Source organism: Paenibacillus zeisoli, assembly GCF_003994465.1.
Classification (GTDB): domain Bacteria; phylum Bacillota; class Bacilli; order Paenibacillales; family Paenibacillaceae; genus Fontibacillus; species Fontibacillus zeisoli.
In genome coordinates this window covers 57672-115342 of sequence record NZ_RZNX01000004.1, presented here as the reverse complement: position 1 = coordinate 115342, position 57671 = coordinate 57672, and the positions used below count along the sequence as shown (strand labels likewise).

Sequence of the window (57671 nt, the reverse complement as noted above, 5' to 3'; positions counted from 1 at the left end):
AATCGACATACTGCCCTGCTTCCATAACAAGGGGTGCCGTATAGATCGCAATCGCAGATTGCGTCTGCAGCAGCGAGCTTGCCACCTTGGTAAAAAGCTTGTGTCCTTCTATGGCATCTTCGGCGCCCAGAACCGACACAATGATATGAGCCTTGTGAGTGGAGACGACCTGCTCCGCTTCTCTCCACAGGAAGTTATACTTGCAGTTCTCCTCTACCTCGCGGTTAGGAATGACAGCCGGCATATACCCGCAGGCGACCTTCATGCCGTCTACCTCGAACACGATACTTTCCTCCGCCTTCTCCTTCCCCGTCTCGATCCCCCACTGCTCATTCAGTTTCTCGATAAAAGAATCAAAGTCATATTGCGGCTTGTCCAGCAGCACAAATCCAACAATTGGACCTAACTTATCCTCTCCTGCTGGAGTAGATGAATCCTCTTTCCTGCCGCGCAGCTTATCGAATAAACCCATATTCCGATTCCTCCTCTGTCTGAAAAAAACACCTCCCGCATCGTCCTTACGACTATTGGAGGTGTTCATCGCTTCTGAATCGCATTAGCCGTATACTACGTTGAAAGCCTCTTCCACATGGGTCAATATCGTATCCCAGTCCGCATCCGGTGTCTTGGTAATCGTGACAAAGTCGTTAACCGCGAACAGGTTGTCGATCCCTTCAATGCTAAGCAAAGCCTTGGCCAGCGGGTGATCTGTGGCATCTCCACTTTTCAGGGAAGTACTTCTTGGGCCTTCAAATAACGGCTTACTTGTGCTGATCTTGATCGAATTCGGATTAGGTGTATATTGAACATCGATTTCCATAGATACTCGGGTCACATCCGTCCTTTAAGAGTACTTGCTTGTGCGAAGTGATGCCCACTTGTCCTCAAGCCATGCATCGAATTCATCGCCTTTGTTGCCTTCATAAATATCGTACACATCAATTCTCATCTTCTTGAGCTTCTCTTTGAATTCTTCATAAGCGTGCTCTTTCGGCAGGCTTTTCTTGATTCTTAGCAGCAGCTTCGTAATGCCAGGAACCAGGTCCCCCGGCTCGCGCTTAGGGATGGATACACTCTCCCCAAGTCCTTTGAGCTGACGCTGTGCGGCTTCCTGTACCTGGAGTACAGGATCATTCTTCAAGATGCCTCTAAGGACGCCGATCGCTTGCTGATGATTAAGTTTGCCGAGCTGCTCTACCGCCTCAAGACGTGCTCTCCAGTCAGAGGTACGGTTGGCAGCCTTCTTGATCTCATCGTAATTCTCGGGTAATTCGCTATGCAGTTCTTCGTTATTCAAACGGACCAAACTCCTTTGTTTGCTGTGATCTGTAAGTCTCTATTATATAACTACTTGGGGGTCCCTGGATACTTCAACTTCAGCATTGCCTTCATTTTGCCCATAAAAACATGCGTCAGATCCGATTCTTCTCCATCCATTCAACTGCCCAGTCCACTAGTGATTTCTGGCGAATTAATCTTACCTCTGCATTTCCGACCTTATGGACCTTAACTTGGTGCTCCTCATCATATTCCTTCCCGATTCTAACGAAATCCACATCGTCCACAGCCTGGGTCCTGTAGGTCACCCTCTGCCGCTGACCATTTACCAGGATCGCACTGCTCTCCTCCGTAAAGGTCTTGGTAGGGAATTCCGCCCGTGTCTCGGCCAAATGCAAAGAGGTGTTCTTGTCGTACCCGACCCCAATCAGCAGCACATATCCATCCAGCTTATACAGCTTATCTACAGGCGAGTTCTCACCAAAAATATTGCTCAGATCATGCTCCTCCGTAATATAATCTGCGTATTTGCCCACAGCCGCAACAGACCTTGCCGGGTGATCCGTTCTCCGGGCTCCCGGCCATTTCCGGAACATTTCAGCGACAACCCCCATGCCGATGGCGGGTGTAATCTCTTTATCATAAGCAGGCCAGTGTTCACGAAGAATCGGCCAACAATCCTGAGGGACTTCCCAGTGCACCCCTGTAGATGGGTCGAGGTTCTTCCAGGTCTGCGACGGCATCATCAGAGTCCCTTCCTCCCCCACAATCTCAAGTAAAGCTCTGATTAAAGTCTCGGATCCGCCTACCACGAACCCAAGACTTTTGAGCGAAGTATGTACAAAGATCGTCTGCCCTGGTGCCACACCGCATTCCTTGAACTGCTTAATCAGGTCCTCCTTGGTTAATATGACGCTGGTCTCATTGGAATTCATCATGGTCATCCCCCTAATTATGATAATACAAAAACAACCCCGCAGCGGCTGCGGGGTTGTTGTCCTCCAAACGTAAAGAGACAATTCATTGCCCTTGAGTTGGTCCTTCATATGTGAGTAGAATTCAAAATCCGTATAAGAACATCATACAAAGATTTACATTTAATATCAACAAAAACAGGTGTCTGTAAGAAACTAATTACGCCCGTACCGCTTAGAGTTCACTGGAGTACCCGGAGACTCCCTGGGCCAGATAAGCTTCCATAAATTCTACCGACAAAGGCGGACTGTAATAGTAACCCTGTCCGATCTGGCAGGCATTATCAATCAGGAAGTTCACTTGCTCCTTCTTCTCAATACCTTCAGCAATGACCTTGAAATTCAGATTGAGGCCCATATCGATAATGGTCTTCACCATAGCACCCTGATTGGAATGATAAATAATATCGTCAACGAAAGATTTATCAATCTTGATCTTATCAATCGGAAGATGCTTCAGGATGCTTAGGGAGGAATAACCTGTGCCAAAGTCATCGATGGACAGCTTGACCCCGATCAGTCTTAGTAATCTGAGGATCAGCGTCGACTTTTCAATATTTTGCACAATACTTTCGGTGATTTCCAGTTCCAGATACTGAGGGTCAAGTCCAGTCTCCTGCAGCACCTCCGTAACGGAATCGACGAAATACTCGTCTTCCATCTGCCGAACAGAGATATTTACGGCAACAGGAATTGCAGGGAACCCTGAATCCTGCCAAATTTTGTTCTGCATGCAGGCTGTTCTCATCACCCATTTACCCAGGGGAACGATCAGCCCCGTCTCTTCAGCGAGCGGGATGAATTCTAGTGGAGAGATCATGCCATACTGCGGATGTTTCCATCTCAGCAGGGCTTCAACCCCGACAAGCTCGCCAGTTGAGAGATCTACCTGAGGCTGATAATAGATCATCATTTCATCCTGCTCAATTGCCCTGCGAAGCCCGTTCTCCAGCTCCATCTTGCGGGTCGACAGTCCGTTGAGGTCCGACGAATAGAACTGATAGTTGTTCTTTCCGCGTTCCTTGGCCAGATACATAGCGGTATCGGCATGCTTGATCAACGTCTCCTCATCTACCCCATCCGCAGGGTACATACTGATACCGATACTGGCTGTGACAAAGTATTCCTGATGGTTAATCTCAATCGGACTAGAACATTCGACGAGCAGCTTCTTGGCAATCCGGGTCACCTTTTCTTTGGTACACTTCTCCAGCAGGATTATGAACTCATCCCCGCCCTGCCGGGAGACAAGACCCTCTCCTTGAACCGCCCGCTCCAATCTTTTGGCCACTTTCTGAAGCAGCAGATCGCCAACCATATGTCCCTTCGTATCATTAATAATCTTGAACCGGTCCAGATCCAGGAAGAGCACGGCCAGCATTTCGCGCCCTGCATGATTCAGAATATGGTTCAGATGCTCTCTGAGCTTGTAACGGTTAGGAAGCTCGGTTAAGGCGTCATAATAGGCCATGAACTCGACCATTTTCTCCGACTCCTTGCGGATGGAGATATCACTGCCAACAACCTGGATCGCCGACCTGCCTTCAAAAAGAATCGGGCTTGCCGTCAGCTCAACATGTGTGCTCTTGCCGTCCATCCGGCTCATTTCAAATTCAATCGACTTCCCATTTCGGCCGTGTCCTTTAGTCTCTTCCCTGATCTGGAGCTCTTCCAGTACCTCAGCCGGAAAGAATCTCTCTATAGACTGACCAATCAGCTCGCACGGTGACGTCTCGCCTATAAGGGTGCACCCTGCCTTATTGATATAGTCTATCCGTCCCCTTCTGATGACCGCTATCAGATCCGGCGACATTTCCACCAGGCTCTGATAGCGGTCCTCGCTTTCCTTAAGGTCCGTAATATCGAGAATGACACTTGTGAAATCGATGAAGTTCCCTTTCTGATCCATCTTCGGTATTCCCCGGTCCCGGATCCAGCGCACTTCTCCATCCGGACGCACGATCCGGTATGTGCTGGTGACCGTCTCCCCCTTGGCCGTCCGGGATAACCGGTCCGTAATCACTCCCATATCCTCAGGAACAATGACCTGCATCCAAAAGGTTTTGTCTTTATAAAAGGAACTGAGCGGATAACCGTACAGCTTCTCGATACCCGGTGTAATGAGAAGAGAATCCGCCTTCATATCGTGATACCAGATCGCCACATCCAGAGTCTCAAAAATATTGTTGAGCCTTTGGTTATTTAGCGTCAGTTCATCTTTGGTCTTGTTCACTTCTCTTAACATCGAGAAGAAACCATAGAGGGTGATAATCAGAATGACAATATGCAAAGACATATACACAGTCCAATTCCGTGAATCCAGAAGCAGATCAAATAATGACCCTGTTATGATGAGAACGACAAAGATCAGAACCCATTTATTTTTTATCATGCCGCCAATTACTTTCATCTTCATGTTCACTCCCAGCTGCGGATACAAATAATCCATTAGATGATATATCGGTTAGGGAATCACTACTTTTAATCCATAAATTATGGTATTGACTCGAATCTCCTCGGATGTTCTGACAGTGGCTGTTGGCTGGTCTCTGATCAAGCTGCCGCCATTTACAATAGAAGCTAGAGTGTAAGTAATTCGGTATCTGGATGTTTATTCCTGTAATAAATATTTAAATTGATTCTCCAGAACTGTATTCTGTCACAAAACAGCATGGTGTTTCGCCTTATGAATGAACAGATCAAACAGAGGAGGATTAATATTGATGATGAATAAATATGATACAGCTGTTATTGGCGGAGGATTGGCCGGATTCATTGCTGCGATTCATTTGGCTAAGGGCGGGCATGCTGTAGCCCTGATCGAGAAGTCGGGACGCTGGGGAGGACGGGCAATCACGAATAAAAAAAATCAGGTGTATCTCAACTTGGGGGGGCATGCTCTGTATCAAGCCGGGCAGGCTTACACCATCCTGAAGGAGCTCGGGGTAGATCTGAAAGGCGGCAAGCCAGCTTCCCATATCCATGCGATATGGAATAATCAATCTCTCCCCTTGCTCGCAGGTCCGGCCAGTCTCCTATCTTCTAGACTACTTAGCTGGTCTAACAAAGTTAATCTGATGCAGCTCATGATGAAGATCAAGCAGTTCAACCCGAACCGGATCGAATCTGGCAGCTTAAGAGCATGGGCCGAGTCTGAGATCAAGGACCCGATGGTTAGACATATTTTCTATGCCCTATGCAGGACTTCCACCTATACCCATGCTCCCGATCATCAGCTTGCTGGTCCTGCTCTGGCCCAGGTTCAGCGTTCGCTGCAAGGTGTCCTTTACCTGAATCATGGTTGGCAGACTGTCATAGATCAGCTTAAAGTTAAAGCTGATCAAGCAGGAGTTCGCCTGGTCAGCGGCAAATCTGTAACAGAGATCGTCCATGAACAAGGTAAGGTCCGCCGGGTTGTGATGGAAGGTGGAGACTCAGTGGAAGCTTCTCATGTCATCAGCACGGCTTCCCCTGCTGAGTTATTCAAGCTTGTGCAAGGCGCTGAGCAGACAGAATTGAAGCGCTGGAAAGAGGCGGCCCGTCCATCGTTAGCTGCTTGCCTGGACGTTGGACTAAAGAGCCTTCCAGTTCCGTCGCGCGAATTCGCCATTGGACTTGATCAGCCCCTCTTCTTCTCTCACCATACCGCCCATGCGACATTAAGTGAGGACGGCACACGCGTGGTGCATATCGTGAAGTATAGCGGACAAGAAGAAAGCCATCCCCAGGACGATGAAAAGCAGTTGACTTCGGCTATGAGCCTCATTCAACCTGGCTGGGAACAAGAAGTGGTTACGCAGAGGTTCCTGCCAAGAATAACCGTGACCCATAACTATCTGCACGTGGGTCAGCCAGGAAGCTTTGCAGGGCCGTCCGTACCGGAAATTCAGGGCCTGTTCATAGCAGGTGACTGGGTAAGTCAGGGCGAGATGCTCGCTGATGCATCTGCCGCAAGCGCCGTGCGCGCTGCACAGGCAATTTTGAGACAATCACAGCTTGAACAAATGAACATGTCAATTCGGAGGTGATCCATATGGAATTAACCGGAACTGAGGAAGAATACAGCACGTATAGACCCCTGCTCTTCTCCCTGGCCTATCGGATGCTGGGAAGTGTAGTGGAAGCGGAGGATGTCGTGCAGGAAGCATTTCTGTATGTCAACGAGTCGAAGCCGGATCATATTCTGAATCCGAAAGCATATTTATGCAAAATCGTCACTCACCGCTGTATCGACCATCTGCGTTCTGCCAGTAAGCAGCGAGAAGTCTATGTCGGGCCGTGGCTGCCCGAGCCGCTTGTGGTGAACGAAGCTCCCCGGAAGGGGCCGGATGAGCTATACACGCATAAGGAATCTCTTTCGACCGCCTATCTGCTTCTGCTGCAGCAGCTGTCCTGGACGGAGCGGGCTGTGTTCCTGCTTAGGGAGGTGCTGCAGTATGAGTATAATGAGATTGCCGATATTGTCGACAAGAGCAGTGCGAATTGCCGTCAGATATTCCGCCGGGCCAAGCAAGCCCTGACCCGTGTTCCCAATCCTGATACGGACCCCGAGCAGGCGGCTTCCCCGATTACGTCTGTAGCCGAAGAGCCAGCAGCAAGCGCTGTAGATCAGTTCGTCCAGGCACTGCTCACCGGGGATGTGAACAGACTGCTGAACATCATCAAGACCGATGCCGTCCTGTACTCGGATGGAGGCGGCAAGGTCAACGCGGCAGTGCGCCCTATACTTGGTGCCGAGCGGATTGCCATGTTCTTCTCCAACCTGGTGGCCAAAACTGTGGAGGGATTTAGCTATTCTGTTACGACCGTGAACGGAGATACCGGAATCGTAACCTATACGAACGGCCAGCCGCTCAATGTGGTCACGTTCCAGGTCCAAGAGGGGCAGATTTCCGGCATATACCTTGTGGTCAATCCTGATAAGCTGAAGCATATCCCGGCCCTTCGATTAGACACCTAATTACCACAGCCTTGGATCAGAACATAACTTCCCTGTCTCGACAGAGACTAGTGAGTTCGGCGGAAGGTCCCCTTCCCCCTGTCAGAACGTAGACAGTCGGTATCGCGATAATATGTAGATAACAAAAAAAGAGCCCTCCTGTGAAATGGTTGACTTACTTCCATTTTGCCTAGGGGAGGCTCTTTTGCTGTGTGGATGGGGTGACTCTTCCACCGATACCAGTAGTAAGAGGAACGGTTGTGGCAAGCGACAGCGCTCGCCTTTGTGCCGTTGTATAAGAATTTATTCTGCAGAGCAAGGATTCAAGTTATACGGAAATAGACAGGGATGGAAGCAGCGTTCAGTGGTTCGCGCAGGGTTCTATTCAGTGCCGTTTGGGCAGCGTTATACTCAGGGTCGTTCAAGCGACATACTATTCGGTACCGCTCGAGCAGCGTTCTACTTGGAGCCATGCGAACCACATTCTATATAGTGCCGTTTTGAGCACACTCCCCGACTCGTGCCTGCCACTAATCAAAGTCCTATTTGGCTGCGGTTAGGTGGTTAGGCATCCACCTCGGCTTTGGGTTCCCGCTTGAACCAAATCCCTAGAACAGCAAAGATTAGAAATACCGCTCCAAGGAAGATGAAGACGCTGTTGACCGAGACATACCTCATCCCGTAGCCCCCGAACACGGGTCCAAGTACACTCCCGATGCTGTAGTGCACCGAGGCGATGACCCCTGTTGCCGGCAAAATAGCCTTGGGTACAATATCGGCCGCATAGGACATTCCGAGTGAATAGAAGGAGCCTACAATTCCGCCTGCCAGAGCGAACAAGAGGAACAGCAGGAGCGTATGGTCCCCTGCTGCAAGGATTAGCAGGAATAATCCTGCTCCAAGGAATGCACAGGTCATCAGCACCGGCTTGCGTCCGATCCGGTCACTCCATACTCCAAGCGGAAGCTGCAGGATGATGCTGCCAATCCCGAAGGTCAACAGCAGCAGGGAGATCCACTGCTTCCCAAGGTCGATGCGAAGGCCATACAGCGGGAAGCTGCTGTTCATGGAGGCTTCCATAACGCCATAGAGCAGCGGTGGAATCAAAGCGAACCAGGCGAGTCGGTAAGATCGGACGAATCGGTTCTGGGCCGCTTCACTTGCGCCGGCTTGTTCCGGCAGTTCATTCGGAATGCGGAGCATGAGAAGCAGTATAACAGCGTACAGCCCCCCCGAGATGAGGAACGGCATAGCTTCGCCGAAAGGCAGCAGGTTGATGCCAAGCGGCCCGATGCTGAAGCCAATTCCGTAGGCCATGCCATAGAGCGAGAAGAATCGTCCCCGCTTATCCGCAGGACTGCTGCTCAGAATCCACTGCTGGGTGGCGAAGTGTAGAGAGCTATCCCCTACGCCCACAATCAGGCGCAGAGCGAACCATAAGATCAGGGATGAGCTGACCGGGAATAGCAGCGAGGAGCCGGTGACCAGAATCAGACCAGCCACAATTACGCTTTTATATCCAAATTTCACAACCGGCTTCTCTACAAAGAACATGGTACAGAAGATCCCAATATATAATGCCGCGGCATTCATGCCGTTCACATCGGATGATACGCCGTGACGCTCGAGCAGAATAGAGAGCAAAGGCAGCAGCAGGCCCTGGCTGGCACCTGAGACAATGACGACAAGCAGAAGGACGATGAGTCGGTAATTCGCCGACACCGGCTTCGGCGTAGAGATGGAAGACAACAAGACAAGAGCTCCTTTATGATATGGATTCTATAGTTCGCTTCATATCGCTTTGTATAAATTAACTTCGGCAGAGCGATTTGTTCATACCATCCCTTAGTTTACCCGTAGTGTCATTTTGCCGTAAAGCACAGTGCTGGAACGCTTTAATGTGAATATACAAAAAAACCGGCACTCTTCCTAAGAAGAGTGCCGGTTCATTCCATAATTTACTTCACTTCGCAAGCAGCTTGTAGATGACTTGCGCGCTTTCCGCGCGGGTCATGAAGCCTTGCGGATCAAACTGGTGATTCTCCTTGCCTTGCACCAGTTCGAGGCTGGCTGCTGCATTCACATAAGCAGCTGCCCATGAACTGATCTTGGTAGCGTCGGCGAAGGCTCCTGCGCTTACAGCCGCGTCTACCTTCTTCCCTTGCTTCACTTCGAGTGCACGAATGAGCATAACAGCCATTTCTTCACGGCTGATGGTCTCATTTGGTGCAAATGCATCCTTGCTGCGTCCGGTTACAATGCCTGCTTTAACCGCTGCGTCCACATAGGAAGCATACCATGCTCCCGCTTTCACATCGGCAAAGGCTGAATGCTCCCCAGCCTGGAGTCCCAAAGCCCGCGCCAGAAGTGCTGTGAATTCAGCCCGGCTGACCTTGCTGTTCGGCTGATACTTCGTATCTGTAACTCCAGTTACAATCTGCTTCGCAGTCAGCGATTTAATCGCCGCAGATGCCCAGTGTGATGCAGGAACATCGGCGAAGGATTTATCGATTTCAAGCGCTGCATATTTACTGAAATGCTTAACCTGTGCGGTCAGTACATCTCCGGTCAATACTCCGCCTACATATTCCAGAGTACCGTTATCTGCCAAATAGTACACACCGACCAGATCTTTGTTCGGGTTCCCTTTGAGCTTGAAGGATACGGTAATCGGCTCTTGGAACGTAGTTACAGGAATACTTGTTCCGTCTTTCTTGATGATGCTCAGTTTGAATTCATAGACATCGGAGGCTGGCGCAACCTTGGCCCCCTTCTTCTGTAATCCACCCACTGTGGTATTGGCCGAGCTGCTTTCCAGTGGATTTGCCTCAAATCGAATTTGAGATCCATCTGCCTCTGCAGCGGAGACCATACCCTGAATCGTGTTCAGCACTTCGTTTGGAAGAGTCACGTCCAGGCTGCCTAACTTGATAGTAAGATCGTTCGTTCCAAGTGCCTTGGCAGCTTGAGCCGGTAGAAGCACCGACTTCTTGCCTTGAGCGATTTGAACCTCAACCTTGCCATCTTTGCCATTCTTCAGACTGGACTCATTAACTACCTGAGAATCATCGGTAGGCGTTGTTGGTACAGTAGGGTCAGTTGGTCCTGGGTTACCCGGTGTTGACGCCTGGGCTACGGCGAGAATCACTGTGCCTCCGTTGTCTCTTCCCGGCAAGCTAACTTTTACTTTTCCATCTGCAGAGACGATATACGTATTGCCGCTGTACTCATCCTTCAGATTAGTGTTAGCTGCAAATGGTACTGTAAATGTTGCTGTTGTAGCCGTGGTATTCGTGTTGATTACCGTTACTACATCTTCATTGCCGTAATGCTTGTTGAATGCCAGATAACCGAGCTCGTCGCTTCCTGCCAGCTTCGTGCGTGTTCCTTTGGAGAAGACTTTGGAATACTTGGCACGAATATTCAGCAGCTTCTGATAATGATCGTGAAGCGCTTGTTCTGTGGTCAGCTTATCCCAAGGCATGTCGCTGCGGTTCTGACTGAACTGGCCTTTGGACATGTCGCCTTCCTTCTTACCTGAGTTCCCAAGTTCTTCGCCATAGTAGATCACCGGCTGTCCCTTGGCTGTAATTTGCAGGGCCGCCGCAACTTTCAGCTTGCCTTTGTCCCCGTCCACATATTCGGTCAGGAATCCGTTCTCATCATGGCTGCTCAGGAACTGAGCCATTGTCTTGGTATTATCGAGCTTGGATTCGCGGTCCTGCATATAAGCGTCGGTGTCATTGATTTTGCCGTTAGCAAAATTCTGGGCTGCATCTTTGAAACCGAAATCCAGCAGTCCATCCATTTGCCCGGTTTGGAGCATATCCCCGTTATTATCAACTGTACCTCCGAAATATTCGCCAACCATTTTGAATTTCGGATCGATCGCAGTCAGGGCATTCTTGAATGCTTTCCATGTTGTACCGTCAACGTGCTTAACCGTATCCACACGGAAATAGTCAATCGTATCGCCGCGGTCCGTACGTGCATTGTTCAGCCAGCCTGACTGCCAAGCCACGACTTTGTCACGGACTGCTGGAACTTCTGTCTTGAAGTCCGGCAGGTAGGCAAGTTCGCCTTTGACTGGGTCCGAATCTGCGGACACGTTATCCATACGAAGCATTCCTTTAAACCGTTCCTTATCTTCCGGTGTAATGGTCGGATAATCATCATCATCCTCTTTCACACCATAACCTGTATGGTTAAGCACTACGTCAACCATGATCTTGATGCCTCTGTCATGCGCCTTGTTAATCAGCTCCTTGAAGGTAGCCATATCGCCAAGGTGCTCATCAAGCTGGGTAAAGTCTTTGGCCCAATATCCATGGTAACCATACTGCTTGGCGTCAAAGTCGGCCCCTTTGTTGAAGTCAATGTTATCTACAATTGGGGTAATCCACAGGGTGTTGATGCCCAGCTTCTGGATATAATCCAGGTTATCGATCATACCGCGGAAGTCTCCACCGTGATAAGCCTCAGGGTGAGTCTTATCCACGTTGAAATCGTTCGTTGTATCCCCGTCTTTAAAGCGGTCTGTTAATGCAAAGTAGATCCGGGCTTCATCCCAATCAAAATCAAGCTTGTCGCCCGTATACGTTCTGGCCTTCACTTCGATCGTTGTACTGCCCTTGTGTGTATTGCCATATTGATCCACAAGGGTAATCGGAAGCGTCTTGATTCCAGCAGCCACAGTGTCTTTCACCGCAATGGTCTGCTTCATCAGTGTCGTATCCAGCTTCACTTGGCTAGGACCACCAAGCGTAGACAGATCCAAAGTACCTTCACGGTAGCTAACGCCTGCAAGGGACGAATCAGCTTTTACCGTCAGAACCGCATTCTGGTTCGATGTTACGGCTGCCGGATTCACAGAAGCTGAAACCTTAACCGTCGGATTATGATAGACCAGCACGGACTTTCCATTAACCGTATTCTTAGGATCAGTAACTTCAGTCGTATTACCGTCCTTAGCAGTAACTAGGAAGGTATAGTTATTGTTACCCTCATTCGCTTTCGTCAGCTTATAGCTGAACCATTCCTTAGCCTCATCATAGACCATCGGATATTCTGTTCCATTAACTTTGACTTTGACAGCTTTAATGTCCGTCATAGTACCTTGGCGGAACAACTCATCATCACGGTAAATGAAAGTGATACTACCGTCTTTCATCACAGGTCCTGTATTGGCTGGTTTGATATTCAGTTCACCAACCATGCTCTTTACGGTAACCTTTGTAAATTGTTCCCCAGGGGTAAGCGGAATTTCACGATTATAACTGATGTCCTGTTTAGCCGTACTCCAATCGGCTCCCTTACGCACTATAAACCCAACGTTCGTTGCATTTGGGGCCACCTCAATCAGAACACTGGCTTTGCCGTCCTTAATAGTGGTGAAATCGATCTGATCATTCTTAACTCCCGTATTCCATACCCAGAGATTCCAGTCCTTATAGTTTCCATCTTCTCGGATATAGGTAAACTCCACATACCGTTTTGGATTAACAAAAACCGTTACGGTTTTCGATCTGCCGCCATAAGAAATTGTAATTGTTGCTGTACCCAGGCCAGTGGCTTTAACCAGGCCTTTGTCTGTAACCGTAGCTACTTCAGGTTTGTCGGATACGTACGTAGCCTTACCTGTCACCGTAGCTTTGCTGCCATCATCGTATTTCGCTACTACAGCAGTTTGATGTGTGCCACCAACCTGCAGTGAGTAATTTCGGCTGTCCGGTACAAGCGAAGTAAGCTTTGCAGCAGCTGCATCCTGCTTGATAATTACGGCCGTAAGTGGGTCGAGCGTGATGGAATCAGCGGTAAGCTTGAACCCGGATTGATCCTTAATTGCAGTAACTCCAGCTTCATCGCTATCTACCAGCACGACTCCCTTGGTCAAGTCCTCACTAAGCGTAAGGGTTCTTGAAGTGCTGTCTCCATTCATGAACACATAATAGTTGCCTGTTCCGTCGGTTGATTTATTCTTATAACCAATAACCAGATCGTCTGTCTTGATTTCCTTTGCAGGAATCAGCGTAACATTGGAATCTACCAACAGTTTGTCGCCCAATCTGAAAGCGTTCGTTGATTTCCTAAGTTCGATTAGACCCGAAGTGTATTTCTGGGTGGTAGTCTGAACCGGGAAGTTTGTCTCATCGGTTGCTTTCGACCAGTCGAACATATTGACGGCATCCGATGAGTCATACGAGTCATGGATGAAATAGCCCAAGGCCTTACCGTCTTGATCATTTAATACTGTAGCTCTGCCCTTATCCTCCGGTTCCTTGTCCGTCTTCCACTGCTTGGTCCGCCCGTATTCCTGACCCGCATGAATAAAGGCTGTACCCTGGGAAGTAAGCTCCAGCATATTCCCGAGTCGGATCCGTTTCTGAATTTCAAGCTCGTTCTCCGGAATGGATGGATCCTTCTTGATTGACAGTGCGATAACATCGTGCAGCGTCAAGTTGTCGTGGGCTTCAATATAAGGAACGATGTCGCCCGGATCGTCAAATTTAACGTTCGAAGGCTCGCCTTTGATATTGTTCATAATCGTACTGATTGAACGTGCGCCGTTCGTAATGAATCTTGGCTGGCCTTCCGAGTTATAGCCGGATTTCACTTCATTGCGGAATTCATCGGAGAAAACACCCATGTCATCCGTCTTGTTCACCCAATCCTGATCGGCTGCCTTGCCGAGAAGATCCGGTTCCGCATCCTGACCGCCAAATGTTCTCCATCCTTCGCCGATGAAGAGGGCTTTAGGGTTAATCTCTTTTGCAGCGTCAAGCGCATGCTGTACAGCCTCGTAGGTGGCATCACCCATCATATCCCAGCGCATGCCGTCGATTTTGTACTCCTTGAACCAGTACTTAACGGAATCCACCATCAGCTTCTCAGCCATCTTGTGGTTGGTAGCGAGATTGTTGGAGAACCCGCCAATGAACTTTCCGCTTGGATCAATAAAGTGATAGTAGTTAGGCACTATATCGTTCAAAAATTCTTTCTTCGCCATATGCGTATACACCACGTCCAGAACAACGCCCATTCCGGCTTTATGTACCGCATCAATCAAACCTTTCAACTCTTTAATTCTCAGTTCAGGATCTTTAGGGTCCTCAGAGTACGCCCCATCCGGGGAGAAATAGTTCTGAGGGTCATATCCCCAGTTGTATTCGTTGTCCTTATTGGAGTAGTTGAGTTCCCTCTCTCCCATCTTAGTCTCGTCACCATAGTACCAAGCCATAACTGGAAGCAGCTGGATATGAGTAACTCCAAGCGATTTGAGGTAGTCAAGCTTCTTCTCAAATGCCTTGTAAGAACCCCATCTCACATCTGTAAAGTTGTCTTCAATCGAAGGATCCGAGGTAAAGTCACGAATGTGAACCTCATAGATGACGGCATCCTCGCGCTTTTCATAGCCTTTGATATCGGCATAGCCATAGGAATCCGGATTCGTCTGACTAAGATCCACAATAGCCGCTTTGCCTACTGTATCTCCATCAGCACCTGGATCGCCTTTGGTATCCACGGTAAACACAGCCATAGATTTCGCATAAGGATCGAGCACCTTATTGGTTACCCCATTGTTCGTGACTTCATACTGATAGAAGTATCCGCGGACATCGGTGATCCCTCCACCAAGGTCCGAAGGCGTCAGTTCAATGGACCAGACTCCATGCTCTCCTTGAGTCAGGTCAAGGCTCTTAACCAGGACAGCTGAATCGCTCTTGTCGTATACATCGACAGCAACCTTACTGGCTTTGGGAGCCCACAGCTTCAGTGTAGCCGACTTGTCAGCTTCATGGTAAGTAGCTCCAAGATCATCGCCCGTATAATTGTATTCCTCATCGAGGAATCTCCAATCACTTGTAGTCGTTCTCGTCTTCCCGGAGTACTCAATAGTCAGCGGAGCTTGATCCAGTGTATAGGCATCTGTCTCCACTTCAACCGTGTTTATGCTAGCAATCGTTGCATTATTAACGGCAAGATCTTTGCCGTCCTTATCTTTCACTTTAAGTTCAGTCTTCAGCTTATCTACAGCAAGCCCATTGGTGGTCGAGAAATTCAATGCAAGCTTGGTTGTACCTGCTAATCCAGCGGATACAAGTACAATTGGCTCCTCACCCGAAGGGGACTTATAGACTTTGTCGTCGCCTTGCTTGATCCAGGCTTCGTTTGTCTCTGGGGTGAGAATAAAGAAGGTTTTGTTACCGCCATCCTTGACATTAGTGGAACGATTCACAACAACAAATGAAACTTTCTTAGCTCCATCAATTACAGGAATATCTACATAGGCTCCGTAGGAGTCTGTCTGTCCTGCAGGGAACGGAGTCGCGCCTGCTGGAAAGTCGCCGCTGGAAGGCGTTTTTACATCGTCATAAATCCACAAGCTCTGACCTGTGTAGTTCTTGTCTGTACGTGCATAGTGAATACGTACATTCCCCGCCGGAACAGGAGTTACCTGACCAGGATCTTGTGGAGCCGTGAATTTTGCATCACTAGTATGATCCTTGGCATTGTACGTAAAGGTAACAGGCAGCTTGGAAGGCAAGTTCAGATCCGCAGGAGCATCCGGATAGGAACGATTGTCTGCTTCGGTAGCCCCCGGTACATATACCTGGTACTTGTAATCTCCCTGTGCAACCTCTGCAGTCGCGGTGTAGACATTGTCAAAGTCCGGGTCAGTCAGCAGAGTCTTCGCATCCGCAGGCGAATTTGCAGTTTCCCCCAGTGCCGTCTGCACGGTTCCTACAACACGTGGCAGCTTGTCGGCTGCTGCAGGCGTGTAGTAGGTGGAATCTGCGATTTTATGAGTGGTATCATTGTAATAGAAAGTAACCTCACTCGCTTCAGCAAGGGTTAACTTGATGTTGCCGCCTTGGTCAATCCCTTGGGGATTCGTATAGTTACTGAATCCATAGCTTTCATCCCAAGCTCCGTTGAGGGCAACCTTATACTGATAAGTTCCTGCTGGCAGATTGCCTTTAAATGCATACAGGCCATCGCCTTGACTAGTCATTACAGTTACAGCAGATGCCGGATCCCAATCCTTATCCGAACCCAATTTAGTCTGCAGGTCTCCAACAAGCGTAACCTTGCTGGTCGCGGCATTCGCCCCTGCCGGGTACATTCCAAAACATGAGAATACAAGAGCCAAGACCATACTTACCGCAAAAGCTCTCTTTCCCCATAACGAAATCTTCATTCAGTCTAACCTCCCATAATAAAGACTCTTACTTGTAAGCGGTTACGAAAATAACAGAATCCCTCTTCAAGTTCATCCTTAACTCATTCCTGCTGCAAAGCTCTTAGAATTATGGATATTGGCTTGTTAGGCCTCTGTAACACGTCACCCTCCTTCATTAAAATAAAAATGACGTTCACGCCACTTTCCTGGAAAGGTTTTTACCAGGTCCATGAATTCACGCAAACGTTTGCGCATGAAAGACAATAAAACAAACGAATCAATAAATCCAGCTTGTGCAACTTGTTTGCACAAAAAGATAAAATGAAAGCGTTTGCTAGGTTTCTGTTTACTATACTAATCGTCTAGACAAAGAGTTGTCAACCCGCATTTTATTTGAATTTACCGAGACTATTTACTCATAATTCATATGTCAACAATTTACGCTAACGTTTGCATTAGTTTACATACTAAAATTTATAAATAAGTAATTTAATGTTAAAAAAATAGGTTATAAAGTCCCGCATCATCCGCAAAAACACATGTTCACTGAAGTAAAAAAGGACAGCCTGGATTCTAAGTCCAGGCTGCCCTTTTTTAAAGCTGCTATTAATAATCTGCTGTTATGCCCTGCTTGTTTATCTTTCAATTTACCTGGCCGTAGCTACATTAATATCGCGCAGCGCCCAATGATGATCCGGAACATCCTTGAACCCTGAATGTACCGACGCACTAGGCGGGGTAAGGTTAAGCACCTTATTCATGATAACCACCGCTTCAGCCCGGGTAAGGGATTGATCGGGCCGGAACGAATGATCCGGGTAGCCTTTCATCATACCGGCAGCTTGGACTTTCTGAATAGCTGCTTCTGCCCAGTGACCTGAAGTATCCGCAAATCCGGCACCTGCCTCAACATCGGTGCTGATCAACAAGGATACAATCTTCGCCATTTCAGCCCGAGTTACGGGTCTATCCGGGTCGAAAGTTCCATTCGCATACCCTTGCATAAGCCCCATGCTCGTTACTTTTATAACGGCATCTTTCGCCCAATACGTGGTCTTAACGTCACGATAGGTCCTATTCTCGGTCTGGTCACGATTCGAAATGACCCGCGCCAATATAGCTGCGATCTCAGCACGCGTAATCTTGGCATCAGGCTTGAAGGTGCTATCCGTGTAACCGTTCATGTACGACGATTGCAGGTTAACTGACGCTAGACCATCCGCAGTAATGATCGTAAATGTACTGAATTTATCAACAGTAAATTTCAGCCCCATATCCCCATTATTGTTATAGGGTACGATTGTGCCTCTTAATATTTGCTTTGAGCCATCACTATGCTCAATGAATACCGCCAAATCCTTCAGTGCATCCTGGCTCAAGTTATGATTATTCAATGGCAGGATCAATGTCACCTCGCGCCCTTGAAGATTGGTATCGATCGACACGGGGCGTGCTACAATATTCACTATTCTGCTGCCCAATAGCTTTGTAATCATTGAGTCGTGGCGTATACGGTCTTGAATAGTTTGCTTATCTGTATCTGTTTTTGCCGGGATCAGGTTAATCACAAGATCATCTGATGCATTCTGCAGTGACTCTACCGGGATTTGCATCTGGGCATTAGGGGTCACTAGCCTTAATCCAACTTTGGCACTATCCAACAGCTTAACTACCGCCTTAGGAAGGCTCACCTTTATCTCAGATACTTCATCCTTGAGATCAGGCACAACAATGGTGACTGACGACAGGCCAGCTGCTGAAGTCCCGCTTACGGCTTTGGTGATTTGATCTAATGTCAAATTAATCACATCTTTTTTAGTGCCATCGGCTTTCAATAGCCGTTCGATTACCAGCGTAGAGATGATGCTGCCAGCACTTCCGCCGCTGGCCTCCACATTGACGTTAACATACTCCTTGGCAGGTTCAGCCTCTCCTGTTGGAGCTGGAGATGTGGGACCCGGATTAGGTTGAACCACCGGTACTGCTTGGATCAAAATAGCAGGAGCACTCTCCACTTCTGCACCGTTTGCAGGTACAGCCGCATTACGCGCAGTCACCGAGAACGAGATATACTTTCCAACATCCTCTGGCTGCAGGGTATAGGTCTGATTCACAGCCCCTGCTATAGGTGTATGATTCGCCGTCTTGGCCGCATTTTCCGAGCGGTACCACTGGTACGTACTGCCGTTCTCCACATCCCCGTTCACGTCGGCATAATCGTAGCTTCCGCTTAGATTCTCTCCTACGACTGGTGTCCCCGATATAGTTACTTGGGTTGCCGTTGGAGCCGCGGGTCCAGCGATAATCTTGTCCGTAGCCGAACTTTCTACCGCAAATCCAGTAGTAGGGGCAGCTTCATTCCGTGGAACAACCTCAAAAGAAATATACTTGCCAATATCCCCAGCCTGAAGGATATATTCTTTACTATTGGCGTTCGTAATCGCAGTATGCTTAAGCAGGTGAGCCGGGTCATCCGAGCGGTACCACTGGTAAGTGCTCCCACTCTCTACATCTCCGTTCACATCCGAATAGGTATAGCTTCCGGTCAGAGTCTGGCCCTGAACGGCATTGCCCGCGACAGATACATGGGCTGCTTCTGGTGCAGCTGGAGCGAGAATAACTTTAGCCGTTGCAGCACTTTCAACCGCTGTTCCTGCAGTTGGGGCTGTCTCCGTCTTCGGAGTTACTTCGAATGAAATATATTTGCCTACATCTTCTGTCTGCAAGGTATAGGTCTTCGCTGTAGCTCCCGCTATCAAAGTATGATTCAGGGTCATGCTTGAGTCATCTGAGCGATACCACTGGTACGTGCTGCCGCTTTCTTCATCTCCATTTACATCCTCATAAGCGTAGCTTCCGGTTAAGGTCTGGCCGATATAAGTTTGGCCTGTAATCCTCACGTTCGCTGCTGACGGCGCTGCTGGTGCAGCAGCAATCTTAAACGCAGCGCTCTCTACAGCGCTTCCCGCAGTCGGTTCCTCCGCATTCCGCGGCTTTACCTCGAACGAAATATATTTGCCTACATCCTCTGCCTGCAGAGTATAGGTCTGAGCTGTAGCGCCAGGGATCGGAGTGTGGTTCGTACTTAAAGCCGCATTATCTGAACGATACCATTGGTATGAGGTTCCAACCTCCGCATCCCCATTCATATCCGCATAGCTGTATAGTCCGGTTAAGGTCTGGCCTTCAACCGGGGTTCCGGACAGACTGACATTCGAGGCCGTCGGAGCAACCTTAACGATCTGAACATGAGCGGATATAGATTCCGACTCGTTTCCTGCTATATCGATTGTTTTAGCTTCAATATTTGATCTTCCAGCTTTAGATAGGGACACTGCAGTTCCATAATCTGTCCAGCTTCCCCACGTCAATCCTTCATCTTCACTTATCCGATATTGTGATTTCAGCACACCAGAGCCAGAATCTATGCCATTACTGACGGTGAACGTAACATTCTGGTAAGAGTCTGTGCCGGAGGTATAATCAGGAGGGGCAACGAAATTCACCGTTGGCGCAGTAGGCGCAGTAGTATCCATCAGAACCTGGGCCTGCGCAGCCGTGGATACGTTCCCAGCCAGATCCAGGGTGACGGCCTCCATATCTGTAGTCCCCTCCTCAGAGACTTTAAGAGGTGTGGTGTAATCTGTCCAATCACTCCAGGTGCCGCCATCCTTGCGGCTCCTATATTGTGATTTCGAGGCACCTGACCCCTGGTCTGTACCGTTCAGGATCGTGTAGGTAACCTCTTCCTTCGCAGCCGTTCCAGATATGTAGCCCGCAGGGGAGGTGAATTGGAATACAGGCATGTTAGGTGCAATCGTATCTACCGTAATGGTTCCATAATAGGCAGCGGATCCAAGAGCCCCGTTCCCATCATCAGCCGTCACTAGGAAATTCTTGTTCTCGCCATTGCCCAGCGAGTCCACAGCTGTATTCCAGGTTAGTGTAAAATTGTCCTCTACCGGATTAGCAGCCGGGGCCGAGGTAACCGTCGCTGTCTTGGTAACGCCGCCAAGGGTTGCACTAACCGTCACATCTCCTCCATCGCCATCGGATACTTTTCCGGAAATAGACACAGAATCGCTTCCGATCTTAGTGGAAATTATCCGGCTATCATTCGCACTTGAGAGTTCAATTACAGGAGTATGATTCATAATGACATACGGGTCAGAGGTTTGTCCCGACCCTGAAGCAATAGAAAGCGCAGATTTCAAATGCAGTGCCGGCCGGAGTGCTCGTGAATTGTTGGCCGTAATTGCAGATGCCGATCCGTTGGTATTCAAATACCATACATAGAACGGGCTTCTCTGCTGGGGAGTAATTAACCAGTAGCGATCAGCCGGGATACCCAGATACGGCCGGTACAGCCTGGATTCATAGTAGCTAAGAAGACCAACCTTCGCATTTACACTCAATGCCGCTTCATTCGTCTCATTGCCTATGTTCCAGCTTGAATTCTGAATCCACAAATGATCAGGAAGGTTATTATAGTAAGCTCCATTAAGCCAGGATGCAATATTGGCTCCATCGCCTGGATTGAACAGCTGGTTATTGTTCGAATCAAATGCCCGCGTTCCATCAAGGTCTGAAGCGATTAAGTATCCGGTATTCGGATCAAGTACAATCCAGTTTTTGTTACCATATTTCACCGTATCTCCTACGTGAACAATTGACTTCCAAGGCACGATCGTCTCGCCATCCGCTGCTGCCTTTGGTAAGTCAAATGAAAAAGTGGATACTAGTAATGTAAAGATAAGGAGAACATTCAATTTCTTAATCTGACGGTGCATTTTTATTTATCAATCCCTCTCATTTTAACTTGCTATGTTGCTCTAGCATTATACACTTTGTGGTAACTATACGGGTAGATTTTTTGCTAATATACGACATTTTTTTTACCACCCTTTGGATAAAGTAAAATAACCAAAAAAATAACCCAAGCGTTGACTACGCCTGAGTTACCCTCTTTGAAGATTAGGAACCTTCGTATTCCTTATTCGCCGTTTCCAGCATCGATTTCCAATCCGAGAAATCCGTCTCCCGCGCCACATGGCGGTCAAACAGCTCATCCGGGATGTTATGGACATCCTCCTGGGTTTGAATCTGGAAATTCCCCTTTTCCACGAACGCTCCAAAGCTGTTAAACCCGGAATGCTTGCTCATGAATGATTCATTGAACAGCTTCTCTAAAGGCACATTGTTCGGGTCTTCCTGAACTGTTCTTTGTCCTTGTAATTCCACCAGCAGATCATCAAATGACATTGGCTTTTGTCTTCTCAGAAATCATCACTCCTATAAAATATAGTTATTCGTCTTTAAGATTAACGGGAGATGGTTCGCTATCCCGGTTCTTGGTCCCTTTACTCTTGTAGGGTTTGGGTGCGCTCTTCGCTTTGTTGGCACTAGCCTGCCACCGGTTCCAGCCCTTCTTGCCTGTTCCCCTGCCTGTTCCGCCTTTGCCCTTAGCTTTACTCAAATAATCACTCCGTTAATATTGATCTTACCGCCATCTGTCCACACGCCGCTCCACATGCACCGTACGGGTTACTTACCACTTTATAACCAGTTTAACACATTTACTCACTTACTATGTGGAAAGAGCTAAAGATTCACTGCAAGTTCGGCTGATATAGGAATATTTTTAAAATCTTTCAGCTCAATCCGCGGTTGTGGAAAGAATTAAAAAGGAGCCGCCAATAGGCAGCCCCTTGTCCAATAATCTTTGAAATTATTTGTCCAGCTTTCCTTTATTCACAATATAAGGACCTGTTCCCGGCGTTGAGTGCTGATGATCCGCAGGCGGCTTCAACTCAGGCACTCCACCTTGAGCCTGGGGATTCGCAACATACTCGAAATTGCCTGTTCCATCCGGCAGCGGCCCATTCGCCCAGCGTCCTGCACTGCTCGCTTCTCCCTCGGAGAAGTTAAGGAATTGGCGTGTTGCCTCTTCCACAGTCTGCTCGCGCGGGAAGGAAGCCGGAGCAATAGGTCCCTCCAGCTGCTCAATCTCTTCAATGGCCGCCATCCATTGATTCTGGTGCATGATGTCGCGGGCGATCATGAAGCTCAGCATATCGCGGATACCCGGATCTGTCGTCTGCTCATAGAGCCGTACAACCTGCACAAGGCCCTGGGATTCCGCATTCAGATTGGCACGGAAATCAGCGAGCAGGTTCCCGCTCGAGATGATATATTTGCTGTTCCAAGGATATCCGTTACTGTCGCTTGGCATCGCACCCATGCCCGACACGATCGTATGCTGCGGGTTCATACCGCCCAGTGCTGCTGCAATGAGAGGATCTTTAGCCATTTCATCCACCTGATCCGCAGGCGCTCCGTCCAGCAGCTGAGAGATCATGGTACACAGCATTTCCACATGACCGATCTCCTCAGTCCCGATATCCAGCAGCATATCACGATATTTGCGGTCTGCGCGGCAGTTGAAGCCCTGGAATAGATACTGCATCATTACGGACATTTCACCAAATTGCCCACCCAATACTTCCTGAAGCTTTCTCGCGTATACGGGATCCGGTTTCTCAGGCTTGGCACGAAATTGAAGTTCTTTAATGTGAAAAAACATAAAATGACTTCCTCCTTCGGTTATGGGGTTGCGTGTGTTGTCGCGTCTTGTCGCAGTATTCTTACCCTGTACTAAATAATTCCAATCAGCCGCACCGGCCAAAATGCAGCCAATTCTATCAGGCGGCCTTGTATTTCCTGCCCTATCCGTTCGTTCGTATTTGCTTAAATAAATAAAGGAATCCCCCACTCCGGCTAACCCGGAAGTGGGGGATTGATGTTAACAGCAGTCTAATACTGCTCTTTAATCCTGCACAATGATTAGTGTTTTTACACCATAATCTTGCAGATATTATTCGTGAATTCTACTGGATCGCTAACCGGCAACCCTTCGATAAGAAGAGCCTGATTGTACAGCAGATTCGTATACAGCTCCAGCTTCTGTGGATCGCTGGCTTTAGCGTCCTTCAGAGACTGGAATACGTCGTGATTCACATTAATCTCAAGCACCTTGTCGGCCTTCACATCCTGGCCGCTTGGCATGGCCTTCAAGATCTTCTCCATCTCGATCGTCAGCTCCCCTTCGGTAGACAAGCAGACCGGATGGGTCTTGAGACGCTTCGATGCCTTAACTTTAGTCACTTTACCGGCAAGGAAGCCCTGCATGGAGTCAAACAACTCCTTGTTTGCACTCTCCTCGGACTCGGATTGTTCCTTATCCGTATCGGCTTCAATCCCGAGATCACCACTGGAGACCGACTTAAATTCCTTCTCTTTATAAGTCATAATCACCTTCAGGGCGAACTCATCGATATCATCCGTTAAGTACAGAATCTCATAGCCTTTATCCGATACGACTTCAATCTGCGGAAGCTTCTCAATTCGCTCGATGGACTCCCCGGCAGCATAATAGATGTATTTCTGATCCTCAGGCATTCTGGATACATACTCATCCAGTGTGACCAGCTTCTTCTCCTTGGAAGAGTGGAATAGGAGCAGGTCCTGAAGCACTTCCTTGTTCATTCCATAATCGTTATAGACACCGAACTTCAGCTGACGGCCAAAAGAAGAATAGAACCGCTCATATTTCTCCCGCTCATCCTTCAGCAGGCTGACCAGCTGGCTCTTGATCTTGCTCTGAATGTTCTTCGCAATCAGCTTCAGCTGGCGGTCATGCTGCAGCATCTCCCGGGATATGTTGAGAGACAGGTCCTCGGAATCGACCATTCCTTTCACAAAGCTGAAGTAATCCGGCAGCAGATCGCCGCATTTGTTCATGATCAGCACGCCGTTCGAGTAGAGCTCAAGTCCCTTCTCATATTCCTTCGTATAGTAGTCGAATGGCGTATTCTCCGGGATGAAGAGGATGGCGTTATACACCACAGCTCCATCTGCCTTGATGTGGATGTGAGACAGCGGCTTATCGAACCCATATCTTTTCTCATTGTAAAAGTTCTCATAGTCCTCGTCCGTCAGCTCGCTCTTATTCTTCCGCCAAATCGGAACCATGCTATTGAGGGTCTGCTCTTCCACCGTCTCCTCGAACTCGTTGTCGCTGCCTTCCTTAGGCTGGCGGGAAGTCATGTCCATCTTGATCGGATATCGGATAAAGTCAGAATACTTCTTCACGATGCTTCTGAGTCGGTACTCGTCCAAATATTCATCGTACTGATCGTCTTCGGTGTTCTCCTTGATCTTCAGCACAATTTTTGTACCTACAGAGTCCTTAGCTGCAGGCTCAATCGTATAGCCGTCAGCTCCCTCGGACTCCCATTTGAAAGCCTCATCGCTGCCAAATGCACGGCTGGTTACAGTGACTACATCAGCAACCATGAAGGCCGAATAGAACCCGACCCCGAACTGTCCGATGATATTATGCCCGTCCTTCAGCTCATTCTCGTTCTTGAACGCAAGCGAACCACTCTTCGCAATAACGCCCAGGTTGTTCTCCAGCTCCTCCGGCGTCATCCCGATCCCCGTATCGGTGATGGTCAGCGTCCGGTTCGCCTTATCGGCAGTAATTTTAATGAAGTAATCTTCCTTATTAAACACCAGCGTGTCATCACTTAGCGCACGGTAGTACATCTTATCGATAGCGTCACTGGCATTGGAAATGAGCTCTCTGAGGAAAATTTCCTTCTGGGTATAGATGGAGTGAATCATCATATCCAGGAGCCGCTTGGACTCAGCCTGAAACTGCTTCTTTGCCATGATAGTCATCTTCCTTTCTTTGCGATTGTTTGTTATTCATTTTAGCACTCGGTCATTCAGAGTGCTAATTCTTATTTTTATATATCATGGGCCAAATAACGTGTCAATAGAAGTCATTGCTCATTAGCCTAAGCCAATACTTAATGCCTTGCATAATGTGTATTGTTCTGACAAGTGTTCTTCGAGAGAGGAGGAGACATTTATGGGTGGAGTTGGTGGCGTTGGCCTTGGAACTTCTACAGGAGCCATTCTGGTTCTGTTCATCTTGCTCGTAATTATTACTAGTGCCTTCATGGTGTAATTCTCAGCCCCTTTCTTATTAAAAATATAGTCACGGCTTAAGGCCTCCCTAGGTTTCGGGAGGCTTTTAGTCATGTCCATATTGATAATACACGGCGCACCATGCTTGCTCCGGACTCTTCCTGCATATTTTTCTCAGGAAGTTCACTTTCTTGTTGATTATTCCACAGCGGCAGGGGTTATACTAGTACTTGGTACTAAGATTAAGTGCTATGATGGTATATATTACATTTCATTTGACACTAAAGGAGAGGTTCCCCCTGAATTTCGAGCAATGGAACGCACCTGAACAGTATAATTTAACCTCTGAAATGGAGAACCACCCCTCAGATCGGCTGGCGCTGAAATGGTTAAGTGATCAGGGAGACTACGAAGAGATCACTTATGGAGAGCTTCTGAAGAAGGCGAATCAGCTGGCAGGCGGCCTTCAGCGGCTGGGGCTTGCGAAGGGAGACCGGGTACTGGTCATGGTTCCTCGTCAGATTATCGCTTATGTCATATACCTGGCTTGCCTGAAGATCGGAGCCGCGATTATTCCTTCATCGGAAATGCTTCGTGCCAAGGACCTTTCTTATCGCTTTGAGCATTCTGAAGCCAGAGCCGTGATTGCCTGGTCCACCCTTACTCAAGAAGTGGACAAGATCGAAGAAGAGCACCCGAACCTTCAGTACCGAATTGCAGTTAGCCATGGGGATACCGAAGGACATGCTAATGCGCAGGGCTGGCTGAACTTATCCAGTCTGATGGAGGGCGAGTCCGATGAATTCACAGCCGTGCCTACCCACCGGGATGATATGGCTATCCTTGCCTATACCTCCGGCACAACAGGAAATCCCAAGGGGGTCATCCACAGTCATGGATGGGCGTATACCCACCTGAAGATCGCCTCCACGCTGTGGCTGGATATCCAGCCGGGCAATATCGTCTGGGCAACCGCTGCACCCGGCTGGCAGAAATGGATCTGGAGTCCGTTCTTATCTGTCCTCGGCAAGGGAGCTACCGGATTTGTCTATCACGGTTCGTTCCAGCCTAATCAGTACTTGAATCTGATCAAGGAATACGGGATCGAGGTGCTCTGCTGCACTCCAACGGAATTCCGGATCATGGCCAAGATCGATCATCTGGGAGATTATGACCTCTCCTCTCTGCGCAGTGTGGTCTCCGCGGGAGAGCCGCTTAACCAGGAGGTTATCGAAGTGTTCCAGCGCGTGCATAATCTAACCATCCGTGATGGTTACGGTCAGACGGAGAGCACGCTGCTGATCGGGAATCTTATGGATTCCCCGGTTCGGCTCGGGTCCATGGGCAAAGCCATCTCCCCAGGCCTGATCGAGATCGTAGACGATTCTGGAAGCCCTCTGCCGGCCGGTGAAGTGGGAGACATTGCCGTTCACCTGAACATGCCTGCCTTGTTCAAGGGTTACTATAAGGATCCCGAGCGCAAGAAGAGCAATCAGCGCGGAGAGTACTTCGTGACCGGGGACCGTGCACGTGTCGATGAGGACGGTTACTTCTGGTACGAGGGCCGCAATGATGACATCATCATCAGTTCCGGATATACCATTGGCCCATTCGAGGTTGAGGAAGCGTTGATGAAGCATGCCGCCGTAAAAGAATGTGCCGCGGTGGCAAGCCCGGATGAGATCCGGGGCTCTGTGGTGAAGGCTTTCGTCGTCTTGGTAGAAGGGGTCGATGGCACGCCAGAGCTTGTCAAGGAGCTTCAGAGTCATGTTAAGGCGTTGACTGCGCCGTACAAATATCCCCGGAAGATCGAGTTCATCCACTCGCTTCCGAAGACGAACTCCGGCAAGATCCGCAGGATTGAACTGCGGGAGAAGGAGTATTCTTCAGGGAAATAGCATAGGCAGTAACAACCAATCCGTGAGCATGCGGATTGGTTGTTTTTTTGCCGGCGAAGATCTGTGTTGAATATATGTGGGTTCAAAGACATCAGCGAACTTAAGTACGAAACGATTCTTTCTATTAGATGACAGCCCTAGAATAACGTCTGCGACAAATTAATCACAAAGGTTAATGTAATACTGCTGAGAAGCATGGATACCAGCACCGCCTGGGCCGCAAACTCAGGCTCATTGCCATATTCTAGCGCTAAGGATGCACTGTTACGTGAGGTAGGAATGGCGCTTGCAATGAATAAGGCCTGCGCCGTAATTCCCTGAATGTTCAGGATATGGATGATGCCATATGCTACAATAGGTGCTATGACCAGTCGGATCATACTGCTGAGCAGAACCGTGGACGTGTTCCGGTGAAGCTTCGCTGAAGCGATCTGGGCTCCGATGGAGACGAGAGCGAATGAGAGCATGCCACTCGCGATATCGGACAGCGGGCTCAGAATCGGATCTGGAATCTGAACATTTAGCAGATGCAGGGCCGTCCCCGCAATAATGGCGTACAGGACCGGCATTTTGGCGAACTGGATGAGAGAGCTTCTGAGCCCGGCGGTGGCCTTGCTCGCATTTAATAAACCGTACGTAAATGTGGCGAATAGTTCAAATACCACAACGATAATCTGAACGGACATAGCGAATGGATCCTGCTTGAATGCCAGCGCATTAACCGGAATGCCGACATTCCCGTTGTTCGTTAGCGAGATACTGTTGGAGAAGCTGGCTGCCAGCGGCCGGGGATGATGCAGCATACGGCTTGTGACCAGTCCAATCAGGACGACAGCTACGAACTGCAGCAGCAGGAAGCCAATTACCGAGAAGAGCAGGCTGGCGGACAGGCGGGCTTCGTATATTTTGACAAAAGCAAGTGCAGGTACATAGTAGTACAAGATCAACTTGGAGAATCCCGTTAAGTCGAACCGAAATTTACGATGAAGCAGTGCTCCGATCCCGACTGGAATCAGAATGGGAATAATAATGTGGTAGAACGTATACAGGATCATCATGGCAACAACACTCCTAATTCGTCTTATCTATATGGTTATCATCTCGCCTGGTGTTAAGCATCTCCCCTGTATGCCCAATCGGGCCAAGTCGCTTACGAATGCAGCACCGTCTTGACGGATCGGGGGGAATGTATCGAAATGAATGGGGACTACGCAGCGGGCCTTGAGCCATTCCGCCGCAGTAAGAGCATCCTTTGGTCCCATTGTGAACCGTCCTCCTATCGGCAGGAAGGCCACATCAATGTCGAATCTCTCCCCGATCCATTTCATATCGCCGAACAGTCCCGTATCTCCGGCATGATATAGAGTTACATCCCCCATCTGCAGCACAACTCCGGCGGGAACTCCTGCATACAGCACCTCGCCATCCGATGTCGAAATGGAAGACGTATGCACGGCCTGGGTAAGATGTACATGACCAAAATTAAACTTCCATTCCCCGCCCACATGCATGGCTTCCGTTCTCAGCCCTTGCTTCGCCATGTGGATAGCGAGTTCTTCAACCGCGATGATGGATGCGTCATTCTGTTTTGCAACAGCAGCGGCATCGGTGATATGATCAAAGTGACCGTGCGTCAGAATCACATGCTGCACGTGAATATCCTCCGGGCTAGCAACCGCAGCGGGATTGCCTGTCAGATACGGATCGATAATAACCGAATGAGCGCCATCCGTTACCTGAATGCAGGAATGCCCATGAAACTGAATTTGCATATCAATTCCTCGCTTTCTTTTTTATAATAAATTAATCAACGTTCGTTGTATTTATTATTATATTCATTGGTCTTTAGTTGTCAATATTTGTTTGCCATCATCCTGTTTATGAGGAGCCGAGCAATGTTATCTGTTGAGAAACAAATCCTATATTTGATCTCTAGCACCCGAGATATTGATGTAAAAACTCTCGTCGATATCTATGAGGCCAGAGATGTGTCCCCCCAAATTATCCGGAATACGTTGTCCCGGCTGAAGAAAGACGGGTACATTGAATCCACTGAGCGTTCACGCTATGCTGTGACCCCACTCGGTTCTGAATTCATCCAGACCATTAACCGCAAGCCGCTGCTAATTGAGCAGCAGTGGGATGGCGTCTGGCACATGGTCATGTTCGAAGTGCCCGAAGCGGATCGGAAGAAGCGGGATGCGTTCCGCGGCGGCCTGCTGCAGTTGGGTTTTGGCCTGCTGTATAAGAGCGTCTATATCTCTCCCTGGGACTATACAGAGGACGTGCTTCTTCTCGCCGACAACCTGGGTATTACTGACTGGGTTACCCTTGGCAAAGGGAGCTTTGTCCATAACGGAATTACCCCCGAGAAGGCTGGGGAGATTTGGAGTCTCAACAGCCTGAACGAGGTCTACCTGACCAAGCAGGAATGGATACACAGCCGCTTCTCTCCGTCGCTCGAGTCCTTACTGAAAGAGAAGCCCGTGGATGACCGGGCCTTATTCGTCCGCTTCCTGGAGCTCGGGGAGATCATTGCGGAGCTTGGACTCAGCGACCCGATTCTTCCGGAAGAGCTGCTGCCTGAAGGTTGGATTGGAAGGTCCTGCTTCCTGGAGTATCAGCGCTTGCTGCGTACCATCGCAGGTGCAATCCCCGAGGAGTCGGCATATCGGGTGTTCGTGAATCGCTTTACTGCGAGCTAAGGCGGCGGCAATGGACGTGGTGCAAGAATTGGGCGAGCCACACATTGCTTGCTGCAAAAAGAAAACAAGCCCGAGCACACCGTGCCCGGGCTTGTTCCTGTTTAGCTGAACTACTAAATCACATGTACGCAGCCTTGTGAAATGTCACTGTCACCAAGGATCACATTGGCAAATGCCTTGCTCTCCAGCCTCATTTCACACCACACTTACCTGTGACTAATTCAATTTCGATAACCAGTCTTGCGATATAGCCTTAACCCCGATTTATCTCTTAAGCCTCGTCAATCTCGCTATTCTCCCGCTTCCCAATCCGGAATGCAAAGTAGCCAGCGATCACGATGGCCATGAACACGATACCGACTATGAGGGACGTCTGGGTATCTGGATTGAACCACATGCCAATGATCACGAGGAATAAGAAAATTATCGTAATGTAGTTGCTGATCGGGAAGAACCGCGATTTGAATGGATGCTCTCCCATCTCGTTCTTCCACTTCTTCCTGAATTTGAATTGGCTGAATGCCATAGCGAACCAAGGTACCATGCCGGGAAGTACGCTGGCACTGTAGATATACAGGAACAACTTCGAGTTCGGCGCCAGATAGTTGAACAGCACACCGAGAAGCAGCATGCAAATCGTCGTGATAATACTGTTTCTAGGCACCCCGCTTTTGGACACTTTCCCGAAGAACTTTGGTGCTTGTCCGTTCTTGGCCAGCGTATACAGCATTCTACCTGCACTGTAGATCCCGCTGTTGCAGCCAGACATCGCCGCAGTAAGCACCACGAAATTAATGATGCCTGCAGCAGCCACAATCCCAACCTTGGCAAAAGTCAGTACGAACGGACTTCCGATCTCACCGATCTGATTCCAAGGATAAAGTGTAACGATGATGAAGATCGCACCCACATAGAAGATCAGAATGCGCCAGATGATGTTCTTGATTGCTTTGCGCAGGGTCAGCTTTGGATTCTCCGCTTCACCTGCGGTTATTCCGACCAGCTCAACCCCTTGGTAGGCCGCTGTGACAATACAGAGCGCGAACAGGAAGCCTTTGAGTCCTCCTGCAAAAAAACCGCCGTGGCTGTATAGATTCGACAATCCGATGGGATGTCCGCCATTCCCAAGGCCAAAGAAGATCATCCCGGTTCCAATCACGAGCATAAAGACGATCGCCACAACTTTGATGAGTGCGAACCAGAATTCAAACTCTCCGTAGAACTTCACCGCCGCCAAATTGGCTGCTGCGATAATAGCCACACCTGCCAAGGCTGGCAGCCACTGCGGAATATCCGGGAACCAAAAACCCACATACACGCCAATCGCGGTCACTTCCGCCATTCCGACCGTAACCCAGAAGAACCAGTAGCTCCATGCGGTCAAGAACCCGGCCAGCGGGCTGATATACTTATGGGCAAATGTGGCAAATGAACCCGTTAGAGGTTCAACAATTAGCATTTCTCCCATAATCCGCATCACAAAAAACATAATAATCCCGACCAAAAGATAGGCCAGCAGTACCGAAGGCCCCGCCCACTTGATCGTACTCGCCGACCCCATGAAAAGGCCAACGCCAATCGTGCCTCCGAGTGCAATCAGCTCGATATGCCTCGGCTTCAGCCCTCTGTTTAATTGTTGTTTCGATTCCAAACCGAACGCTCCCCTTCGTTAATGTCTTTCTCAGTCGTTAATGATCTGGAAGACGTCCCTCCATAGCATTACAGAGATTTTATGACAAAAGCTGTATAAATTCAATGACAGAACGTAGGCATTTTGCTGGGAAATTAAATTTAGGCAATCTTAAGAAAATCGTTATCTTTTCCCTATTATTTCGTAAATATTATCCTTTATCTTAAATAGGGTAAGGAGAACACGCATCAGAAACGGGGAATTATAATGAGACTTAAGCGCATGAGCTTCAGCATGATGCTTACGGCGATGTTTGCAGCATATCTCTATATTGTAGTTAAAATAATATTATTTAAGTTTCACAGCATTGATCTCCATTTCATAAAACATCAGCTTAGCCAGCACCTCCACAGCCCCAATTTGATTAAGGATCAATTGATCTTTAATGCCAACTTCATCCCATTTCATGAGATTATGGAGTATTTTAAGCATGCAGACTTTCACAGCTTAATTAACTTTATTGGCAACATCGTAATCTTCATCCCCTTCGGGATACTGCTGCCGCTTATTTTCAAGAGAATGTCCAATCCCTTATCGAAAGTACTAATTCTGTCTTTCACCTTCAGTCTTGGACTGGAGACGGCCCAGCTTATGTTGGCGATAGGCACTTTCGATGTGGATGATCTGATTCTGAATACATTTGGGGGTGTGCTGGGGTATGGGGTGTATTCACTGGGCAACAAGAAGGTTCGGTGAGAGCATATTCCCTTGTTCACGTATTACAGCATCATTTAACAGACTTTTTACGGACGTTGTTGAAGGTTCGTTTGGTAACATTGGTGAGTCCTCAGGGATTATGCTTTAGGCTTTTTTGCTTTTTCGATGTGTTCAGCTCTGACTTTCGGATCTGTAATATTGGCTTCCTTAAGCTTCTCATAGATTTGATTAATTTCAGTATCTGTCAGTAGATTCGTGGGCTGCTCTGCCTTTATTCTAGTAATTTTCCTCTGTATAAATTCAGATAGTTCAACATCATAAACAATTAATTCATCCGAGCTAATTTTTCTAAGCTCAGGGTCAACGCTAAACCTACATCTCATTGTAAAAGAAATCATAGAGATATATCTTAAGTTCTTAAACTCGCTTATGTGAGCTTCCACGGCCTTAATATGGCCAAAATTTTGCATAAAGGGATTGTACATCTTAAATCGGTTACTAACACTCCAGTACTTTTCACTCTTCTTGCCTTTTATCTCACCATTGTAGTTCTTCGTTTCAATGACAAACAGAGCATAAGGAGAAATAACGAGGTGATCAATCTGGGAGTAACCAGAACGCGACTTTGAATTAGGAACTAATAAATCACTTAAATATTTACATTCCTTGGGTAGTTGATCCAGCTGAATATTAATCTTGTGTTCACCTAGCTCCCCTATACGTGTAGGTTCAATCTTCTTTCGTGGGGTGCTTTTCTTCTGTGGTGCCTGCTTTGTGGGTGTGTTACTTGATTTAAACATGGCTAGTAGTTTCTTTATCATTATGTAGGGCTCCTATGGCAATAAGATTAGGACTATAGTTAGTAAAATTATGTCCTCTATTCTATAATTATCGGTCATATAAGGAAAATGCTAAACATGCGCGTTATCTTGGCATTATTTTCACCCTTATATAGGCCCATATAATACTCTCTTAGGCCCCCCTTTCATCCCAACCAAAAAAGGAGCCTATTCAGCTCCTTTTCCCACTTATAATATCTTCAGCTTTATGGCTTCCGTTTAGCAATGACTGCATAACTTACAGATCTTGTGAAATTGGTTGGGTTCCACGCAGTGAAGAACCATCTGTCCTCAGCTGCGGAAAAGTTGTCCAGAAGGAATCCTTGATCATTACCGGAGAAAATCCAGGAACCGCTAATGATATTGAAGCCATTGCCGTTAATCGTAGTGCTTCTGAAGCTATTTGGAGGAAGCGTGACCGAAGAGAACGTGAAGCGTGCAAATCCATCTCCAAGGTCTGTTACACGGAGGGCTTTTCTAACATTTTTAACTACGTGACTTTGTTTTTTGAATTTTCTCCCTAGCTTTGCTTCCGCCTTCTTAATTCTCATCAAGGTTGCTTTTCTCAAAATAATCAACTCCTTAGTTGTTATACTATAGTTAATGAAGGAGCAGATACTTTGGAATGGACAAAACCTCCGGGAGATTGGTTGAATTATTTTAGCATCTTACGTACTTGCGTTTGAAGCCAAGGTGTCCCCTAGCTATCGCCTTTTGAATATTGTCCGTAGCGTTCAGGTACTTACTCTTTCCCTTGTCCTGTCCGACTTCCACAGGTCCTACAGCCTGTGCGGTCTGAACCGCCAGATCATGGAACGGTGAATAGGACGTAGCCACGGTATAAATGAAGTTATTCATCGCGTACTTCGTTCGCTCGGGAGAATCCTGAATCTCTGCTTCCACCCTTTTTAACATATGAGCCATTTTGCTCTCGTCAAACTCACGATCCGGGCGACTCCCAAGCAGCCAGCAGTAACAGCTCCAACCTGCGGACATTCTGAGTTCCTCGCCGCTTGCGATCCATTTATCGGCTACCCCTTGGGCGATCTCTGTCTCTGCCAAAGTTACGGCAACCACATAATCGGACAGCATATAGAAGTAAGCGGCATCTATCCACCGGTCGAAATCCGCTTCTGTCATTGCCCTCGGATCCGCAATTACACCGGCAAAATACATGGCGTCGTAGTTCCCTGTGGCGTAAAGCTGCTCAGCCAAAGGCTGATTCTTCTTGATCTGCTTGGCCATCGGCTTCATGGCCCCTGTAGCCACGCCAAAAAGCGGTTCCTGAGCGCCATTCGATATGTAAATTTTCTTGGTTCGTTCCTTGCCGAGAGCCTCGAGCTCCTGCATGACCGTTTCTAAATCCATATTTATCCCTTCTTTCTAGTGGTTATTAGCAAAATCATCCTCTTCAAATTGACATTTGAAGTAGGCGGACTTACAATAAATCCTTAAATTTAAATGATATAAGTGATCTTGAGAATTACCCATAGGCAAGAGTGTGAAATGAGTCTGGAGAAGCGAAGCGTTCGCCTTTGTTACCGGATTTCTACCTAATAAATTCAGTCAAGAAAACTGGGAACAACAGCGATCGGAAGAACATTTCACACGGCTGCCTAATGTGTAAATCAATAGATCAACTTATATTCTTTAACACACCTAGATACGGAGATGAACTTTATGCTAATCCGAGAAATTGAAGAACAAGACAATCAAGCCATGGAGCAGATCATTAAACGCTCCTTGGAATCTTTTGGACTGAACCTACCAGGAACCGCCTACTTTGACCCCCAGCTGGGCAGTCTGGCCGAGTACTATAAGCAGCAGCCTGGCTCCAAGTACTGGGTTATGGTTACGGATCAAGGTGAAATTGCAGGTGGAGTGGGCATTGGACGCTTCGGACAGATTCCCGAAGTTTGCGAGCTGCAGAAGCTGTATCTTGCGCCTCAGGAGCAGGGCAAAGGGCTGTCCAATGAGCTGTTGAAGGTGGCCTTGGATTTTGCCGCCAAGCATTATAAATACTGCTACCTAGAGACATTCGAGAAGCTGAAAGCCGCGAATTCTCTCTATCTCAAGTTCGGCTTCCGCCAGCTAGAACAAGGGCTTGAAGAGTCTGAGCATAACGCGTGTGACGCTTGGTATATGAAAGAGTTATGAGCTTACAGGCGGGAATATTTATAACTGCTTATTCATAACTATCCTGTTCTCATTGATTTTGTAGCCATTTTTCAGATAAAACGTCTCTGCAAGCCCTCCGTTTGCCGTTAATAAATAAATGCTTTGAACGCCGATCTTCCTAAGTTCATTCTCCAAATGAAGAAGCAGTTTAGATCCATAGCCTTTGCCCTGAATTTGATTGTTTATACAGAGCTCAGCAAGGTAAAAGGTTAATCCTGCATATGACTTTTTGCTATTTCCCGCAATAAATCCAATTAATTGATCATGATCGTATAACACAAAACCAAAGGACTTCGGTGTATTCAACAGGTCAGTAAGTCTTTCTTCCGCAGTAGGCCGAGTCCAGGTTTCTTTCCAGGGTTCACTATTAAATACCTGAACATAAAGCTCAGTACAGTGTCCCAATCTATCACTCGTAAAAGGCAGTATTCTCTCAGTCACCACAAATCCTCCTCTAAAATTAGGCTGATTTCTATATCTAATCATTTTGCTCATCTTTGCCCACTATACTGCAGCATGCAGCTGACAAGCAAATACTGACAAAATAGGTTTCGTTTGAAAATCTTAGGAAGTGACCGCCCTCACAGTTCATTCGGCAAACTCAGGTTATGATACCTAGAAAATTTATAAGTGAGTGAGGGTGCCAAATGAGAAGAAATGATCTGCCTCTTGTCTATTCCTGTTCCGGTTGTTCCTCGGCTGCACAGACTGCCAACATGATTGCAATTAGAATGGACCGGGACAACATAGCTGAAATGTCCTGTATCGCGGGTGTCGGTGGGGATGTCAAACCTCTTGTCAGAACAGCCAAGTCGGGACGTCCCATCATTGCCATCGACGGTTGTCCTTTGTCCTGCTGCAAGAGCTGTCTAGCTAAGCAAGACTTGGAGCCCCAGTATCACTTCGATTTATCTAAATTTGATGTACCCAAGCGATTAGGAGAGGACCCTGATCCAGAACAATTCCTGAGCGCATATCATAAGATTCTTGAACTAACCGCTCAGTGATCCGTATAGACTCAAATCCAAAAGCCCCTTCCATAAGAAGGGGCTTTGCTTGCCCGGAAACCCGGTCATTTCATGACTTTTACTCGAGTTAGCGCCGAATAGGCAAGGATAACTTGCATGATGTGTAGGCGCGTTGGCGCCCGCTTCATGCTGATGCCACAGTCTAATCAGACTCTTAGCGAGCCCCTAAATCCCCTAGCAGCATAATAGGATTCCGCCCCATTGTGATACACAAAGACCGTGTCATAGCGGCGGTCGCAGAAGATCGCTCCTCCGAGTTCTCTGATTCTGGAAGGCGTCTTCACCCAACTCGAAGTCTTCCGGTCGAAATTGCCCAGTTCCTGCAGCTCCCGGTATTGCTCCTCCGTAAGGAGTTCAATGCCCATATCGGCAGCCATATCTACTGCGCTATTCTGTGGTTTGTGTTCCTTCCTAGACTCCAGGGCTTCACGGTCATAACATACACTTCGGCGTCCTTTAGGACTTTCCGCTGAGCAGTCAACGAAAATATATTCACCCGTCTTTGAATCATGACCGGCCACGTCTGGTTCGCCTCCGGTTCTCTCCATTTCACTGAGCGACCACAGCTTATCCCTTCCCGTTTCTTCAAGCCTGGCTTCTACCTGGGTCCATTCCAGACCTGAGTGAAGGTTCCTGTTCTTCTCAAAACGGGACTTCAATAGTCCAAACAGTTCTTCTTTTTGTTCGGATGACAGTTCTTTTGTACTGCTGCTGATCTCGCTTTTCTCGGTCATTTTTGCTTCCTCCTAACACCATGTATTCCATCCTTACTGGCTTATTTCATACTACTTATACTCAGAAAGATCTACTAACAGTGTACTATCTAATCCCCATTCATTCACTAGTCTGCTCGGTATTCCAGAATATCTCCAGGCTGACACTCTAACGCCTTGCAAATTGCCTCTAATGTCGATATCCGAATCGCCTTCGCTTTACCGTTCTTCAGTATGGAGAGATTGGACATCGTGATCCCGACCTTCTCCGACAGCTCTGTCACACTCATTTTGCGTTTAGCCAACATCACGTCAATATTGATTATAATCGCCATGTTATCTCACCTCAGACCGTCAGATCATTCTCTGATTGGATATCAATTGCACTTTTCAGCAGCCTTTGAAGAACGGCGGCAAAGACGGCAATAACCATGGAAGCGGCGGGAATAACCATTCCGAAGAGGATGAGACCTGGAGCATCGTCTAAATCCGCAATCAGATAGAGGAACGGCAGGCAGGCCGCATGCAAAATACTGATGGTAACAGCGCAGTGTTTGATCACCTTTAGCGCCAGTACGGATAACTCGGAGAATGCGGTGTTCTTATCAATGTAGCTTAAGAGCTTTAATGCCTGATACAAGGCCACAAATAACGGGATCACCGAAATATACATGATCACAACCACAGGGTATACCCAATTGTCCGGGAAAGCCTCTGCAGCTTCCCTGCCGATCGATGGCAATCCAAATATACACACAGCAAGAATTAATACTCCAATAAGATACACCGTTGCCTTTAAAAAAAGCGTTCTTCCTCGTTCGATCACATGCACCTGAACATGCACCCCTCTTTATTGTTTTCATTTTGAATTTAACATAATTTTTATTGTTTTACAATAAATTTAGATTGTTAATTGATTAATAAGTACTGTCAAATTCCAAACACCAAAAAGGGACGGAATTAAGCTTCCGTCCCTCATAACATTCAGCATTAATCATAGATCACAAATTTACCTTCTTCATGCAGCTTATTTATAGAGGCAATCATATGATTAATCTGTTCATCAGAATGTCTCTCCCACGAACCCAGCTCAGCTACAATTTTGAGTGGGAACTTAGATCTGTAAGACCGTGTTGGATTCCCTGGAAACTTCTTGTCCGTTACATTGGGGTCATTCTCAAATTCACCTTGTGGTTCAACAACATATATTCTTTCCTTTGAACCGGACTTTGCTAATTCAGCACCCCACTTAGCCGCCTCTAATGTTGCAGTAAAGTATATATGGTTGGATTTTTTATCTTGGTAATTTGACAGGTATTGTGGTTCTAACAAATCGCCAATTTTCAGTTCTGCTTTAGTTCCATGAAAAAAAGGCCCACGATCTAAAACGTCATTGTTGGAATTCATACAGGTACACCTCTTTCAATATGATATACAACAATATAGGGCATGAATTCCAAAAATGGTAGTCTGTAAATCATGGGCTTACTGTACTATAATTAAAGTAGAGGCTCCCTCAATTTGGCGACACCTGCTCAATACCGCCTCTTTTATTCGCCAACTTCCCGAGCAACGGCAGGAACCAGCGATCCAAGCCGATTTTTCCAGCATTCCATCCTGCAACAAGGATAAACATTCCCAGTATAACCATTTGCGGATTTGTACTTGTCGTTCCTGATAACAGATATGCGAAGTTCATAGTTAGCCCCATGAGTATGGAGAATGACGTAAAAATTCCAAAGATTAAACCCAGACCTACCAGAAACTCTCCCCATGGTACTAACACGTTAAAAAAATCTACATTCGGTAATGCGACCTCTTTCACGAAGGTTCCCCACCAGGGTTGAACTAACGGGTGGTCTCCAGTCATTTTTGCAACAGCCCCATTCAGGAAGCCGCTAGCATCAAACTTTCCGCTCGAAATTTTCTCCCACCCAGCACTCAGCCAAAGCCATCCAAGATACACTCGGAGCACAGTAAGAAGTACGGATACATAGCGGTTTTCCCTTAAAAAATTTAAAAACACGATTATACCTCCAATAAATTCATATATTGATAACGATTATCATTATCATATTAGTTCCATTGATAAGCAATGAGGAAATGGTAATGATTTTCCCGTTCCTTTCTAGTCAAATATTCTTATATTTACCAAGGGTCAGGCTTAACAGAAATAAGCCGAGGACAATCAGAAGTGATTTCCTGATTATCGATCGGCTTTTCATTGTATTCGTGTGATTTGACCTTACTCCGATACCGCACTGTGAACCGTTAAAAGTCGGTTTTATCTATGTCTAATGACTGAATTTTTTATAAACATACCATGCAATCCAAATTGCAAGCAGTATCCATACGACTATGAACAGAGCAGCTGTAAGCCAGTTCTTGGGCTTTCCTTGAATCTCCTGGGCCTTCACTTTATTCTCTTCAATAACCTCCCCAGGTATCATCTTAAGGGCAAGGACTATGCCCAGCGGGACGATGATCAAATCGTCAACATAGCCTAGTATCGGGATGAAATCGGGAATTAAATCGATGGGACTAAATGCATACGCCACAACACACAGTGTGAACAGTTTTGCATACCATTTCACTCTAGGGTCTCTGTAAGATAGATACAGTACAATCAAATTGGATTTGAGCCGTTTTGTAGTTTGTTTTAGTTTTTGTATTATGGTACTAATCCCCCTTGCGAAATAGTAGTACTTGCTCCTATGTACCCTTCTTTGTTCATATTACCACACCATTCTGATCGTTCTTGGATTGATCCAAACAGAATATAACTTTTTGGTAAGTTAACTATCATCCCAGCAAACAAAAAGAGGGGCTGAGCGCCCCTCTTTACTGTTACTGCCTGATTTCTTCTCCCCTACTTCTTAGGATGAATCCAAGTTTCACCGTTTGCATTCTTCTCGTAATCATGGGCATTGGTTGCTTCCATAATATCGTAGTAAGCCCAGTGGCCGGTTGTTAGATCTACGTATTCACTGAGTACATCTTTATGTGCTGTAAGATAGCTTTTGTCGCTAGATCTCTCAAGCATACGGTTTGCCAAACTTACCACTTCAGCACGAGTGATGGATTGCTCAGGCCGGAAAGTGCCGTCCTGATATCCCTTGATCCATCCTTTGGAAGAAGCAAAGGAAATGTAATCTTTGGCCCAGTAATTATCCTTCACATCGGTGAAAATAACGGGCTCGCCTGTGATCAGCTTATCAAACCGAGATGACATTGCCGCAAATTCTGCACGAGTTATCGGCGCATTCGGCCTAAAGGTTCCGCCTGAGTAACCCGAGATAATGCCGTATTGCTCCATATATCCAATGGCATTTGCATACCATCGCCTACTATCAATATCTTTGAACTTGGATGGATAACTTTTGCCAACATCCATTTTATTGACCAATAGACGGGCAAACATCACAGTAGCTTCCGCCCTGGTCATATTCTTCTCAGAGCCAAAGGTTCTGTCAGGATATCCTTTCATATAGGCAAAATGGTTAACCTTATCCAGAGCTGGCGCATCCGTAGCGGCAACTGTCCATTTGGCTGTCAGCGTGATATTCGAGTATACCCTATCCGTGCTAAAGTTCCACTTGCTGCCATCGGCTTTATACCAACCATCAAAGATATAGCCAGTTCTTATTGGATCTGCAGGTTTGGTTAACAGATCCCCGATAGCCACAGATTGCGTTGTTGTAGATGAAGTACCTCCGTCCCCATCAAAGGTAACAGCAAAGTTGGCCTGCGTTCCGCCGCCTGTGCCTGAAGGAACTTCTACTTGTGGATTATTATAAGCTATAGCGTAGACTGAAAAGTTTCTAACATAGAGCGTAAGCGTCTGATCAGATGAATCATATGCAAGATATTCTCCATCTGCATTCGGAACCGAGTTGATAAAATTCACTGCATTTCCGTGATAGCGATACACAGCATAACCGGACTTGCCATACAAGTCTGAAGGGATAGGAATAATAACTTTAATTAGCCCTTTCGTTTGTCCGATAAGTCCCTCTGAATTCCACACTTCCGCTTCGGTGATACGATAAAATTTCTCAATGGTCATGTCCAGGTAGAGGCCAATGGTTAAATTATCGTTCCGTGCCTTAGGTTTGATATTACTCATTGCTTCCAAGGCGTGGGTATCGCTCGTCGCTTCATCAATCTTTCCGATCTTCATTTCAACCTTGGCGAAGCCTGTATTATTCTTCTCTTTCAAAAGGTAATCCTCTGCCTCAGGGTGCAGATTATCGATTACAATGGCCGGCGTGCCATTGCCTTGCAGGTTTAATGCACTGCTAGCATTGTACGGGAATATTACATTCCCCAGGTGTATGACCCTTGTCTCTCCCTTGACTATAATCGCAATGATGGCTGTTTTCTCATTCAAAGTTATCCTCAAGTTATACGTGCCTGCCGGTACATTATGGATCGTAAAGTTACCCTCTGCGTCCGTAGTCCCCGTATCTCCGTAAGAGGTGTTACCTTTTACAATCTCAACCTTCGCTCCCTGTATGTGAACCGGAGGAGTAGCCTCATCAACTACGGTACCGACTACATCATAGCCAGCTGTTGATTGCCACTGCGCATAGAGCGTCACGGTTGAACCGGTGTTATCCCAGTTCTTCGCACTGCTCATATCCGCGTTGTAATACTTCGTTCCACCGCTAGTTCGGTCAAAGTATCCGATGAATGCATAGCCCGTCCGACTCGGAGCTTCCGCCTCCGGCATCGGTTGGTCATATATTGCAGTTACACTGCTGCTTCCTCCAGTGCCGCCGTTCGCATCCAATGTCACAGAAGAAGTGTTGGCAGTCCATGTCGCGGAGTAACTCCGATCGCCTGTAGAACCCGTATCTACTATGACCGTAACGGTAGGATCTGATAGCCCCGTTCCTGTCCATCCCCCGAAGGTATACCCTGGTTTTGTCGGGTTGATCAGCGTAAAGCTGTCATTCTCAGTGGTATAGGTAGTCGGGTTCGAGGATGCGGTCTTTCCGCCATCAAGATCATACGTTATATGGTAAGTATTCGCTGCAAAGACAGCGGTGTACGTACCTGACACGTAGCTGCCGTCAACCTTCTGCGGAACAAAGGTTGGATTCGTGCTTACACTAGTACCATTCCCGTCCTGCCATTCTACAAAGTGATACCCTGGCTTCGCTGTTGCTTCCGAACCAGATGCTGTACTCGTTTCGGGGTTCAACGATTCATTCGCCTGGCTGACCGTACCATAGGAAGTATCATTGGCGGCATAATTGATCATTACGCTGCCGACCTCAGTCCACACGGCATATACATGATGCGCCCCGGCTTCTTTTACTTTCGTATTCCCTGTGATCGTCGTCCCTTTCCCGTCATCTTGCAGGTTCCACGAAGCGAACGTATACCCGCTGCGGGTAGGATTCACAGACGGCAGCTCATAATTGCTATCATAAGTCTGATTCAGGTCTGCCGTTGCTGTGCCCCCGGCGTACTGTCCACCGTTAGCATCAAAGGTAACGGCATATACAGCGGCTTCCCACTGCGCATAGAGGGTCGAAGCTGACTCCGTTTTATCCCAGTCTTTCGCACTGCTCATATCCGCGTTGTAATATTTCGTTCCGCCGCTTGCCTGGTCATAATATCCGGTAAATGTATACCCTGTCCGATTCGGAACTGCTGCATCCGGCATCGGTTGATCATATGCTGCAGTCACACTTTCGCTGCCGCCACTACCCCCGTTATCACTCAACGTTACAGACGATGTATTGGCTGTCCACTTTGCGTAAAGGGTGGTATTCGCTGTGACTTGATATGGGAAACTTACTTTCTTATCTGTATTCAGTCCCGGATCGCTATACCAACCTTCTAAAGTGTAGCCAGGCTTGGCCGATGCGGGGGCTGCTTCGATTTGGTTGGTTGTCATGTCGTCTATGGAGCTGCCGCCATTGGCTTCAAATTTCACAGTAAAGGCACTTGCGGACGACGCCCACTTTGCATATACAGTTGTGTTGTCCTTTGTCACCGAAGTCGACAGTGTAAAAGGAACTCCATTGCCATCAGCCCCAGTATTCCAGCCGCCAAAAACATAATTTTCGCGCACCGGAGCTTCGGGAATATAAAGTACGCTGCCATATGCAGTTAGAATACTAGTCTGGGCGGATCCTTCCCAGTCACCTTGATTGGCATCAAAGTTCACCGTATAGACCGGGCTCCACACAGCAAACAGCTCTGTATAAGCCGTTACATCCTGAATATTGACAACCGTAGTGGCACCTGCCGAAGTCCCCCAACCCAAAAATGTATAATTCTCACGGAACGGAGGCTGGGGGAGATAGTCCAACTTTCCGTCAACGGCAGAGATCAATTGATTCTCGCCTTCACCGCCATTTACGTTAAATGTAACCGTCTTAGACGCCTTCCAAATGGCATAGACTGTTGCACTCTCCGAGATTACTGTGGACGGATATATAGCTTCACCGCTGCCATCCGGGCTTCTGTTCCATTCAATGAAACTGTAACCAGTGCGAGTAGGTTTGGCAGTAGGCATATCACCAAAAGTGCCGTTTGTAATGGCTTTGTTATCAGGCACATTGTTGACAGGATCGCTTCCACCGTTACCATTAAAAGTTACCGTATAAACGGCAGGTGTCCATTTGGCATAATAGTTCCCCGCCGATCCCTTACCGAGGGTAGTAACCGCGGTCCCAGTACCCGCTGTATTGTTATACCAGCCTCCGAACACGTAGCCGGTTCTGGTAATCGTCGGCAATCCTCCGCCGCCAAAATTGCCGCTATTTCCGTTAGAATATAGGGTTGCAACGATGGAGCCGCCATTTGGCGTATAGTTATTGAAGAAAACTGCGGATTCGCCACTGTTGGTGAATATGGCGTATACCGTAGTGTTCTGGGTAACAGCAGTAGTTGAATTTAACCAACTGCCCGTTCCACTCGATGTTGTATTCCAGCCTATAAAATAGGGTTGTTTGCCTACGGGCACAGATGGCATATTGTCGCCAACTATGCCGTTCTTGGTCGGCACAGTAGTTAAGGTATCCGTCCCATTCATGAAGGTGACCGTGTATACCTTTTTATCTCCCCAAATGGCATAGACAGATGTACTCGCATTAATAACCGTATTTGCGGTAATCGTCTCACCCGTTCCATCCGGCTTTGTGTTCCACTCCTGAAAGTACATACTCCGCTTGGTGGGCAGCACGGGCAGACTTCCGAGTGTTGTTCCTCCTGCTTGAATCACCTTGAATGCAGGTGACGCCTCAGTATCGCCAGTATTCTTGTCAAAATTTACAGTGTAATAAGGTATACTTCCATTCGCTGATACCACATTCGAGAACACACCAAGCGAATTCCAAGTGCCTTTCGAAGACCAGCCGGTTCTGTCCATTCCATTTAAATCCTGATTAAAGGAGTTGTCCTGTGCTGCAGTCCCTGTCATAAAGCGGAAAGGAGTAGACGAATCAAAGTTATACCCTTTCGCTGCCAACGCACTTTTGATATCTGCAACCGAGAATTTATAAGAAATGAAATAGTCCGAATTGCCGTCAAAATTGCTGCCGTCTGCTGCCTTAGTGATGGAATAATTGACATTGTTCACAGGTTTAAAAGCCATCAGCGGCTTTCCGGAGATTCCGGTTGTGCTCGGACCGGTATTCGCATAGCCACTATTTGAGCCATAAATACCAAGTCGGCCGTTATTACCAGTCGGATTATATATGCCTAGAAAGAAGTCGACACTTCCATTGAGATCTGCATCAATACCTGCAAATGAGAAATTTTTAAATTGATAGTTCGCAGCGTCCGTTCCACCATCTATATGGTTCACACGAACTCTCAAAGCTATCTCCGTATCTGTAAAATGCATAAAAGTCGACGGGTAATTTGCATCACCCACAATATCTTGCGATACCGAACCGCTTCCTGTTTGCTGGTCGTGCTGATAATCGTTCTGATTATTAGCAGGATACACGGCTTTCCAACCTGCAGCATCCCTCAATGACCAGGCTTCAGCGTTCGCTGGCAGACTCTTTAGCGGAAACATAGAAAGCACGATACTGAAACATAGCAGAACGCTTAAACCTCTTAATCTCATGCTGTAAACACCACTCCTATTCTTAATAATCCATACACGACTTTAAGGCACCTGCAGAAGATAAAATTGTATTTATTTAGAAACATTCGACATATTTCTACAATAGTATAACCGCACTTACAAAAATTGGCTACCATTTTCTGTTCAAATTGAACGCCGGTTAGCCAGCAAAGATTTTGGTGATTAATCCGCCTCATAACCGCCCCATGCTTGTCTAAGACTCCCTCCTTTTGAGCCTGCTCCATGTTGATGGTGATACAAATATTGGATTAATCATCATACTTTTGAATTACCCATTTTAGGTAATATTTGCATACGTAATCTAGTAAAGTTATCTTTAAACTTAACAACTTTACTGAATCGCAAATAAAGGGACTGCCTTCGACAGCAATCCCTCTAAATTTTCAAAGACTACTAATTCGAACAAACAAATATAATCACCTCAACACTAGGGAAGCAGGTTCGGGTAATCCAGGGTAATAATCTAAAAAGCGTAGGTTGGAAATCCATTCGATCTAGGAGGCGTATGATGAGAGATTGCCTAAAGGTTAACCAGACAAGCATTACTTTGATCAAGGGTGACATTACGAAGATAACGGCCGACGTGATCGTCAACGCTGCGAACTCAAGCTTGCTGGGAGGCGGTGGCGTGGATGGTGCTATTCACCGGGCTGGGGGCCGAAGCATACTCGAAGAATGCGTGCAGATTAGAGAACGGCAAGGAGGCTGCGCGGTCGGCGAGGCCGTTATTACTACGGCTGGGAATCTGCCAGCGCATCATGTCATCCATACGGTAGGTCCTGTATGGAATGGAGGTAACCAGGGTGAAGCTAGGCTGCTTGCAGGCTGCTACCGAAACTCCCTTAGCCTTGCAGCGGAGTATAATGCCAAAAGCATTGCATTTCCGAATATCAGTACAGGGATATACCGGTTCCCCAAACAGCTTGCGGCTGAAATTGCACTGGAAACGGTCATTGATTATTTGAACTCGGTTAGTGACCAGACGGGAACGCTTGAGCAGGTTTATTTTGTCTGCTTTGATGATGAGAATTTGGATATTTATCGTAACAAGCTTGTTCTCGGGGAGTAATACTTTTTTGGGAATCGGACGGTTTGTTTAACTTGAATGCAGCACTACTGCATTGTAAAAGGGTGCCTGGATCCACTACAGATTCAGGCACCCTTTTAGTATGGTAATAGCCCCCTTTGCGTAATAGAAATATCTACGTCAAATGCAAAATGAATCGGTCTGGCCACTCGCAATCTTATTAAGCACCGTCATTAATTAATCCACCCATACCCTGCCCCAACGAAGACTAGTGAGCCGATAAGGGCTAACCAGAATGGTGACTTGGGAAGGGCTAAGATTCCGATGAGCGAAATAATAAGCAGATAATAACCCATTATCAGAAATAGACCTCTATCTCCTGCATTCGCCAAATGAAGTGAGATATGTCCACACATGATAAGCAAGGGTCCAAATATAGTGAACCAAAATGCGGATCGCCGTGATTCATTGGATTTAAATCTATTTACAAACCCTTCACTAAATACTTCTGAGAAAGGTACTCGGAACCAGACTAACCCATAAAGAAAATGGCCAATTCCTAAAGCCAACAAAATCCATGCTGCTGCTACCATACTAACACTCCTTTTTTATCTTGGAATTTTGTGAAATTCAACAATTAACATTGTCCTCTGTTAAAATGAACCTCCTTCAAATTTTATTACGATTTCGTAGTAATTAGTCAAAAAAAATAATCCCATTTAATAATTAGATATTACTACGATTTCGTATCATTTTGCAAGAACAAAATCCCTTTAAATTATGTCCTAATCTGTTAACGAAGTTCTAGATTTTTTTGGAACTAAAAAGACACGGAGAACATCTCCGTGTCTTTAGACAATCCTTCTCCCGCTTCGCTGTATGTCGGAACAATCAACGAGATAACGCACATAAGGCTCGGGAGAAGTATTCATGTTTCCCCCTACTTAGAGCAGCGGATTCTCGTGCTTCGCTTTCAGTATCGACCAGCGACGCTCTACTTCGCGATCAAATTCACCAAGCATTTCTTTGTTCTCTTCCTTGAGCAGGTGTCTTGATTTGCCCATATATTTCAGCCAGTCGCCGAGCGGCACCCGTTTGTTCTTCTCTTCCGGGTTGTACGTAATGTTCGTCTCTCCTTGCTCCACTTCATACAGCGGGAAGAAGCACGAATTCACGGCTGCGCGCACGATATTCTCGCCTTCTTTGTCATCGGACTTCCAGTTCAGCGGGCAGGTGATCAGCAGCTTGCCGTAGACGGTACCTACATTTTGGGCGTACCACTGGGCTTTGGCTGCCTTTTTCACAAGATCCTGCGGGAAGGCTTCCGTACCTGTGAATGCGTATGGAATATGCGCCGCCGCCATCATCTGCACCGTATCTTTGTGATGGAACGCCTTACCCTGCTGCTTCTTGCCGACACCGGAAGTGCTGGTCATATGGCCTAAAGGCGTGGAGTACGAAAGCTGTGCCCCGGTGTTCATGTAGCCTTCATTGTCGTATTCAAGGATGATCATATTATGGCCCCGCAGCGCCGTCCCAATTGCCGAACCCATCCCGATGTCCATGCCGCCGTCGCCGGTCACCATCACAAAAGTGAAGTCCTCGGGAACCTCGATCTCCCCACGGCGTTTCCGCTCTAGGAACGCCTCTACTGTGCCGGATAATGTAGCCGGCCCGTTCTGGAACAGGTTATGAATGAAGCTCTGCTTATGCGAGTTGTACGGATAACCCGTGGTAGTGATATAGGCACAGCCGGTATGGAATAGAGTCACGATATTACCCTCGATTCCTTTGAAGAACAGCTCCAGCCCCGGGAAAATCCCGCAGCCCGGGCAGGCTCCGTGACCGGAAGCAAGGCGCTTCGGCTTGGCGGCAAGCGCACGCATCGGCGGCACTTTAACGGCCAGCTTGCCCGTCGCCTCATCCACCTTGACGGTGATCAGGCCGGATTTGAAGCTGTCCCCGTTCATCGGCGCAATAACCGGCTGCAGCTTACGCGCTTCATCGCCCGGCGTCTGCCCGTAATAATCGAACGGCACCTTGGCATAGCCAAGCTCCATCGCCTCCAGCGTCAGGGCAAAAAAGGCTTCCGCATCATCCGCGTAATAATCTTTCCCGCCAAGGCCGAATATGCGGGAAAGTACAATCGGCTGCGGGCCGCGGATCTCCTGCAGGGCCGATTTGACCTCATGCGTCAAATTGGCTCCGTTTGCGCCGTAGGAATCGGCACGTTCGCCGACCAGCAGCGCTTTGACGCCTGTCAGCGCCTCGCGGATTTCCCGTGCCGGGAACGGGCGGATAACATTCGGGCTAATCACGCCCGCTTTGATTCCTTTCGCCCGCAGACGATCCACTACGTCCTTGGAGGATTCCGCCGCGGAATTGAGCAGGAACAAAGCCACCTCCGCGTCTTCCATGCGGTACAGATCCAGCGGCGCATAGGATCTTCCGGACAATGCCGCATATTCCTCCGCCACTTCCTTGAACACCTCACCCGCACGGTACATGGCCTCCGACTGCTGGAAGTGGTTGTTCATGAGGTCCTCGCCATTCATATAAGCCCCAACGACGATCGGATTGTTCTCGTCCAGCACGTGTGGGAATTCCGGCTGCTCCCCTACAAACTCCTGAACAGTTGCCCGGTTCTCAAATATTTGCACCCGGCGCTTCTGATGTGAGGTGAAGAAGCCGTCATAGGCCACGATAACCGGCAGGCGTACGTCCGCATGCTCGGCGATACGCAGCGCCATGATATTCATGTCGTACACGGCCTGTGGTGAACGGGCGGTCAGAATTACCCAGCCGGTGTTCAGACCGTAGTACAGATCCGAATGGTCGCCTCGGATATCCAGCGGGCCGCTGACCGCCCGCGTTACCAGGTTCATGACCATGGGGAAACGGGTTCCCGCCTGCACGGGCAGCTGCTCGATCATATACAGAAAGCCGTTCGCGCTGGTCGCATTGAATACCCGCGCTCCGGCTGCGGCTGCGCCGTAGCAGATCCCCGCCGAGCCGTGTTCGCCATCGGCCGGAATCAGCTTGATGTCGTGTTCACCGCGCGTACGCATCATATCAAGATATTGGGCGATTTCCGTGGACGGCGTAATCGGGAAATACCCCATGATGTGATAATTAATCTGGGCGGCCGCCATGGCGGCCATTTCGTTGCCGGATTCGAAGACGGCTGTCTGAGCGGCTGGCACCTTTTGCTCCGTTAACAAGTCTTTGGTTTGTAAGGTCATGGTCTGACTCCCTCCACAGTTAGATAGGGGAAGACTTGCGGCATACGGTGCTGCTCCGCATACTGCGGCTCTTCCAGCATGGCAGCCAAAGCAGTAGTCGGGCAGGCCTCCACACACTTCAGGCAGCCTTTGCAGTACTGGTAATCGATGCCCTTCATGAACATTTGCAGGTTGCCGCGCTTATCCGGCTTCTGTTCCCATACGATACAGAAGTCCGGGCATACCGTATCGCAGGCGGCACAGTTAATGCAGTCCTCCGCCTTATATTCCGGCAAATACCCCTGCCGGGAGCCGCTAAGATCCTTCAGCACACTGTTTGCCGTAACCTTGAGAATTCCGCCGAGCTCCTGTGTTTTATATCCGAGAACCGGCTGTATTCTGCTGAAGGCAATCTGGCCGTCAAGCTCTGCGCTACTGCCTAAATCAAGGAACTGGACTTCGTTATACCCTCTGTCAAACGTCCGCAAGTTCGGTTCCACGAGATGGGGCAGCTTTTTCTCAAAGGTCTTGCGGATCACCCGCCGCATGTCATCTGGATCAAGGAAGCTGCAAATCCGGAACAAGGCGCCCAGCATCGCGGTATTGACTTTCGTTTTCTCCTCAACGGCAATTCTCAGCGCATCGATCGCAGCCAGCGTGCCCTGTCTCATCTTCAGATCCGCGGCGACATCGGCAAGATTTCGCGCTGTATTCACAAGCACCGTCCCATCAGACCGTAAACCGCTTATCACATCTATCGTCTTATATAACGCTTCATGAAATACGCCGACTACATGCGGCTGCTCAATGGGGCTGTGATCGCGGATCTCCACCTGGGGATCGCAGAATCTTACGAAGCTTTTGACCGGCGATCCTTTTTTCTCCGAACCATAGCTGGAAAAGTTGGAACCGTTAAGTCCAGAGCCGGTTACTCCGGCTTCAGCCAGCATTTTCCCGGCCAGATTGGCGCCAAGTCCGCCGATGGATTCGAGACGGATCTCGTAGAATCCCAGTTCATTTTTGTGAGGCAAAATTGACACGTGCTCTCCCTCATTTCTTCTTGTTCTATATGGAATGAACTAGGCAATCACGCTTCTTTAGTTCATTTTCATAAAGGGTTAATAGCTTCAGTGTAAAAGAAGAATCACACCAAGTTAGTGATTTGTATCACAAAATGAGTTGCAGTGATCTTAATCACTAAACTGACTTCGGAGGCAGGGTATACTTCAGTCTGACAGTCCATTGCAAAGCAAACTTATGACGACATTTAACAATATAGGAACACGATATTAGGAGGAAAAATAATGAATAATACTGAAGCGAAAATGACCATGAACCATCAGCCATCCATGTTCTGCTTTCAATGCCAGGAAGCTTCCAAAGGAACAGGCTGCACCATTGTCGGGGTATGCGGCAAACCGCATGACGTAGCGAACTTACAGGATTTGCTCATTTACCTGCTGAAAGGGATCTCTTGGCTCAGTCTGGATGTCCGGCTGCCCGAAGTGCTGGAACAGCGCGTATCGCTATTCATCATGGACTCCTTGTTCGCAACCATCACCAATGCCAACTTTGACCGCGAGGTTTTTGTGGGGAAAGTCCGCGATGCTATTGCGCTCCGCAGCGAGGTTCGCGCTTATTATGACGAACAGTATCCCGAAGGAACGGCTAATCTCCCGGATGCTGCCGTCTGGGAAGCAGATAAAGAAGCCGATTTTGATATAAAAGCACGTACCGTTGGTGTCCTCTCTACACTTAACGAAGACGCTCGCTCGCTCCGCGAATTGATCATTTACGGCCTCAAGGGGATGGCCGCTTATACGTACCATGCGCTGCACCTAGAGAAGGACGATGGCGAGTTGAACCGGTTCATGCGCCGTGCGCTTGCCGCTACGCTGGACGACAGTCTTGAAGTGCAGGATCTGATCGCTTTGACGATGGAGACCGGCAAGTACGGCGTAGACGCCATGGCGATGCTCGACAATGCGAACACTTCCGCTTACGGTAATCCGGAAATTACGAAGGTGAATATCGGGGTTGGAAATCGTCCGGGCATTCTCATCAGCGGCCACGATCTAAAGGATATGGAAGAGCTGCTGAAGCAGACGGAAGGAACCGGCGTCGATGTGTATACGCACAGCGAAATGCTGCCTGCCCACTACTATCCGGCATTTAAGAAATATGAGCATTTCGTTGGCAATTACGGCAATGCCTGGTGGAAGCAGAATAGTGAATTCGAAGCCTTTAACGGCCCGATTCTGATGACAACCAACTGTATCGTTCCGCCGAAGGACAGTTATAAAGACCGCATTTATACGACAGGTAACACGGGCTTCCCGGGCGTCCGCCATATCCCTGAGGGAGAGAACGGCACAGCCAAGGACTTCTCTGCGCTGATCGAGCAAGCGAAAGGATGCCCAGCTCCTACGGAGCTTGAAACCGGCGAAATTATCGGAGGCTTCGCTCATGCCGCAGTGATGAACGTAGCCGATCAAGTCGTCGATGCCGTGAAATCCGGCGCCATCCGCCGCTTCTTCGTCATGGCCGGCTGCGATGGGCGGATGAAATCCCGCAACTATTACACCGACTTTGCAGCCCAGCTTCCGCAGGATACCGTCATCATGACTGCGGGCTGTGCCAAGTACAAATACAACAAGCTGGACCTCGGCGACATCGGCGGAATCCCGCGCGTACTGGACGCTGGACAGTGCAACGATTCTTACTCTCTGGTCGTCATCGCCATGAAGCTGAAGGAAGTATTCGGCCTTGAAGACATCAACGAGCTGCCGATTTCCTATAACATTGCCTGGTACGAGCAAAAAGCCGTGATCGTGCTGCTCGCCCTGCTCTATCTCGGCGTCAAAAATATTCATCTAGGCCCTACGCTTCCTGCCTTCCTCTCGCCTAACGTTGTCAAAGTTCTAGTTGAGAACTTCGGAATCGGCGGCATTACCAATGTGGAAGATGACATGAAGATGTTCTTGGGGGCGTAATTAGGCCAATCGCATAAGGAAATTGCGTAGGTCGGGGAGTAGGCTGTCGGGAGGGTTCCGGCAGCCTGCTTTTTTATATCTAGGGGGTGTAGGCTACAACTATAGATTATCTATCGCAAATTCTAATATCTCTTCTTTAACATTCTTGGGTAATTCATATCTATCATTTTTCAAAGCATGAGGATTTACTTCTACCTTTTTTCCAGCGTCTGCTTCTTTTTTTATAAAGCATTCTATTGCATTTATTGGATTCGATGGCTCACTCAACAGTAGAACCTTTAATTCTCTCAATAGTTGATGTTGACTGATATCCTGGAACTCAAGCAGTCCATTAGTACTGTTATATTGTGATTCGTAGTTGTCGTAATTTTCAATTACATCCCAATCTGGCCACTTAGATCGAAGTTCTTGAGATATGTTTGGAATATCATTAGCATGCCAATACTCTAATCTGTTCGACGTTATATCAATATGGAAGCCTCCCATGGGGAAATCCTTAGACCATTCTTTTAAGGAGATACTTTTATAACCAAAGGATTTATCTATGTTGTTAATCAAATCAGGCCCATATGATAAATAAATATCTACACCCCCGCTAATCGGAAACAGTAGTAACTCGTTTTGAGAGAACTTTACACTAGCCACAGTATCAACCCAGCTTTTTTCTTCTGGAGGTGCAAGACTTAAATAATTAATATCAATTTCAGAACTTGTTAGTACCTTTTCCTTAGGGTAACCAACGTATGTAGCTAAATCTAATATGCCTTCATAAGCCCATTCAATTTCCCAATCCTGCCAAGTAGTTCTCATAAGTTTTAAATAGAGTTTCCTTAGTGGAATGTCATAAAGTAAATCTTCACCACCATAAAAAATTAATTTCTTTTTATCTAAATCAAGAATTGCCCCGCCCTCTGCCCACACATCATCTAACCATCCAGATTCATCAACCCTTGTCTGCATCTCAATAAATTGAATGGCATACTGTTCCCCCCAGAATAAATCTTGTGGCAGAGTGTTCGCACACCAATGACTGTAATACAACTCGTAAGATTCGTTCCTGACAATAATTAAATTTGCTCTTTGTCCCATGTTTCTCACTCCGTTCAAAAGGTTTTGCTATAGAATTATTTTTTCACTTAAAAAAGGAGAAACCCTTCGGATAATGTCAATTCGATTATAAAACATTGTCCTTAAGCTATTGCACAAAAAAAGACGCCGCTCTTAACAACGTCGCCCACTTCTGTATATTTTAGATTCTGCTCCAAGCCATTTTTCAATGACAGTAATAAAACAATCCGTCGTCCTTAATTGACTTTATCCCACATTTTCAATGAGACTCTTAATACACCCGCCATTGTTGCGGAATTTAAATAAGGATGTCCAAAATGAAATGTTGTTTTTTCCATCTGTTCCTCGACAATTCTATTAAACTCATTAGCATCAGTTATGCTTCTTTCCGTAAATTCCTCTTCCACAGATTTACCATATATAAACTCGTATTCTTTTAACCCTTGCATCACCCAAAATATATCATAGAATGATGTTCCATATGCACGAAGCCAGTCCCACATGACATCCTTATCTGCGATATTGGGATTCTCCAAATGACACCTTTTACATAAAAGTACAAGATTTGATGCTTTATCATCACCGCCTAAAGATTCAGGAATAATATGACACCGTTCCAAAGAGTTCTTGTACCCACATCTCCAACATCTTTCATGTGCCTCTGATGCATCTACACTTAATCCACACTCATCTACTATTGAGAACCAATAATCCACAATTTCTTTTTTTGAAGTTTCAATACTTTTATCTCCCATGATAACCACCTTTCTACTAATTAACGCACTAATTGAATTGCCACGGTTATTTTACAAAAATAAGTGTCATTGCTTTCGCATACAGCTTGGTGCAATCTCCTGTTAGCCTTTTTCGACTTATGTTATCTTCTTCTGTGGTCTATAAATCCGTAATGAGGATGTAACGGCGAGGGAGATGAATCTCATGTTGGTTCGGGTCATTTATGTATCAATTAAACATTCTACTTCTTATGAGCTCGAAGCAGACTTACGTTTTCTAAAATCTAATATAGATATATTTATGTATAACTGTATGGTATCAGTATAAACATGCTCTCTAATAAATTTCATACTTTTATCGTATTCATCATTCGTAAAACAAGCAATTAAGTAAAATGCATTCTTGTATTTAGTAGACAGCATATAATCCGTTAATTGCTTTTCATATCCTTTTTTTAAATAAGAACTGCTTGCTCTCTTTATTTCTATTAGTACCTTCTCATCTTCGTTACTATTCTTATATAACTTAAAATCAACTTTTCCATTTCCCAGCATAGCCTCTCTAGTAATTTCTACTTCTTGTTTATGAAAGTAAGCGTCCATTATATTTTCTAGTATTAGCTGTATTCGTTCTTCTTTTACTGGAACACTATTCTCCCAAAATAATTTATATAAATTCCCGTATTGTACTCTTTCAGTGATGTATTCTAGCATTGAAGAAACTTCACCGGTAAGTGTAATATGCTTCGTTTTGTATTGCTCTTGAATATCAATAGGGAGTAATTCAAAATAGTAGTCTAGGTTAATCCCTAATACCTTTTCTATGTTTGTATTTCCAAGTTTACGATAATTATATAAAGTTTCAATCATTAAAATGTCTGTATCTGTAAACAATAAATCCGAATAATAATGGACATCGTAAAAGTAGTCCTCATGTTCCTCTAGGGTTAACTCACTATCTTCTTTAAAATCTAATTGACTAGCTTCTTTAATTAGTCTATGGCATCTTTTATTAAAATAAACTTGGTTAAAATCAGGCGATTCCGTTTGTAACTCTCCCATGTAATCAATGAATTTATACAATACAAATTCATGAATCGCATTCATTTCATGATAGAACTTATCTCCTGTCCAGGAGTATAATTCCTCAAGTGTTTTCACACATTTATGATACTGTTCTCTGTATAGATATTTGGGGAGCATCTCTTCAATGATATCTCCCAAATCTGTCTCTTCATTAAATATTTCCACCTCAAAAAAATGGTGAAGTATACAATTATATGCTTCTTGGTGATAAGTCGCAAATAGAATCACACAAATACCTCCCTTAAATTAACTGCCCCTGCCCCTTATCTATAATGATACTAAGCACTAATTTAATCTTCTATTCAGTAAAAATAAATCTTGCTATACTAGCATGATTCTCCCGATCTTTGTCTTTTATAACATGACTTTATTATAGAAAAATCCCACCTTGGTACGCATTGTTAAGAGGCGTGTGGGAACTGTTGACTTTAGCATAACGGAACTACTTGTGCTTTGAAAAGATTTTGAGAAGCTAATCATATCGCGGGCGAAGCTTACTCACCTCATAATGTACTACGCCGCAGTTCATAGAAACACTGCACAATCGGATGCTTTAACTTCATCTTCTCGGACAAGTTCACAATTCGCTTTTTGCCAACCCTACGGTCTACCAGAGCTAGAATATTCAATAAGATATCATTGCTCTCTATGCTTTCCTCTACAGAGGTAGATAGATACTTATTCGCCACAACGATGAAATTCGATTTACTTAATGAAGCCTGTGCTGACAAAAGCTGTTTAGCATGTTCTGAACTTTTTCTGCTTCGGGCAATGACTACTAGACGATCCTCCGGTACTGGTCCCTTGCTGGCTTTTCTGACCGCTTCAATTTCGTCATGGGTGACAGGAATATGGATATCCGGGTCATTCTTAATCTCCAGCTCCGTTTGATACCATCTGATGAAGCTGGCTTTATCACTCATATTGAGTACGTTCTTTTTATCTACCGAGATATAGCAGGTCCCCGGTTTATCAGCTAAATAACGGTAAGCCGGTGCGCGGTATTCTACCCTTCCATTTAACGCAGGACAGAGAAAGCTCTCAAGCTGCTGCTTCAATTTGCTCCAGGACATATAATCCTCCTCTATATAAAAACAGAGGAAAGGCTTGCTGGCTCAGGGTTTATGTCCCTTTCCATTCGTCCGATCCTCAATCTGTTCATGTCTTTTATATTTCTACACGGATTTATTCTTACTATATAAGTCGAACTAATGATTTACGTGCTAGGCTGCCGTGTGAAATTTTCCTACGATCGCTAAATTGTTCTCAGACTTCTTTATTAATTTTCTAAGGTAGAAGTCTAATCACAAAGCATAGGCTTCCGATGTAGCTTTCTTTCAGAAAGCTTTCAGGCGAACGCTCCGCTTCTCCGGAATCATTTCACACTCTTGCCTATAAGTAATTCTTAAATTCAACTTATATATATTGAACTAACCAGTAATTACCGCAATCGTCCGATGTTTCTTCAATCTTCACAGCTTAATTCCCGTGTTCCTCCGCCTCATCATGCTCCCTGCTTCCAAACTCTTCAAGCAGCTCCCGTACTTCGCTTGTTGACTTCGCGTTCATTAAGTTATTTCTTAATTCACTTGCCCCGCGGAATCCGCGAACGTATATTTTAAAGAATCGGGCAAGTGGCCGGAACGAACGTAGTTCCTGTGCCGAATATTGATCATGGAGATCCAGATGCAGCCTCAGTAAATCAAGCAATTCCTCACTGGTGTGCTCTCTCTGTTCCTTCTCAAAAGCAAATGGATTTTGAAAAATACCGCGCCCAATCATAATCCCATCCACACCATACTGCTCAGCGAGCCGGAGGCCGGTCTGACGGTCGGGGATATCCCCGTTAATGGTTAGCAGCGTATCTGGAGCCACTTCATCCCGAAGCTTCTTAATTTCCGGAATCAGTTCCCAGTGGGCATCTACTTTGCTCATTTCCTCTCTCGTGCGCAGATGAATGGACAGATTCACAATGTCCTGCTGCAAAATATGGGTTAACCAGCCGCGCCATTCGTCTACGGCAGTGAAGCCGAGCCGTGTCTTGACACTGACGGGCAGTCCCCCGGTTTTGGCGGCTTGGATAATATCGGCTGCGATCCCAGGGCGGCAGATCAGCCCGCTTCCTTTTCCATTCTCTGCCACATTCGCTACAGGACAACCCATATTGATATCGATGCCCTTGAATCCTTCCTTCGCCATGCCGATGCTCATCTGACGAAAGTATTCCGGCTTGTCTCCCCAAATATGAGCTACCATGGGCTGTTCATCCTCTGTGAACGTCAACCGCCCGCGCACACTATGGCTCCCCTCCGGGTGGCAGTAGCTCTCTGTATTCGCAAACTCCGTAAAAAATAC

The 57671-nt window shown here is 47.1% G+C and carries 44 protein-coding genes (2 of these 44 cut by a window edge); 10 read left to right on the top strand and 34 right to left on the bottom strand.

Going from position 1 to position 57671, the window contains the following annotated elements:
• The 5 genes from EJP77_RS11885 to EJP77_RS11865 all read right to left on the bottom strand — a co-directional run.
• Window positions 1-472, bottom strand: partial view of a DUF4261 domain-containing protein gene (locus tag EJP77_RS11885; RefSeq protein ID WP_185897322.1) — the 5' portion only. It extends 317 nt beyond the left edge of the window; 472 of the gene's 789 nt are visible here — the first part of the coding sequence; its start codon is at window positions 470-472; its stop codon lies off the left edge, out of view.
• An 84-nt stretch (window positions 473-556) separates the two neighbouring features.
• Window positions 557-835 carry a NifU N-terminal domain-containing protein gene (locus EJP77_RS11880; protein ID WP_342773009.1) on the bottom strand — a complete coding sequence of 93 codons (279 nt, stop codon included), beginning with the start codon at window positions 833-835 and terminating at the stop codon, window positions 557-559.
• A gap of 9 nt (window positions 836-844) precedes the next feature.
• On the bottom strand, window positions 845-1297 hold the full coding sequence (locus EJP77_RS11875; RefSeq protein ID WP_127199457.1) for a HEAT repeat domain-containing protein: 453 nt from the start codon (window positions 1295-1297) through the stop codon (window positions 845-847).
• A 115-nt stretch (window positions 1298-1412) separates the two neighbouring features.
• Window positions 1413-2216 (bottom strand): AAC(3) family N-acetyltransferase, encoded by an 804-nt coding sequence (locus tag EJP77_RS11870; RefSeq protein WP_127199456.1) that lies wholly within the window; start codon window positions 2214-2216, stop codon window positions 1413-1415.
• Window positions 2217-2427: 211 nt separating this feature from the next.
• Window positions 2428-4668 carry a sensor domain-containing protein gene (locus tag EJP77_RS11865; protein WP_246021874.1) on the bottom strand — a complete coding sequence of 747 codons (2241 nt, stop codon included), beginning with the start codon at window positions 4666-4668 and terminating at the stop codon, window positions 2428-2430.
• A gap of 307 nt (window positions 4669-4975) precedes the next feature.
• On the opposite strand from EJP77_RS11865, the gene EJP77_RS11860 reads away from it, so the two are divergent.
• Together EJP77_RS11860 and EJP77_RS11855 are read left to right on the top strand one after the other, a co-directional pair.
• Window positions 4976-6280, top strand: coding sequence for a phytoene desaturase family protein (locus EJP77_RS11860; RefSeq protein ID WP_246021873.1), 1305 nt, complete (start codon window positions 4976-4978; stop codon window positions 6278-6280).
• A 5-nt stretch (window positions 6281-6285) separates the two neighbouring features.
• On the top strand, window positions 6286-7212 hold the full coding sequence (locus tag EJP77_RS11855; RefSeq protein ID WP_127199454.1) for an RNA polymerase sigma-70 factor: 927 nt from the start codon (window positions 6286-6288) through the stop codon (window positions 7210-7212).
• Between the two features lie 543 nt (window positions 7213-7755).
• Here the strand turns inward: EJP77_RS11855 and EJP77_RS11850 are convergent.
• The 7 genes from EJP77_RS11850 to htpG form a co-directional block, all read right to left on the bottom strand.
• Window positions 7756-8943 carry an MFS transporter gene (locus tag EJP77_RS11850; RefSeq protein WP_342773008.1) on the bottom strand — a complete coding sequence of 396 codons (1188 nt, stop codon included), beginning with the start codon at window positions 8941-8943 and terminating at the stop codon, window positions 7756-7758.
• A 211-nt stretch (window positions 8944-9154) separates the two neighbouring features.
• Entirely contained in the window at window positions 9155-16390 is a 7236-nt protein-coding gene (locus EJP77_RS11845; RefSeq protein WP_127199453.1) for a pullulanase, read from the bottom strand.
• A gap of 629 nt (window positions 16391-17019) precedes the next feature.
• On the bottom strand, window positions 17020-21162 hold the full coding sequence (locus EJP77_RS11840) for an S-layer homology domain-containing protein (RefSeq protein WP_127199452.1): 4143 nt from the start codon (window positions 21160-21162) through the stop codon (window positions 17020-17022).
• 184 nt (window positions 21163-21346) lie between these two features.
• Entirely contained in the window at window positions 21347-21634 is a 288-nt protein-coding gene (locus tag EJP77_RS11835; protein ID WP_127199451.1) for a hypothetical protein, read from the bottom strand.
• Between the two features lie 43 nt (window positions 21635-21677).
• Window positions 21678-21848 carry a DUF3934 family protein gene (locus EJP77_RS11830; RefSeq protein WP_127199450.1) on the bottom strand — a complete coding sequence of 57 codons (171 nt, stop codon included), beginning with the start codon at window positions 21846-21848 and terminating at the stop codon, window positions 21678-21680.
• Window positions 21849-22100: 252 nt separating this feature from the next.
• Window positions 22101-22955: a manganese catalase gene (locus EJP77_RS11825; RefSeq protein WP_127199449.1), complete on the bottom strand. Its 855-nt coding sequence runs from the start codon at window positions 22953-22955 to the stop codon at window positions 22101-22103.
• 269 nt (window positions 22956-23224) lie between these two features.
• Window positions 23225-25105 carry a molecular chaperone HtpG gene (gene htpG, locus EJP77_RS11820; RefSeq protein WP_127199448.1) on the bottom strand — a complete coding sequence of 627 codons (1881 nt, stop codon included), beginning with the start codon at window positions 25103-25105 and terminating at the stop codon, window positions 23225-23227.
• 202 nt (window positions 25106-25307) lie between these two features.
• On the opposite strand from htpG, the gene EJP77_RS11815 reads away from it, so the two are divergent.
• Both EJP77_RS11815 and EJP77_RS11810 read left to right on the top strand, forming a co-directional pair.
• Entirely contained in the window at window positions 25308-25406 is a 99-nt protein-coding gene (locus tag EJP77_RS11815; protein WP_127199447.1) for a dihydroorotate dehydrogenase, read from the top strand.
• A gap of 214 nt (window positions 25407-25620) precedes the next feature.
• Entirely contained in the window at window positions 25621-27264 is a 1644-nt protein-coding gene (locus tag EJP77_RS11810; protein WP_127199620.1) for an acetate--CoA ligase, read from the top strand.
• A gap of 137 nt (window positions 27265-27401) precedes the next feature.
• Here the strand turns inward: EJP77_RS11810 and EJP77_RS11805 are convergent, their stop codons facing one another.
• Entirely contained in the window at window positions 27402-28322 is a 921-nt protein-coding gene (locus tag EJP77_RS11805; RefSeq protein WP_127199446.1) for an AEC family transporter, read from the bottom strand.
• Window positions 28323-28349: 27 nt separating this feature from the next.
• Complete coding sequence (locus EJP77_RS11800; protein ID WP_127199445.1) at window positions 28350-29036, bottom strand: metal-dependent hydrolase; 687 nt, start codon at window positions 29034-29036, stop codon at window positions 28350-28352.
• A 123-nt stretch (window positions 29037-29159) separates the two neighbouring features.
• Between EJP77_RS11800 and EJP77_RS11795 the strand changes: the two genes are divergently transcribed.
• The gene (locus EJP77_RS11795) at window positions 29160-29969 is read left to right on the top strand and encodes a PaaX family transcriptional regulator C-terminal domain-containing protein (protein WP_185897321.1); all 810 of its coding nucleotides are present in this window, start codon (window positions 29160-29162) and stop codon (window positions 29967-29969) included.
• A 271-nt stretch (window positions 29970-30240) separates the two neighbouring features.
• Here the strand turns inward: EJP77_RS11795 and EJP77_RS11790 are convergent, their stop codons facing one another.
• Window positions 30241-31620, bottom strand: coding sequence for an amino acid permease (locus EJP77_RS11790; protein ID WP_127199443.1), 1380 nt, complete (start codon window positions 31618-31620; stop codon window positions 30241-30243).
• A 246-nt stretch (window positions 31621-31866) separates the two neighbouring features.
• Between EJP77_RS11790 and EJP77_RS11785 the strand changes: the two genes are divergently transcribed.
• Entirely contained in the window at window positions 31867-32355 is a 489-nt protein-coding gene (locus tag EJP77_RS11785) for a VanZ family protein (protein WP_127199442.1), read from the top strand.
• A 98-nt stretch (window positions 32356-32453) separates the two neighbouring features.
• On the opposite strand, the gene EJP77_RS11780 is transcribed toward EJP77_RS11785, so the two are convergent.
• The 3 genes from EJP77_RS11780 to EJP77_RS11770 form a co-directional block, all read right to left on the bottom strand.
• Entirely contained in the window at window positions 32454-33137 is a 684-nt protein-coding gene (locus tag EJP77_RS11780) for a nuclease-related domain-containing protein (RefSeq protein ID WP_127199441.1), read from the bottom strand.
• 224 nt (window positions 33138-33361) lie between these two features.
• Window positions 33362-33724, bottom strand: a complete 363-nt coding sequence (locus EJP77_RS11775) for a hypothetical protein (protein WP_127199440.1) — start codon at window positions 33722-33724, stop codon at window positions 33362-33364.
• A 91-nt stretch (window positions 33725-33815) separates the two neighbouring features.
• The gene (locus tag EJP77_RS11770; RefSeq protein ID WP_127199439.1) at window positions 33816-34523 is read right to left on the bottom strand and encodes a DNA alkylation repair protein; all 708 of its coding nucleotides are present in this window, start codon (window positions 34521-34523) and stop codon (window positions 33816-33818) included.
• A gap of 312 nt (window positions 34524-34835) precedes the next feature.
• Here EJP77_RS11770 and EJP77_RS11765 point away from each other — a divergent pair, with 312 nt between their 5' ends.
• Window positions 34836-35312, top strand: coding sequence for a GNAT family N-acetyltransferase (locus EJP77_RS11765; protein ID WP_127199438.1), 477 nt, complete (start codon window positions 34836-34838; stop codon window positions 35310-35312).
• Window positions 35313-35330: 18 nt separating this feature from the next.
• On the opposite strand, the gene EJP77_RS11760 is transcribed toward EJP77_RS11765, so the two are convergent.
• The gene (locus EJP77_RS11760; protein ID WP_127199437.1) at window positions 35331-35774 is read right to left on the bottom strand and encodes a GNAT family N-acetyltransferase; all 444 of its coding nucleotides are present in this window, start codon (window positions 35772-35774) and stop codon (window positions 35331-35333) included.
• A gap of 206 nt (window positions 35775-35980) precedes the next feature.
• Between EJP77_RS11760 and EJP77_RS11755 the strand changes: the two genes are divergently transcribed.
• Window positions 35981-36340, top strand: a complete 360-nt coding sequence (locus tag EJP77_RS11755) for a putative zinc-binding protein (protein WP_127199436.1) — start codon at window positions 35981-35983, stop codon at window positions 36338-36340.
• Window positions 36341-36507: 167 nt separating this feature from the next.
• On the opposite strand, the gene EJP77_RS11750 is transcribed toward EJP77_RS11755, so the two are convergent.
• The 7 genes from EJP77_RS11750 to EJP77_RS11720 all read right to left on the bottom strand — a co-directional run bounded on the left by EJP77_RS11750 (window position 36508) and on the right by EJP77_RS11720 (window position 45166).
• The gene (locus EJP77_RS11750) at window positions 36508-37095 is read right to left on the bottom strand and encodes a DUF4256 domain-containing protein (RefSeq protein ID WP_127199435.1); all 588 of its coding nucleotides are present in this window, start codon (window positions 37093-37095) and stop codon (window positions 36508-36510) included.
• 107 nt (window positions 37096-37202) lie between these two features.
• The gene (locus EJP77_RS11745) at window positions 37203-37409 is read right to left on the bottom strand and encodes a helix-turn-helix domain-containing protein (protein WP_127199434.1); all 207 of its coding nucleotides are present in this window, start codon (window positions 37407-37409) and stop codon (window positions 37203-37205) included.
• Between the two features lie 11 nt (window positions 37410-37420).
• The gene (locus EJP77_RS11740) at window positions 37421-37897 is read right to left on the bottom strand and encodes a DUF2975 domain-containing protein (RefSeq protein ID WP_127199619.1); all 477 of its coding nucleotides are present in this window, start codon (window positions 37895-37897) and stop codon (window positions 37421-37423) included.
• 167 nt (window positions 37898-38064) lie between these two features.
• Complete coding sequence (arr, locus tag EJP77_RS11735; protein ID WP_127199433.1) at window positions 38065-38481, bottom strand: NAD(+)--rifampin ADP-ribosyltransferase; 417 nt, start codon at window positions 38479-38481, stop codon at window positions 38065-38067.
• A gap of 109 nt (window positions 38482-38590) precedes the next feature.
• Entirely contained in the window at window positions 38591-39100 is a 510-nt protein-coding gene (locus tag EJP77_RS11730) for a DoxX family protein (RefSeq protein WP_127199432.1), read from the bottom strand.
• A gap of 268 nt (window positions 39101-39368) precedes the next feature.
• Entirely contained in the window at window positions 39369-39749 is a 381-nt protein-coding gene (locus EJP77_RS11725; protein WP_127199431.1) for a YkvA family protein, read from the bottom strand.
• 194 nt (window positions 39750-39943) lie between these two features.
• Window positions 39944-45166 carry an InlB B-repeat-containing protein gene (locus EJP77_RS11720; protein ID WP_127199430.1) on the bottom strand — a complete coding sequence of 1741 codons (5223 nt, stop codon included), beginning with the start codon at window positions 45164-45166 and terminating at the stop codon, window positions 39944-39946.
• Window positions 45167-45695: 529 nt separating this feature from the next.
• Between EJP77_RS11720 and EJP77_RS11715 the strand changes: the two genes are divergently transcribed.
• Window positions 45696-46256, top strand: a complete 561-nt coding sequence (locus EJP77_RS11715) for an O-acetyl-ADP-ribose deacetylase (RefSeq protein WP_185897337.1) — start codon at window positions 45696-45698, stop codon at window positions 46254-46256.
• Window positions 46257-46447: 191 nt separating this feature from the next.
• Here EJP77_RS11715 and EJP77_RS11710 read toward each other — a convergent pair whose 3' ends face one another.
• From EJP77_RS11710 to EJP77_RS11700, 3 genes are all read right to left on the bottom strand, one after another.
• Complete coding sequence (locus EJP77_RS11710) at window positions 46448-46807, bottom strand: DUF6463 family protein (protein WP_127199428.1); 360 nt, start codon at window positions 46805-46807, stop codon at window positions 46448-46450.
• A gap of 351 nt (window positions 46808-47158) precedes the next feature.
• A complete protein-coding gene (locus EJP77_RS11705) occupies window positions 47159-49456 on the bottom strand; it encodes a thiamine pyrophosphate-dependent enzyme (RefSeq protein WP_127199618.1) in 2298 nt (765 codons plus the stop codon).
• Window positions 49453-50475, bottom strand: a complete 1023-nt coding sequence (locus EJP77_RS11700) for a 2-oxoacid:acceptor oxidoreductase family protein (protein WP_127199427.1) — start codon at window positions 50473-50475, stop codon at window positions 49453-49455. Before EJP77_RS11700 ends, EJP77_RS11705 begins: the two co-directional genes overlap by 4 nt.
• Before the next feature lie 264 nt (window positions 50476-50739).
• Between EJP77_RS11700 and hcp the strand changes: the two genes are divergently transcribed.
• Window positions 50740-52428 (top strand): hydroxylamine reductase, encoded by a 1689-nt coding sequence (gene hcp, locus EJP77_RS11695; RefSeq protein ID WP_246021872.1) that lies wholly within the window; start codon window positions 50740-50742, stop codon window positions 52426-52428.
• 99 nt (window positions 52429-52527) lie between these two features.
• Here hcp and EJP77_RS11690 read toward each other — a convergent pair whose 3' ends face one another.
• From EJP77_RS11690 to EJP77_RS11670, 5 genes are all read right to left on the bottom strand, one after another.
• A complete protein-coding gene (locus tag EJP77_RS11690) occupies window positions 52528-53517 on the bottom strand; it encodes a hypothetical protein (protein ID WP_127199426.1) in 990 nt (329 codons plus the stop codon).
• A 215-nt stretch (window positions 53518-53732) separates the two neighbouring features.
• On the bottom strand, window positions 53733-54251 hold the full coding sequence (locus tag EJP77_RS11685) for an HNH endonuclease (protein ID WP_127199425.1): 519 nt from the start codon (window positions 54249-54251) through the stop codon (window positions 53733-53735).
• A 228-nt stretch (window positions 54252-54479) separates the two neighbouring features.
• Window positions 54480-55544, bottom strand: coding sequence for a hypothetical protein (locus EJP77_RS11680; protein ID WP_127199424.1), 1065 nt, complete (start codon window positions 55542-55544; stop codon window positions 54480-54482).
• A 275-nt stretch (window positions 55545-55819) separates the two neighbouring features.
• Window positions 55820-56389: an SF0329 family protein gene (locus EJP77_RS11675; RefSeq protein ID WP_127199423.1), complete on the bottom strand. Its 570-nt coding sequence runs from the start codon at window positions 56387-56389 to the stop codon at window positions 55820-55822.
• A gap of 406 nt (window positions 56390-56795) precedes the next feature.
• Window positions 56796-57671, bottom strand: the 3' portion of a protein-coding gene (locus tag EJP77_RS11670; RefSeq protein ID WP_127199422.1) for a tRNA dihydrouridine synthase. 114 nt of this gene lie beyond the right edge of the window; only the last 876 of its 990 coding nucleotides appear in the window; its start codon lies beyond the right edge, outside the window; the stop codon is at window positions 56796-56798.

Excerpts from the sequence above, each read along its gene's own strand:
- arr (WP_127199433.1), bottom strand. The coding sequence starts at position 38,481 with ATGAATTCCAACAATGACGTTTTAGATCGTGGGCCTTTTTTTCATGGA.
- EJP77_RS11745 (WP_127199434.1), bottom strand. The coding sequence starts at position 37,409 with ATGGCGATTATAATCAATATTGACGTGATGTTGGCTAAACGCAAAATG.
- EJP77_RS11780 (WP_127199441.1), bottom strand. The coding sequence starts at position 33,137 with ATGATAAAGAAACTACTAGCCATGTTTAAATCAAGTAACACACCCACA.
- EJP77_RS11810 (WP_127199620.1), top strand. The coding sequence starts at position 25,621 with ATGGTATATATTACATTTCATTTGACACTAAAGGAGAGGTTCCCCCTG.
- EJP77_RS11815 (WP_127199447.1), top strand. The coding sequence starts at position 25,308 with ATGGGTGGAGTTGGTGGCGTTGGCCTTGGAACTTCTACAGGAGCCATT.
- EJP77_RS11805 (WP_127199446.1), bottom strand. The coding sequence starts at position 28,322 with ATGATGATCCTGTATACGTTCTACCACATTATTATTCCCATTCTGATT.
- EJP77_RS11765 (WP_127199438.1), top strand. The coding sequence starts at position 34,836 with ATGCTAATCCGAGAAATTGAAGAACAAGACAATCAAGCCATGGAGCAG.
- EJP77_RS11785 (WP_127199442.1), top strand. The coding sequence starts at position 31,867 with ATGAGACTTAAGCGCATGAGCTTCAGCATGATGCTTACGGCGATGTTT.
- EJP77_RS11860 (WP_246021873.1), top strand. The coding sequence starts at position 4,976 with ATGATGAATAAATATGATACAGCTGTTATTGGCGGAGGATTGGCCGGA.
- EJP77_RS11865 (WP_246021874.1), bottom strand. The coding sequence starts at position 4,668 with ATGAAGATGAAAGTAATTGGCGGCATGATAAAAAATAAATGGGTTCTG.
- EJP77_RS11835 (WP_127199451.1), bottom strand. The coding sequence starts at position 21,634 with ATGTCATTTGATGATCTGCTGGTGGAATTACAAGGACAAAGAACAGTT.
- EJP77_RS11690 (WP_127199426.1), bottom strand. The coding sequence starts at position 53,517 with ATGGGACAAAGAGCAAATTTAATTATTGTCAGGAACGAATCTTACGAG.
- EJP77_RS11870 (WP_127199456.1), bottom strand. The coding sequence starts at position 2,216 with ATGATGAATTCCAATGAGACCAGCGTCATATTAACCAAGGAGGACCTG.
- EJP77_RS11675 (WP_127199423.1), bottom strand. The coding sequence starts at position 56,389 with ATGTCCTGGAGCAAATTGAAGCAGCAGCTTGAGAGCTTTCTCTGTCCT.
- EJP77_RS11750 (WP_127199435.1), bottom strand. The coding sequence starts at position 37,095 with ATGACCGAGAAAAGCGAGATCAGCAGCAGTACAAAAGAACTGTCATCC.
- EJP77_RS11795 (WP_185897321.1), top strand. The coding sequence starts at position 29,160 with ATGTTATCTGTTGAGAAACAAATCCTATATTTGATCTCTAGCACCCGA.
- EJP77_RS11800 (WP_127199445.1), bottom strand. The coding sequence starts at position 29,036 with ATGCAAATTCAGTTTCATGGGCATTCCTGCATTCAGGTAACGGATGGC.
- EJP77_RS11845 (WP_127199453.1), bottom strand. The coding sequence starts at position 16,390 with ATGAAGATTTCGTTATGGGGAAAGAGAGCTTTTGCGGTAAGTATGGTC.
- htpG (WP_127199448.1), bottom strand. The coding sequence starts at position 25,105 with ATGGCAAAGAAGCAGTTTCAGGCTGAGTCCAAGCGGCTCCTGGATATG.
- EJP77_RS11855 (WP_127199454.1), top strand. The coding sequence starts at position 6,286 with ATGGAATTAACCGGAACTGAGGAAGAATACAGCACGTATAGACCCCTG.
- EJP77_RS11715 (WP_185897337.1), top strand. The coding sequence starts at position 45,696 with ATGAGAGATTGCCTAAAGGTTAACCAGACAAGCATTACTTTGATCAAG.
- EJP77_RS11705 (WP_127199618.1), bottom strand. The coding sequence starts at position 49,456 with ATGACCTTACAAACCAAAGACTTGTTAACGGAGCAAAAGGTGCCAGCC.
- hcp (WP_246021872.1), top strand. The coding sequence starts at position 50,740 with ATGAATAATACTGAAGCGAAAATGACCATGAACCATCAGCCATCCATG.
- EJP77_RS11720 (WP_127199430.1), bottom strand. The coding sequence starts at position 45,166 with ATGAGATTAAGAGGTTTAAGCGTTCTGCTATGTTTCAGTATCGTGCTT.
- EJP77_RS11685 (WP_127199425.1), bottom strand. The coding sequence starts at position 54,251 with ATGGGAGATAAAAGTATTGAAACTTCAAAAAAAGAAATTGTGGATTAT.
- EJP77_RS11770 (WP_127199439.1), bottom strand. The coding sequence starts at position 34,523 with ATGGATTTAGAAACGGTCATGCAGGAGCTCGAGGCTCTCGGCAAGGAA.
- EJP77_RS11840 (WP_127199452.1), bottom strand. The coding sequence starts at position 21,162 with ATGCACCGTCAGATTAAGAAATTGAATGTTCTCCTTATCTTTACATTA.
- EJP77_RS11825 (WP_127199449.1), bottom strand. The coding sequence starts at position 22,955 with ATGTTTTTTCACATTAAAGAACTTCAATTTCGTGCCAAGCCTGAGAAA.
- EJP77_RS11755 (WP_127199436.1), top strand. The coding sequence starts at position 35,981 with ATGAGAAGAAATGATCTGCCTCTTGTCTATTCCTGTTCCGGTTGTTCC.
- EJP77_RS11710 (WP_127199428.1), bottom strand. The coding sequence starts at position 46,807 with ATGGTAGCAGCAGCATGGATTTTGTTGGCTTTAGGAATTGGCCATTTT.